Here is a 54,059-nt window from a genome sequence, read left to right as displayed (position 1 = left end):
CGAGACGGACCTCTCCGATCGGAGTTTCGGCGGCCAGCTCGACTACGCCGACTCGATAAACGCCGAGACGGTCGTCATCGTCGGCGAGCAGGACCTCGAAGACGACGCCGTGACGGTCAAGGACATGGCGTCGGGCGACCAGAAACAGGTTCCGGTGGCGGACTTCCCCGGCGACCACGACCGGCCGACCTTCGACGACTTCTGACTGTCGACGCTACCCGTCGAACAGGCCGTCGTCGGCGTCTTTTTCGGCCGATTCCCCGTCACTGTCCGTCGTGTTCCTGTCGGTGGTACCGTCGGGCGTGCCATCTGAACCGTCGACCGTTCGGTCGTCGGTGACGGCGCCGTCGAGCGAATCGTCGGTAGCGCTTTCGTCGGTGGCGTCGCCGGTCCCGGACGTGTCGCCGTCGTCGAAGACGCCGTCGAGGTCGAGCGACTCGTTCTCGCCGTCGAGGGCGTCACCGAGCGTGGAGTCGTTCCGGTCGAACGGCCAGTCCGTCCGGTTGGCCGGATCGACGGTGTCGTCCAGGTCGTCGAGCATCTTTCCGGCGTCGAGGCCGTTCTCCGCACCGATCTCGTCGGTGTCGTGGGGCGCCCCGAGGGCCCGGAGGTCGCTCCGGAGCGACGCGGCGACCGACCGGGAGTCGTTGGCCAGCGCGTTGAACCGGCTCGCCGAGAGCCCGTATTCGGCCGTGACGGCGGCGGGGAGGTCCGTCGTGGCTCGCTCGCCGCGGTCGGCCAGCCGCTCGGTCACGGTCGCCTCGACGGAGACGGTGGCGGCGAGGTGGGCGTACGCCCCGGGCGAGACCGAGCGGTTGTCGGCCGCCGCCCGAAGTCGTTCGCGGCGCTCCCGTAGCGAGGCCAGTCGGGCGTCGGTTCGCTCCTCCAGCACTGCGAGCACCGCGGCCCGCTCCTCGGGCGAGTCGGCGCGGCCGAGCCTGACGAGCAGCGTCCGGGTCTCGATCTCACCGGCCGCCTCGGACTGCTGGCTACCGATCGCACCCGCCAGTCGAGCACCGGCGGACGCCGTAGCGTTCGTGTCGCTCTCGTTACCGCCGGATTGTCCGGCCCGGATCGCGTCGGTACTGGCAGCGTTCGCGTCGGTCGCGGCCCCGTCACTGGCCGCCCGGTCGGCCGTCGGCGAGTCGGCCAACAGGCCGGCCGCCGGGATCGCGGCCCCGACGACGAGACAGACGACCAGCACCGCGGCCACGAGGGGGCGCAGTCGGTTCGTGATTCGTGATTGAGGTTCAGTCATGGGTTTCCTCCGGTAGTGAGATGACGTTCTCGCGACCGAGCCGGAACACCTCGATCTCGCCGTCGTCCCGGAGCCGGTTCACGACTCTGCTGGTCTTCGATTCGCCCCAGTCGCAGGCGTCGGCCAGTTCCTGCTGTTTCATCCGGCCGCCGTGATCGCGAATGGCCGACAGCGCGCGTTCGTCGTCGCTGAGCAGGTCCGACGGCGGGCCAGCCGCTGGTGCTGTATCGTCGTCGTCGGTCGCGGACGCCGGGCCGCCGGCCGTCGCTCCGGTCACGGCTCCGCCGTCGTCCCCGTCGCCCGACCGGGTCCGGACGTAGAACGCGCCGGCGGCCCCGAGCGCGGCGAGGATCAGGACGGCGACGCCGGCCGCGAGCAGCGGGAACCCGCCCGAACTCGCCGGTCCCGACTCGGTCGTCTCGGTGGCGACGATTCGGGGGGCCGTCGAGGAGAAGCCGAGTTCGCCCTGCCAGACGACCCGGTCGCTGCGGGTCTCGGCCGGATCGGGCGACACCCGGTCGAGGCGATAGGCCTCGGGCCAGGTGACGGTGAGTCGCGTGTCCGGGCCGAGGTAGAAGCCGCTGATGGCGTCGCCGATCGACAGGGTCGAGGCGTTGCCGCCGGCGAACCCGGACCAGCCGAACCGGTAGGTGACGATGCCGGTCGGCTGGGCGAGCCGCTGGCGGCGAACCGTCACGGTGGCGTTCGAGAGGGCCATCTCCCGGCCCGTGTCGTTCTCGGCCTGCCGGACCGTCGGGCGGATGTCGGCGGCGAACTCCTCGACGTACGTCGAGCGGTTCGCCTCGATGTCCTGACGGTAGGACTCGAACGCCTCTTTCTCGCCGGGATCGGTCAGGTAGAACTGGTACTGGATCTCCCAGGCAGCGGATCCGTCGGCCGCGGCGTCGATCCGGATGAGCGTACTGTCGGGCGACAACGAGGTGTTGTCCGCGCCGGCTGACTGGGCCGCGGCTGGCCCGGCGAAGAGCCAGCACGCGGCGAGGACGGTCGCACCGATCAGCAGCCACCGGGAAACTCGTTGCATTCCGTCTGTGAAGGGATAGGTCGAGTGATCGTAATCTATCTTCGGATCTGCCGAGACGGGACCCCGGGGCAGGAAACGTGTCAGCGGTAACGGAGCGAATCATGGGAATGGGGGTTCGTGTGGGTCCCGTGGAGTGGGAACGACGTTCGGAGGGGTGTGATCGGCGTTAGCCCTCGATCTCGGTCTGGATCTCACCGACGACCTCGCTCGAATCCTCGTTGGCGTCAGCGATCTCCTCGCTGGTCTCGTTGTCGACCTCGCCGAGCGCGTCGCTCGCGTCCTCGCGTGCGTCGTCGAGTTCGCCGCTCGCGTTCACGTTGGCATCGACTTCGGCGTCGACCGTCGCACTGGCTTCAGCGTTCGTCTCGGCGCTGGCCGTTGCGTCGGCGTCAGCGTCGGTCTCGGTATCGGCCTCACCGCTGGCCGCCGCGTTGGCTTCGGCCTCGCCGTTCGCGAACACGCTCAGGACGGTCGCGACGAACCCGTCGTCGTCACCGTCACTGTCGTTCGCGCTCGCGTTCGCGTCTGCCTCGGCGTTGGCCTCGGCCTCGCCGCCGGCGAACAGGCTCACGACGGACGCGACGACACCGTGGTCGCCGTCACCGTCGTTCGCACTCGCGTTCGCCTCACTGTCGGCGCTGGCTTCGGCCTCGCCCTGGAACGGCAGGTCGATCACGATCCCGAAGGGCAGCTCGACCTGACCCTCGGCACGGACGTCTGCGGAGCCGTTGGAGGCCGCCTCACCGCGGTCGGACTGGGCGTCACCGTCCGCGCTGGCCGACGCGCCGACGGCGATCCCCGCCGAGCCGTTGGCCTCGCCGGCCGTGTCGGCGCTACCCGAGGCCGTCACCGCGATCTCGGCACCGGCTTCGGCGTCACCGCTGGTCTCGTTCTCGACACTGTTCGCGTCCGTGTTCATGGCCGCCGCTGCGGGCACCGCCGCGGTGAGGACCACCGCGAGCGCCAGCAGCAGCGAACCGATTCGGATGTTCGAGCGCATTGCACTCCCAGCTTGTGCCGAGAGGTGCATATAAAGGGGTGGCCCTGGCGGTACATTCCGGCCGATTGACGCCGATTGCACTGACTTTTACACAGTTGCCATCCGGCGGTTTTGCGATAAACATCGATCGAGGGAATTTGAACTGTCGAAAGATTTTAGTAGAGTTTCGATTGGCGTCTCGCAAGGCTCATCGGAACGCCGGAACGAGTGCTGGTATGCGCGCGTACCGGGTCGCGTACGACGGCCGGGCGTTCCACGGCTTCCAGCGCCAGCCGAACGTGGCGACCGTCTCGGACACGCTGCTCGCGGCACTCGAGGATCTGGACGTACTGGCGGACAAGGCGGACGCGCCGCCGGGCTATGCGGCCGCGGGTCGGACCGACGCCGGGGTATCGGCGGTCGCACAGACCGTCGGCTTCGACGCCCCCGACTGGCTGACGCCCCGCGCGTTCGACAGCGAACTCCCCCCGGACGTCCGGGTGTGGGCCGTCGCCGACGCGCCCGCGGACTTCCACGCCACACACGACGCGACGAGCCGCGAGTACGTCTACCACCTCCACGCGCCGCCCGATGCCGTCGACGACGAGCGCGCGAGGGCCGCTCTCGACGGGCTCCGGGGCGAACACGACTTCCACAACCTGACCCCCGACGAGGACGGGACCGTACGGGACCTCGACGGGTCGATCCGGCGGGACGGCGACTATCTCGTGCTCCGGGTCCGTGCCGGCGGGTTCGCCCGCCAGCTCGTCCGCCGGCTGGTCGCTCTGATCGACGAGATCGGTCGGGGCGAGCGCGACCGCGACGCCGTGGATCGCGTGCTCGCCCCGGAATCGCTGCCCGGACCGGCGGGAGTGCCCGCCGCGCCTCCCGAACCGCTGGTGCTCGCCGACGTGACCTACCCAGACCTGGCCTTCGAGCGCGACCCCGAGGCCGCAGCGAGCGCACGCGAGGTGTTCCGCGAGCGTCGGGTCCGGCACGCGACCCGGGCGCGCGTGGCAGACGACCTGGTCGACGGCGTCGGCCGCGCGGAGGAGGACTGAGCGCTCGTCGTGTAAAGGCTTACCTCGCGCCCCTTCCTACGGGCGGCAATGAGTTCGGTTCCCGACCGCAGCGACATCGACGAGGAACACACGTGGGATCTGGAAGCGCTCTACGCCGACGACGAGGCGTGGGAAGACGCCTTCGAGGCCGTCCAGGAGCGGCTGTCCGATCTGGAGGCCTACGAGGGACAGGTGACCGAGGAGGCCGAGACGCTCCTGTCGGTGCTGGAACTCCGTGAGGAAATCATGCGCACAGTTTCAAACGTCACCTCCTACGCGCGTATGCGTCGCGACGAGGACACCACGGACAGCCACTATCAGGCCCTGCTCGCGCGGGCGCAATCACTGTCCTCGGACGCCCAGAGCGCCGCCTCCTTCATCGAACCCGAACTGCAGGACCTCGATCGGGAGGACATCGAGGCGATGATCGAGGACGAACCGGATCTCGAGGAGTACGACCACTACTTCGACGACGTGTTGCGGATGAAAGAGCACACCCGGTCGGCCGAGATCGAGAACCTGCTGGCCGAACTGGGCGAAGTGACGGGAGCGCCCGGTGAGGTGTACAACACGCTCGCCAACGCGGACATGACGTTCCCGACAGTCCAGACGCCCGACGGCGAGCAAAAGCGGATCACCCTCAACAACTTCACCACGCTCCAGAAGAACCCTGATCGGGAGTTCCGACAGGCGGTCTACGAGGAGTTCTACGACGAGTGGGAGACGGTGCGCAACGCGGTCGGGACCGCCTACAAGAACAGCGTCAAGACCGACAGCAAGCTGGCGACCGCGCGCAACTACGACACCGCCCGCGAGGCCGCACTCGACGGCCCGAACGTCCCCGTCGAGGTGTACGACAACCTCGTCGATACGGTGCGTGACAATCTGGACAAACTCCACCGCCACGCGGAGTTGAAGCGGGAGAGCATCGGGGCGGACGAACTCCGGATGTGGGACCTCTACGTCCCGATGGTCGAGGGCGAGAGCCCCGAGGTGACCTACGAGGAAGCCTGCGAGTACGTCACGGAGGCCGTCGCGCCGCTGGGTGATGAGTACCAGACCCGGCTTGCCGACGGCCTCGACTCGCGGTGGGTGGACGTGTACGAGACCGACGGGAAGCAGTCGGGGGCTTACAGCGGCGGGACCTACGACTCCCAGCCGTACATCCTGATGAACTACCAGGACGACGTGTCCTCGATGTACACGCTGGCTCACGAACTCGGGCACTCCCTCCATACGCAGCTCACCAGCGAGGAACAGCCCTACGTCTACTCGGGCTACGAGATCTTCGTGGCAGAGGTGGCTTCGACGGTCAACGAGACCCTGCTCACCCACCACCTGCTCGATACCGTCGAGGACGAACGCCTGCGCCGGCACGTCCTCAACGAGTATCTCGAACGGTTCCGGTCGACGCTCTACAGGCAAACGATGTTCGCGGAGTTCGAACACCGCGCCCACGAGCTCTCGGAGGCCGGGGAGGCACTGACGCCCGATCGGCTGGACGAACTCTACCACGAGTTGAAAAGCGACTACTACGAGCCCGCGGCGATCGACGACCGGATCGCCCGCGAGTGGATGCGCATCCCCCACTTCTACCGCGCGTTCTACGTCTACCAGTACGCGACGGGCATCTCGGCGGCCGTCGCGCTGGTCGACAACATCCTCGAGAACGGCGAGCCCGCGGCCGAGCAGTACGTCGACTTCCTCCGGAAGGGGTCCCGGGAGTACCCCCTCGAACTGCTCCGGGGTGCAGGCGTCGACATGGCCTCGCCCGAGCCGGTCGAGTCGGCCCTGTCGGTGTACGACGACTACCTCGACGAGTTCGCAGACCTGGCCTGAGAGGCGACAGCGGGGTCGATTCGGCCGGCCTGGGCCCGGCGGAGTAGGATGGCCGGGACCCAAAGGCCCTTTTACGAGCATCCGTTAGGGTCGACAGTCAGATGTCCCGGAGTCCGTCGCTCCCGGACCGGCCGCGCCTGGATCTCGACCCGGAGATGTCTCCGGAAGAGCGGCTGGATGCGTTGCGGGAGCACTTTATCAAGCTGGAACAGGTCAACGACGAACTATCGTCGCAACTGGACTCGGCCCAGGAACGACGCGACAACCTCAGCGGCGAGGTGGACCGGCTGGAACGCGAAAACGAGACGCTCAAGACGTCCTCGCTGTACATCGCCACGGCCGAGGAAGTCACCGACGAGGGTGTCATCGTCAAACAGCACGGCAACAACCAGGAAGTCCTCACGGAGGTGTCACCGAACCTCAAGGAAGAACTGGAGGCGGGCGACCGTGTCGCCATCAACGATTCGTTCTCCGTGCAGACGCTTCTGGACGCCGAGACCGACGCCCGCGCCCAGGCGATGCAGGTCGACCACAGCCCCGAGGTGACCTACGCCGACATCGGCGGACTGGACCAACAGATCCGCGAGGTTCGCGAGGCCGTCGAACAACCGCTGGTCGACGCCGACCAGTTCCGCGAGGTCGGCATCGAACCGCCGAGCGGCGTCCTGCTCCACGGCCCGCCCGGGACCGGGAAGACGATGCTCGCGAAGGCCGTCGCCAACGAGACCGACGCCACCTTCATCAAGATGGCCGGCTCCGAACTCGTCCGGAAGTTCATCGGCGAGGGCGCACGACTGGTCCGGGACCTGTTCGAGCTCGCCTCCGAGCGCGAACCGGCCATCATCTTCATCGACGAGATCGACGCCATCGCGGCCAAGCGCACCGAATCCAAGACCTCCGGGGACGCCGAGGTCCAGCGGACGATGATGCAACTCCTCTCGGAGATGGACGGCTTCGAGGATCGGGGTGAGATCCGCATCATCGCGGCCACCAACCGCTTCGACATGCTCGACCGGGCCATCCTCCGCCCCGGTCGGTTCGACCGCCTCATCGAGGTCCCCGAACCCGACGCCGAGGGCCGCGAGCGGATCCTGGAGATCCACACGAAGGACCTCAACCTGGCCGAGGAACTGGATCTCGCCGCCATCGCCGCGGAGACGGAGGGCTTCAGCGGTGCCGAACTCGCCAGCCTGACTACCGAAGCCGGCATGTTCTCCATCCGTGACGACCGGACGGAGGTCCGCATGGAGGACTTCGAGGACGCCCGCGAGAAGGTCACGGACGCGGAGGGTCAGGAGACGGGCCCCATCGCGTTCTACTGAATCCGCCTTCTTTCACGCTGTTTCGGCCGATATCCGCCAGTATCTTTTTCAACACCGAGACACGTCTTTAAGTGATGGAGTGGCCAGGTCCGGCCGAGGCGTTGCTCGACCACGCCCGGGACAAGATCGTCGTCCTCGACGAGGACGGGGTATTTCGGTACCTGAACCGGGCCACGGAGGAGGTGCTGGGGTACGAGCCCACGGAACTGCAGGGCGAGTACGCCTTCGAGTACATTCACCCCGACGACCGCGAGCGGATTCGCTCGCGGTTCGAGGCGGTCGTCGACAGCCGGGAGGAAACCGGCACCATCGAGTACCGCCACCGGACCGCCAATGGGACGTACGTGTGGCTGGAGAGTCGGATCGCGAAACTCGGCGGGACGGACACCGACGGATACATCGTCAGTTCCCGGGACATCAGCGAGCGGGTTGAAGCCCAGCGCCAGCGCGACGCGACCGCCGAGCGCCTCCAGGAACTCGCCGCCAAGACGACGGACGTACTGTGGATGTTCTCGGCAGACTGGGACGAGTTGCTCTTTATCAACGACGCGTACGAGCCAGTCTACGGCCAGCCCGCCGCCGTGATCGAGGACGACCCGTCGCGGTTGATCGACGTGATCCACCCCGAGGATCGGCCGGCGATCCGAGACGCCATGGATCGCCTCTCGAACGGCGAGTCGGTCGACTTCGAGTTCCGCGTCAATCCGCGACAGGATTACAACCGCTGGGCGTGGGTGCAGGCCGAACCGATCTTCGAGGGGAACGAGGTCGTCCGGATCGTCGGGTTCACCAGGGACGTGACCGACCGAAGACGCCGCGAGCGGCAGTTGCGCGTGATCGATACGATCCTCCGGCACAATCTCCGGAACGATCTCAACACCGTCCTCGGTCACGCCGAGTACATCGCCGAACACCCCGAAAACGACCCGCCGGCCCACGCCGAAGTGATCCGGCGAACCGCCCGGTCGCTGCTGGGCAAGGCCGAGAAACAGCGCCAGACCATCGAGTTGCTCACCGATCACGCCACACCGCGTCGCGTCGATCTGACCACCGCCGTGGAGGACGCCGTGGCGTCGATCGCCACCCGATATCCACAGGCGGAGATTACGACCGACCTCCCGCCGTCGCTCACGGCCCGTGCGCTCGACGATATCGAGGTGGCAGTCCGTGAACTGCTCGGCAACGCCGCGAAACACGCCGAGGAATCGGCCCCGCGGATCCGCGTCGACGCGTCCCGGGTCGACGACCTCGCGCTCCTGACGATCGAAGACACCTGCCCGCCGATCCCCGACTACGAGTACCGCATCCTGACCGGCGAACAGGAGATGGACGGCGTCACCCACACCAGCGGCCTCGGCCTCTGGCTGGTCTACTGGATCGTCGACCTCTCGGACGGCCACATCACCTTCGAGACGAACGAGACCGGCAACACCGTCACCGTCTCACTGCCGCTGGCCGAGGACGACTGACTGCCTACTCCTCCGCACAGATTTCGACGAAGTTCCGCAGAATCCGCAATCCGGTCTCACCCGATTTCTCCGAGTCCACCTTTTTCCGCTCGGGTCACTCGCTCGGCTCGTGACCGCTCGCGCAAAAACGTGGGCGAAAAAGCCGGCCGCTCACTTCGTTCGCGGCCGGTACGACACCGCCTACTCCTCCGCACAGATCTCGACGAAGTTCCGTAAAATCTGCAGTCCCGTCTCACCCGACTTCTCGGGGTGGAACTGCGTCCCGAAGACGTTCCCAGCCTCGTTCGCGATGATACTCGGGAAGTCGAGCCCGTAGTCGGTGGTCGTGACCACCGCGTCCTCGCTGTCGGGTTCGGCGTAGTAGGAGTGGACGAAGTAGGCGTGTTCCCCATCTACGCCCTCGACCAGCGGGTGGTCACGCTGTACGTCGAGTTCGTTCCAGCCCATGTGTGGGACCTTCTGCTCGCCGTGGAATCGCCGGTTCGTTCCGGGGATCAGGTCGAGTCCCTCGGCCTCGCCCTGTCCGGCGTGATCGGCCTCCTCGCTCGTCGTCAGCAGCATCTGCATCCCGAGACAGATACCGAACAGCGGCGTGCCCTCGTCGGCGGCGTCAGCCAGCGCTGCCCGGAAGGGACCGGCGTTCTCCATGCCCTCGCTGAACGCGCCGACCCCCGGGAGGACGATGCCGTCGGCCCGGTCCACGGCGGCCGGTTCGTCGATCAACTCGACCGACGCGCCCGCACGCTCCAGCCCGCGGGTCACGCTCCGGAGGTTCCCCAGCCCGTAGTCGACGACGACCACCTCGGCGGCCGTCTGGGTCGTACTCATGTGCAACGATTGGCGGGTCCCGGTCAAGTCAGTTCCGCTACGCTCAGAACGAGCCCAGCGTCGACTGCCCGCCTGCGCCGGTCAGGTCGGCCGCCCGCTGGATCGTCGACTCGAAGGTCTCCTCCTGGCTGCGGTCGTACAGCGTCGCGGCCGGGTGGACCGAGACCATGACGGTCCGGGTCTCGCCGGCGATCTCGGTGTCGAACGTGTCGCCGGCCTCGCCAGTGACGCCCACGTCCCGGTCCAGCAGGTGTTCACTCGGCACCTTCCCGAGCGTGACGATCACCGTCGGATCGATTTGGTCGATCTCCCGGTCGAGGTACTCCCGGCAGTTCTCCAGTTCCGCGGCACGGGGGTCGCGGTTCTCCGGCGGTCGACAGCGCACACAGTTGGTGATACGAACGTCGGCGCGCGCGAGTCCGGCCGCGCGGAGCGCGTCGTCCAGCACGGTGCCGCTCCGGCCGACGAACGGTTCGCCCTGTTCGTCCTCGTTCGCGCCCGGTCCCTCGCCGACGAACAACAGGTCAGCGTCCGCTGGACCGACGCCGTTGACGATCTGACTCCGACACTCCGCGAGGTCGGGACAGCGCGTGCACTCGGTCACCGCCAGATCCTCCATCTCGCCCATGGGGTCGCTCCGGCAGGCGGGACCAAAAGTGAGTCGCCTGCACCGCCAGTCAGTCCACGGAGCCGCGGCGGAACCCGTCGGCTCCACGGGCTGCAAGCCGCGCGACCCGGAGCGGTTCCGGTCGTCCGCCCTCGGGCGTGAAGCCGTCGACGACCCCCGCCGCTTCCCCGTCGTCGAGGCCGACGGCGCGGACGAAGAGGGGGTCCGCATCTACGTGGACACGCTGGCGGTCGGGCTGGTCGCGGTAGGTCGACAGCCGCTGCTCCAGGGCGTCACCGTCGAACTGCTCGCGCAGTGCCGGTTCGAGCCCCTCGCTCTCCTCGTAGGTCACGGAAAGAACGGGTCGGTCGGTGTGGTCGGCGATGCGGTGCAGGTCGAGGACGTTGAACCAGGCGGGGGCGATCCCGGAGACGAGCACGTAGCGGACGTCCTCGCGCCCGAGGTCGTCGAACAGCGTGCAGACGGTGTCCGTGGCGTCGGTCCCGCCGACGGTGCAGGTGGCGAAGGCGAAGCCGTCGACGACGCGGCTCGCGCGGGTCACGACACCGGCGAACGTGCTCCGGCCCTCACGGAACGACTCGGCGATTCCGAGGGCACGGACCCCGGATTTCACGTGTTCTCGTCTTCGTCCTCTTTGATGTGTTTGAGTTTGTCGAGTAGTTCGTCGTTCGACGCGCTGAACTCGTACTCGATGTCGCCGTCGTGGTTGTTCTCGGATGTCGATACGCCGTCATCGTCCTCAAAATCAGTGTCGTAGTCCTGATTTTCCTGTTCGGACTCGTCGTAGCTCCCGAACCCCATGTGTGTTCATTTGCGTTGCAGGGTGAAAAGTATCTCGCCGGTATCGGTCGCCCGGTACTCTGATACGGTTCCCGGCCTACGGCCGGACCATGGACGTGTACAACGTCACGGCCGATGCGGAGACGTTCACCTGCAACGCCTATCTGGCGCTGGGCGAGCGCGCAGTACTGGTCGACGCCGGCGCGATGGACGGCGTCGTCGACGTGATCCGCAACCACACCCCCAGTCTCGACGCCGTCGTCCTCACCCACCAGCACGGCGACCACGTCGGAGAGCTGGACGCCGTCCTCGACGAGTTCGACGCCGAACTGTACGCCTACGGCGACCACGACCGCCGCTCGGTCGAACTGGCCGACGGCGACCAGGTCATGATCGGCGACGAGGCCTTCGACGTGGTGTACACCCCCGGTCACGCCGACGACCACGTGTCGCTCGTCAGCGAGAACACACTCTTCAGCGGGGACGTCGTCGTCCACGACGACGGCGCGTTCGACTACGGTTCGTTCGGCCGGACCGACATGGCCGGCCAGTCCCGCGAACGCCTGATCGAGAGCATCGAGGACCTGCTCGACCGTATGCCCGACGGAGTCGCCCACATGTACGCCGGCCACGGGGATACCTTCGAAGGCGACGTGCGCGACGTCGTGGAGACGGCACTGGAACGCGCCGAGAAGCGCGAGCCGAAATATCCCGACGAGTAATATATACGGGTTCGCGTGCGAACCCGGCCCGTCAAAAGCGGATCCGTATCAGTTATTACGGACTGGAAACTCACCACGAGCAGATACAGTGGGACTGCGCGATTGGGTCTTCGGCGGCGACGAGACGGCTCTGGAGGCGGCTAACCGACTCCGTGGGACCGCGAAGGAATCGCCCGAGGAGGTCGACGTCGAGCAGTTGATCGAGCTGGCACTCGAACCCGACGAACACGCGGTATCGCGCGCGGCGGCCGACGGGATCACCGCGCTGGCCGAACGGCAGCCGGGCCTCCTGTTCGATCACGTCGCGGAGTTGATCGAGGCGACGACGGTGCTAGAGGGAGTCGGCTCGAAACAGCGCGGCGAGTTCGCGCGGGCGCTCGCACACGTCGCCCGGGAGGATCCCAGCGTCGTCGCACCGAGGGCCGACCAGTTGCTCGACTCGCTAGCGGCGGAACTGGACGCAGACAGAGCGTCGGGGAGCGACGTCTACCTCGATCCGGAGAAAGCAGTCGGGCTCAGCCACGCCGCGGCCGCGGCGGGCATCGAGGATGCGACGCCACTGCTGGATCGGTTACGACGCCACTCGGATCCGACGGCGAGCGACGCCGCCAGAGAGGCGCTACGAGAACTCTAGGCCGCGTTGCGTTCGCGGTTCTTCGGTCGGAGATTTCCGTAGCCACACTTCCGGCACCGGTCGGTTTCCGTCGGGTTGCGAGCGTTACACCGCATGCAGATCTGCTTGGAGAGGATGCGGTCCTCCGCTTTCTCGAACGTAGCCATGAGCGCGTGTTTCCCGTCGTCGCGGTTAAGTGTTCCGAGACCACCCGGCCGGGCTTTTTGTCCGCCCCCGCCCTATCCGGGGTATGCTCTTCGACCGGGTCGCCGACCTGCCGGTGGTCGTCGACGGCGTCGACCTCCTTCAGCAGGAGCGAGACACCACCAGCGGGTTCGCACGCGCGACCACGACCGTCGCCCTCTCGGGTGCGGGCGAGACCGGGAAGGGAGAGGACGTGACCTACGAGACCGAACTGCACCACGAACTCGCCGAGGCCGGCCTCCCCGACCTCACCGGCGAGTACACGTTCGCCGAGTTCTCCACACGCGTGGGCGAACTGGACCTGTTCCCATCGCCGCCCGAGCGCGAGGACTTCCGCCACTACCGCCGGTGGGGCGTCGAGAGCGCCGCGCTGGATCTGGCGCTCCGGCAGGCCGACACCGATCTGGCGTCGGCGCTCGACCGCACCTACGACCCCGTCGAGTTCGTCGTCAGCACGCGACTGGGCGAGCCACCGACCACGGATCGGCTGGAGGCGGTCCTCGACGTCCGTCCCGACACCGAGTTCAAACTCGATCCGACGACCGACTGGACCGCCGAGTTGGCCGAGTCGGTCGCCGACCTCGCACCCGTCCGCATCTGCGACCTGAAAGGCCAGTACTCGGGGACCGTCGTGGACGCGCCGCCGGATCCCGACCTCTACGAACTGGTCCTGAATGCGTACCCCGAGGCCGTCGTCGAAGATCCGAACCTCACCGACGAGACGCGGCCGCTGTTCGAGGGCCGGGAGGGTCGAGTCTCCTGGGACGCCCCCATAACGGGGGTCGCAAGCATCGAGGCCCTGCCCTTCGAACCCGACTGGTTGAACATCAAGCCCTCCCGCTTCGGCAGCGTCGAATCCCTGTTCGAAGCGGTCGAGTACTGCGAGGATCACGATATTCAGATGTACGGCGGCGGCCAGTTCGAACTCGGTGTCGGCCGCGGCCACATCCAGGCGCTGGCCGCGCTGTTCTACCCCGAGAGCCCCAACGACGTGGCCCCCGGCGGGTACAACGACCCCGACTTCGATGGGAACCTGTCGCCGAGTCCGCTGGAGCCGCCCGGCGAGCCCGCGGGCTTCAGGTGGCCCTGACGGCCGAGCACTTGGAAAATTGAAGTCGGCTCCGGAACTGGTCGGGGTATGGTCCTCGAGTTCTTCTGGTTCGTGGTCGGTTTCGTCCTCACCGTGAGCATCATCGCCATCGGCGCGTACATCGGCACCCTCCGCGCGCTCGATACGTTCTACGGCGACGGTACCAGCATCTTCCTCTCCGAGGAGTTTCACGGGCGACACGAACGCTGACGCTCCCGGTTACTCGCGGTCGAGATAGTCGTCCTGCACGTCCAGAATTTCCTCGGAATCGGTACATTCGGCGTAGCGACGCAGGGGTTCCTCGTTGAGTTCGAGGAAGGTGTGGCCCCAGGTGAACTTCGACAACAACTCTTCGGCGTGGTCGCGCTGGCCGAGGATACAGAGCGCGCCGGCGAACGCCTCGACGGTGTTCAACTCGAAGGGCGTCCCGTAGTTGACGGGGTTGGCCGCGACGAGGAAGGGCAGCGCCCGGTGGATCCCCTCAAGATCGAACGCCTCGCGTTGGGCGGTCTCCCAGGAGCAGTCGAGCGCGACGAGTCGGTCGTGGCGCGCGCCGGAGCCGACGCCGTCCTCGGGCGAGAGGACCCGGTCGGCGAAGGGGTTGAGGACGATCCCCGGCGGTGTCGACCGGGTCGCGCGGTGGAGGTCGGCGAGGTCGAACCGCGCGAGTTTCCGGGCGCTACACTTGTCGGGATCGTCGTCGCCCTCGTAGCGGACGTGGAGGCCGTATGCGCCCATCGAGTGGACAAACGCAGTCAGGCTTTAAGTCCCTTGCAATCGAGTTTCGGGTGTGCTATCGGAAGGGACGGTGGCCCCGACGTTCACGTTGCCGGGTGTGGTCGACGACGCACCCAGAGACGTCTCCCTCGAGGACTACGTCGGAGACGGCATCGTCGTGCTCGCGTTCTATCCGGCCGATTTCAATCCCGCCTGCGAGGACGACTCCTGTGACCTGACGGAACTCGATCTGTTCACCATGCAGCGTGACGTGGACATCTTCGCCGTCAGCACCGACAGCGTGTTCAGCCACCGCGCGTACGCCGAGGAGTACTCCCTGTCGATCCCCCTCCTGAGCGACACCCACGGCGAGGCCGTCGAGGCCTACGACGTGGCGCTGGACAGCGACCAGTTGCTCGCCCGGCGGGCGGTGTTCGTCATCGACCAGGAGGGCGTGATCCGGTACGCCTGGTCCACCGGCGATCTGGCGGAACGGCCCGACATCGACGCGATCCGGGAGGCCGTCTCCGAGATCGGCGGCGACTCGACCGCCGTCGGCCGCTACCGGGTCGGTCACGCCCACTACATCGAGGCCCGCCGCGCGTTCACCAGCGCGATGAACAGCTACGAGGAACGGGACTGGCTGATATCGCAAGGCGACTTCCAGCGCGCGATGGAGGAGTTCCAGGAGTCGGCCGACCAGTTCCAGAGCGCCGTCCGATTCGCCGAGTCAGAACCGCTCCAGCAGGGGTTCGAGCGCGCCCAGGAGAAGGCCACCGCGCTCTGGCAGGCCGCCGAGTGGCTGGCCGAGTCCGCCAGCGAGTACGCCAGCGGCAACGGCAAGGAGGCAGACGAACTCCGGCAAGACGCCGAAACCCCGCTCGAGTCCGCCCGCGACATCGGTGAACCGCCGGACCCCGACGACATCACGCTCGACGCCGACGGGACGGCCACTGAGCGATCCGATTCCCGAGCCGACGAGGGTCTCGACGCCCCGACGGATCCGGCCGACGACGAGGATACGTCCCAGCCCGGCGGCGACGCCGACGGCCACCCCGGCGAGCAGGACGACGTGGACGCCGCCGTCGAGGACGTTGCCGTCGAGGGCGGGTCCGACAGCGACGACGATGAGGGCCGCGCCGGCCACGGCGACCGGGACGCCGACGGCGTCTCCAGTGCCGTCGAGTTCGACGTGGACGACGGAGTCGGCCCCAACGGGACGGCTGATCGAGCGGCTGACACGACCGACGGGAGCGACACGGCAGAGGGACCCGACGAGACGCCGGTCGAGCCGAACGGGACCGACGCCAGCGACGGGGAGGACGGCGACGACGAGGACGACGACATCGAACTCGACCTGAAAGACCCCAACGAGTGAGACCGACGCGGACTCGACGTTCGGTCCCACACTTTCTCGGTCCCCGGCCGCCAAGTCCGGGCATGGACCGCGAAGCGGCCGCCCGCGAGTACTACCGGGCGCTCGACGACCACGACTACGAGGCGCTCGCCGACCTGCTGGCCCCCGAGTTCGTCCAGCACCGTCCCGACCGGACCATCGAGGGCCGGGACCGGTTCGTGACCTTCATGCGCGAGGAACGGCCGATGACCTCGACGAGCCACCCGCTAGATGCCGTCTACGAGACCAGTGGGTCCGGGGAGGTCGCAGTCCGCGGCCGCTTGCTCGACGCCGACGGCGACCGCATCACCGCCTTCGTGGACGTATTTACCTTCGAGGGCGAAAATGTAGCGACGATCGACACTTACACGCAGTAGCCAAAGCGGAAACGAACGGAGCCTGTCCGGTCACTCCGCCGACCGGTCGCCAGACTCGTTCGCATCGTCCACGGCCTCGTCGTCCACAGCCTCCTCGACCACGTCCCTGTCGACGTCCATGGTCCCCGGTTCGGTGGGGTGTTCGTCTGCGTCTTCCACCTCGTCGACGGCCGTCTCGGCGTCCTCGATCGGTTCGTCGGTTACCGATTCGTCGTCTCCCGATTCGTCGTCTCCCGGTTCGTCGTCTATCCGTGTGTTACCTGTCGGTTCGGACTCCTCGACAGTATCGTCCGTTTGGCCTCCCGACCCCGAACCCTCGACGGAGCCGCTGTCGCCGTCGGACGCGCTACTCGGGACGCCGACGCCACCGGAAGCTGGCTGCCCGCGATCCGTCGTCCCGTCGGGACCCGCCCCGCTGGGGTCCACGGCCGCCGCGACGCGGGTCCGGATCCGTTCTCCCGACCGCGCCTCACTGCGGGAGCGTCTGATCGCGAGGTACGCGAGACCGCCGATCGCGACCACCATCACGATCTTCCGGAGTCCGCCGGAGACGTTCGACCCGCTGTCGCTCGCGGTCGGCTGGTCGGTAGACTTGGCCTCCGATTCGAAGAGAGTCACAGTACCGGTACCACGTCCGCGAGGAAAGTGGTTCGGACCTCCCCGATCCGGGGAAAATTCAGTCCGTCGGATCAGTCCTTCTCGCCCGCGCCCAGGGCACTCTCACCGACGGGTTCGTGGCCCTCGATGACCTCCTGCCCGCCCATGTATTCCCGGAGCGGTTCCGGGATCGTGACGGTGCCGTCCTCGTTCTGGTAGTACTCCATGATGGCGACCATCACCCGCGGGACGGCCAGCCCGGAGCCGTTCAGGGTGTGCAGGTATTCGGCAGATTCGTGGCGCTCGGGCCGATAGCGGATGCCCGCCCGCCGGGCCTGGAAGTCCTCGAAGTTCGAGACCGAGGAGACCTCCAGCCAGCGGCCGCCCTCCTCGGGGCCATCGTCCATGTCGTCGCCGGGAGCCCACACCTCGATATCGTACTTCTTGGCCTGGGTGAAGCCCATGTCGCCGGTACACATCTCCAGCACGCGGTAGGGCAGCCCCAGTTCCTCCAGTACCGCCTCGGCCTCCCCGCGGAGGTCTTCGAGGCGGTCGTAGCTGTTCTCCGGGCGGACGAAGTTGACGAGTTCGACCTTGTTGAACTGGTGAACGCGGACGATGCCACGGGTTTCGGTCCCGTGTTCGCCGGCCTCCCGCCGGAAGTTGGGGCTGTAGGCCTGGTGTTTGAGCGGGAGGTCGTCGTCCAGCAGGATCTCGTCGCGGTACATGTTGGTGACCGGCACCTCCGCCGTCGGGAGCAGCCAGAGGTCCTCGTCGTCGTAGGGCTCGTCGTTGTCGCCACCGACGCGGTAGGCGTCCTCGACGAACTTGGGGAACTGCCCGGTCCCCTCCATCGAGGCGCTGTTGACCGGGATCGGCGGGAACACGTCGGTGTACCCCTGCTCGCGGTGCAGGTCGAGCATGAACTGGATCAGCGCGTGTTCCAGCCGCGCGCCCTCCCCCTGCAGGAAGTAGAAGCCGCCGCCGGAGACCTTCGCGCCGCGCTCGAAGTTCAGGATGTCCAGTTCCTCACCGAGGTCGTAGTGGGGCGTCACCTCCTCGGGAAGGTCGCGCAGGTCGTCGAACCCTTCGCGGGCGACCTCGACGTTGTCGCTCTCGTCGTCCCCGACGGGGGCGTCCTCGTGGGGGATCTGCGGGAGTTCGAGCAGGGCCTCCTCCAGTTCGGCCTCCAGGTCGTCCGCGCGGGACTCGACGTCCTCCAGTTCCTCCTTCAGTTCGCTGGAGCGTTCGATTGCCTCCTGGGCTTCTTCCTCCTCGCCCTCCTGTTTGAGCTGGCCGATCTTCGAGGAGACCTCGTTGCGCTCGTGGCGGAGGTCGTCGCCGCGTGCCTTGAGGTCGCGCCACTCCTCGTCGATCTCCAGTATCCGGTCGAGATCCACGTCGTCGACGCCCTTGGCTTCGAGGGCCTCCCGGACCGTCTCGGGGTTCTCCCGGAGGAACTGCCTGCTGATCATTTGCACTGGAGTTTTCCGTGCCGTGGCAAAACCGTGTCGCTCTCCGCGAACGCCGGGGACCCCCGGACCCGACGCGATTCAGCGAACGAAACCGACCGCGTGTTTATGCGTGTGTTCGTCCTGTGCATTTGACAGACAGCGGTCGGCGCGGGAGGACGGACGGATCACGCCCGGAGCCGACCGTCGAGAGACCGAACGATGCTATTCGAAGAACGGACCCTCTACGCGGCGGTGGCTATCGTGGGAGGACTACTGACGGCCGTGTTCGTCGCCTGGGCCCGGCGGTTCGACGGGGCGACGCGGCGGCACGCGATGCTCGCACCGGCGATAACCGCGTCGCTCACGGTGAGTTACGTCGGGATGGCGACCGGGGTCCTGCTGTTGCGGGGCCCCCACGGTGCACCGGTGTATCTCACCCGGTTTCTGGACTACGGGGTCGTCTACGCCGTGATGATCGCCTACACGGGGCAACTCGCCGACGCCGACCGGCGGTCGGTCCTCTCGGGGATCCTCGGGCTGTGGGCGTTTTCCTTCGGGGCAATGGCCCGCCACCTCGCGTCGCCGCCGCTGGACAGCCTCGCGAGCCTGCTGGTGCTGGGTGGGTTCGTCTACTCGCTGTGGCTGTTGCTCCGCACGTACACGCGGGCGGCGGCGTCCGTGGCCGGTGACCGCCGTCTCCTCTTCGGCAAACTCCGGAACGTGCAGGTGATCATGCTCCTGACGTACCTGCTGGTCGCGCTGACGACGCGACAGGCGCTTGGCCTGCTCGGTGCGTTCACCGGCATCTACGTCTCGGCCTACCTCGACCTGTTCAGCCACGTCGCCCTCGCCGGACTGCTCTTGCGCTCCGAACCGGCGATCAGGTCGACGGTCGAGACCCACCCCTCGCCGCTGTCCTTCCTGACGCGCTCGAACACCGACCACCCCACCGCCGAGACACCGGCCGACGACTGACGATGAACACGGAACGACTCGTCCCAGACCGGATCAGATCGCGCTACAGCCTGAAGATCGCGGCGACGCTCGCGCTGGTGTTCGCCGTCACGCTCGTCTCGGCCGCCTTCTTCTACGGCAACGTCGCGGGCGAACTCGGTTCCTCGGCCGACGCCGCGCTCGCCGCCGACGCGAACGAGAGCGCCGACACCGCGGCGCTGTGGGTCGAGGCCAACGCCGATCTCGCGACCAGTGTGGCGGCCACGGAGACCGTCGAGAGCGGCGACGCGGACCGCATCGGGGAGTACCTCGCCGGAGCCGCCGCCGGGTCCGACCGGGTGGGGGCGATCCACTACGTCGAGGACGGCCGGATCGCGGCGAGTTCGGCGTCGAGCGCCGTCGGCCAGTCGCTCTCCGTCGCGACGTCCGAGGGGACCGAGTCGGTCGCGGTCGACGAACCCCGGGACGCCGTCGTCGGGAACGGCTCCGTGATCCCGGTCGTGGCTCCGGCCGGCGAGAACGGATACGTCGTCGTGGCGGGCGCGGCCGAAACGCTCCGGAATCGGCTCGCGGACGAGAAGTACGACACCGCGCTCGCGGCGGGCGACGAGGTCGTGCTCGCGGCCGGCGACCAGGAGCGCGCCGCGGGGGCCACGGAACTGACGGCGAACGGCACCGCGACCGGCACCGTCGGCGAGACCGACCTGGTCGCCGCGACCGCGACCGTTTCCGGGACGGGGTGGCACGTCGTGAGCCACGCGCCGACCGGGACGGTCTACGGTGACCGCAACGTCGCGACCGCGGCAATCGTCGCGCTCATATACATCGTCGCGTTGAACCTCGGTATCTTCGGTGTCACCGTCGGCGGCAACCTCGCGCTGGCGCTGCAGCGACTGGCCGACCGGGCCGAGGAGATCGGACGCGGGAACCTCGACGTGGAACTGTCGACCGACCGGGCCGACGAGGTGGGCGTGCTGTACGACGAGTTCGACTCGATGCGGAGATCGCTGGAGGAGTCACTCGACGAGGCCGAAGAGGCCCGCACCGAGGCCGAACGCGCCCGCGAAGAGGCCGAACAGTCCGAGTTGCGGACCCAGCGACTCAACGAGGCACTCGAAGCCGAGGCCGAGCGGTACAGCGAGGTCATGGCCGCCTGCGCCGAGGGCGATCTCACCGAGCGGCTGGATCCCGAGGCCGACAGCGAGGCGATGCAGGCGATCGCCACGTCGTTCAACGACATGATCGCGTCGCTGGAGGCGACCGTCGCGGACGTCGAGGAGTTCGCCGACGACGTGGCCGAATCCAGCACCGGCGTCGAGGAAAGCGCCGCCGAAGTCAGGGAGGCCAGCGCGGCGGTCGACGAGTCGGTCGCGCAGATCTCGGCCGGCGCGCACGAACAGACCGAGGACCTCCAGGCGACGGCCGACGAGGTCAACGACCTGTCGGCGGCGATCCAGGAGGTCGCGGCCACGACCGACGAGATCGCGTCCGAGTCGGATCGGGTCGCCCGACTCGGGTCCGACGGTCGCGAGCAGGCCGAGGCGACCATCGCCGAGATGCGCGAGGTCGAGGGGCAGATCGCCGACGCCGTGACCGCAATCGAGGATCTGGCCGCCGAGATCGAGCAGGTCAGCGAGGCGACCGAGTTGATCGACGACATCGCCGAGCAGACCTCGATCCTCGCGCTGAACGCGAACATCGAGGCGGCCCGTGCCGGGGACGGCGGGGACGCCGGCGAGGGATTCGCCGTCGTCGCCGACGAGGTCAAAGAGCTCGCGGAGGAGACCAAGGCGGTCGTCACGGAGATCCAGTCACAGGTCGAGGCGGTCCAGGAACGGGCTCACGAGAGCGCCGACGACATCCGCGCCACCGAGTCACGGATCACGGACGGCGTCGCGTCGGTCGAAGAACTGACCGACGCCCTGGAGGCGATCGTCGACGGCGTCGACGAGGTCGACACCGGCCTCAAGAGCATCGCCCGGACGACCGACGACCAGGCCGACTCCGCCGAGGGGATCGTCGCGATGGTCGACGAGGTCGCGAGCGTCTCCGAACAGACGACCCAGCAGGCCGACACCGTCTCCGAGGCCGCCGGGGAAGCCACCGAGTCCATCGACGAGGTCTCCGACGCCGCGGGGCGACTCGCCGAACGGACCCGGGAACTCCGGCGGATGCTCTCGACGTTCGAGGTCGACGCCGACGAGCGACCGGTGGACTCCACGGTCGCCGACGGCGGACGGGAGCGGTGAGTCTCGTCGAAGAGTCGAAATCGGAACGGTGCCGTCGCTCACCGGGAAGCGTCTCGGAAAATTCGCGGTCGGAATCCGTTCAGTTACGAACGAGGTTCGTCGCGCGGGGGCCCTTGTCGGCCTGTTCGATGTCGAATTCGACTTCCTGTCCTTCTTCGAGATCCGGGCCGCCGACGTCTTCCATGTGGAAGAACACGTCCTCGTCCGCGTCGTCAGTCTCGATGAAACCGTAGCCGCCTGTGTCGTTGAAGAAATCGACCGTACCGTTTGCCATTGCCTCTGTATACAACCGCGGGGGAGGGATAAGGGTGGCGAGGGTCGAGTTACCACGGACCGCCCGCGACTGGTGTGGGCAGTGGTCCCGCCGGAACGGATTTCTTCCGGGGACTACAGAGTAGCCGTATGGCAATCGGCGACCACCTGACCGTCGACGGCGTCGACGGCGTCACCTACGTCGATACGGGTATGTACGACACCGCCGAGTACGGCGCGGTGTACATCGTCGACGCCGACGAGCCAGCCATCGTCGACTCGGGCATCGGCACCAACTACGAGGCGATCCTCGACGGCCTCAGGGCGGCGGGGATCGCACCCGAGGACCTGGCGACCATCGCGCTGACCCACGTCCACCTCGATCACGCCGGCGGCGCGGGCTATCTCGCCGAGGCGTGCCCGAACGCCGACGTGGTGATCCACGAGTCGGGGGCGCGCCACCTCGTCGAGCCCTCGGGGCTGATCGCGGGCACGAAACGGGCCGTCGGCGATCAGTGGGAGTTCTACGCGGACCCGAAACCCATCCCCGAGGACCGCATCCGCGAGATCACCGGCGGTGACGTGCTCGACCTCGGCGACCGCGAGCTACGAGCCCACCACACGCCCGGGCACGCACCCCACCAGGTCGTCTTCGAGTTACCCGACGAGTCCGTCGTGTTCACCGGCGACGCGGCGGGGATCTACGTCCCCGAACTCGATAGCATCCACCAGACGTCGCCGCCGTCGGACTTCGATCTCGAAGGGTGTCTCGGGGACCTCCACACGATCCGTGACTGTGATCCCGACGTGCTCTGTTACGGTCACTTCGGGCCGGCGGCGGCCGACGACCGACTCCGGGAGTACGCCGACGTGTTGACCGAGTGGGTCGCGGCGGTCGAACGGAAACGTGACGAACTCAGTGACGACGACGCCGTGATCGAGTACTTCGGCGACACCACGTCGATGACCGGGGTCTGGGGCGAGCGAAAAGCCAGTGCGGAAGCACGGATGAACACGCGCGGCGTCTTGGCGTATCTCGACACCCGATCGGAGTAGCGTCTGGCGGAACCGACCGCAGGCGTGGCGGCGGCGAGTGAATGCGTTTATGCCCCGGGCGTTCGTCGCTGCCGGTGTATGGAGGATTAGACGTGGCCACAGGTGAGATCATCCCGCTGGTGGCTGCCATCATCGGACTCGGCGTGGGGGCACAGTTGCTGGCCGCCCGATTCCAGGTTCCGAGTATCATCTTTCTCGTCTCCGCGGGGCTGATACTGGGGCCGCTCTCCGAGCTCATCTTCGGCACCCGAATCCTCTCGGCAGCGACCTTCGGCGGCGCGCTCCCGGCCATCGTCGGGCTCTCGGTCGCCATCATCGTCTTCGAGGGTGCGTTCCACCTCCGACTGGACCGCATCAGGGAAGCCCCGGCGGCCGCCCTGCGGCTGGTGACCGTCGGTGCCGCCATCGCGCTGGTCGGGACGGCCGTGACGGTCCGGTTCGCGCTCGGCCAGCCCTGGGATCTGTCCGTCTTGATCGGGGCCTTGCTCGTCGCGACCGGCCCGACCGTCGTCACGCCGATCCTCGACGTGGTCCCGGTCCGGGAGCGGGTGGCGGCCGCCCTCGAAACCGAGGGGATCGTCAACGACGTGACGGCCGCCATCGTCGCCGTCGTCGTCTTCAAGGTGATCATCGTCCGCGAAGCCGCCGGTGGAGCGTTCGTCAGGGAGTTTTTCGCCCGGCTCGGGATCGGCCTGCTCATCGGCGTCATCGTCGCCGCCGTGATCTACGCCCTGCTCAAATACGCCGACCTCTCGGCGGGGAACGCACCGCGTAACGCCCGCCTGCTCACCTTCGCGGGCGCGTTGATCGCGTACGGGGCCGCCGATTCCCTCGCCAGCGAGGCCGGCGTCGCCGCCGTCGCGACCGCCGGCCTCCTGCTGGGGAACGCGGACATCCCCTACGAGGACGATATCGAGTCGTTCAAAGGCGACGTGACGCTGATCGTCCTATCTTTCGTGTTCATCGCGCTGGCCGCGTTGCTGGACGTGGGCGACCTGCTCCGGCTCGGGCTGCCCGGACTCGCGGTCGTCGCCGCAGTCATGCTGGTGATCCGCCCGCTGCTCGTCTTCGTCTCGACCCGCGGTGACCGGTTCACCCGACCGGAGAAACTGTTCATCAGCTTCGTGGGCCCGCGGGGTATCATCCCCGCCTCGGTCGCGACGCTGTTCGCCGTCCAGATGCAGGCTCAGGGGCTGGACCAGCAGGCCCAGACCCTCGTCGGGACGGTGTTTCTGGTTATCTTCGTGACAGTCGCCATCCAGGGCGGCTTCGCGCGCTACATCGCGGAACAACTGAACGTGATACCAATGCGAGTCATCATCGTCGGCGGCGGTCAGGTCGGCCGTGCGCTGGCCGAACGGCTCGAGGATCGCGGCGAGAACGTCGTGATCGTCGAGGAGGACGAACAGGTAGTCGAACGAACCCGCAACGAGGGCTACTCCGTAGTCTGGGGTGACGGTACCGACACCGACGTGCTCCGGGAAGCGGGCGGTGCCAACGCCAAGACCGTCGTCGCCGCGACCGGGGACGACGACGCGAACCTGCTGATCGCCCAGCTGTCGAGCTCGAAGTTCGACACCGACCGGGTGATCGCACGCGCGAACAACCCCGACAACGTCGAGGCCTTCGAGGAACTCGGCGTCCGGACCATCTCCTCGGCGATGGCGACCGCGTGGGCGATGGACAACCAGATCGAACGCCCCGCGCTGGCCCACTGGATGACCGACGTGGGCCGCGAGGGCGACGTACAGGAAGTCGAGGTCACGTCGGAGGAACTGATCGGCCGATCGATCCAGGAGATCGGCCCGGAACTGCCCGAGACCTGCCTCGTCGCCCTGGTCGATCGCGACGGCGAGGTCGAGGTCCCCGGCCCGGACTACGTCATCGAGGCGGGCGACCGGGTGACGCTGCTGGGCAAACGCGACGCCGTCCGGAGCGCCATGAAGATGGTCGACCCCGACTGATCGTCGGCGAGCCGTCTCTCGTTTTGCACCTTTCACGTCGTTTTACGACGTTTCGATCCGTTCGGCCGACACTTCTGCGTCGAACACACGTTAAATGGCCTGTAACGAACGATACGGTCTCGGATTTATATGGTGATCGCCTCACAAGCAGGAACCGACGATGACCCACTCCGAAACGGACCCCGCAGACGAGGGCGACGATCCCCAGAGCAGGTACAGACAGTTCACGGCGGGCGACGCCCTCGTCGTCTACGACCGCGAGGACACCGCCCGGTGGCTCCAGTCCGACCTCGTCGTCTCGCTGGCCGACGTGCGATGAGCGGCCCGAACATCACCCATCCACCCCTCCAACGCTTAAGCCGGTTCCCTGTTTTTGTCGGCGCATGACGGCCCCGACCTGCGACCTCGTGTTGATGAGCCGCGACCACGACAGCGTCGACTCGCTGGCCGACCAGGCCCAGCGCGCCGAGGCGTACGGCTTCAGCCACGTCACGATGGGCGAGACGACCGGCTACAACATCGTCCCCGTGCTCACCGTCCTCGCCGAGCGGACCGACGACATCGGCATCACCGACGACGTGATATCGCCGTACTCCCGGGCCCCGACCGTGCTGGGTCAGACCGCACTCACCATGCACGACGTGAGCGACGGCCGGTTCCGCATGAGTTTAGGAACGAGTTCGCCCGCCATCGCCGAGCGCTGGCACGGGCAGGAGTTCGACCGCCCGCTGCGCCGCCTCCGGGAGACCATCGACGTCGTCCGGCAGGTCTGTGCCGGCGGCGACGTGGACTACGACGGCGAGTTCTACGACCTCGGCGGGATGAGCTACGAGGGCGAAGTGCCGGCGGACCCCCCGGCCATCGACGTGGCCGCGCTCGGGCCCAAAGCCGTCGAACTCGCCGGCCGGTTCGCCGACGGCTGGATCCCCCAGCTGTTCACCCTCGACGGTCTCGACGAGCGCATGGACGACCTCCGGCGCGGGGCCGACCTCGGTGATCGGAATGCCGACGACCTCCGGGTCAGCCCCATCGTTCGCTGCTGTGCGACCGAGGACGGCGAGACCGCACGCACGATGGCCCGCCAGATGATCGCCTTCCTGATCGGCGCGTACGGCCCCTTCTACGGGGATTCGATCGCCGAACAGGGGTACGAAGAAGCGGTCGAGGAGATCCGCGCGGCGTGGGAGGATCGGGACACGGCGGCGATGGCGGCGGCGCTCCCGGACGAGTTGCTCGACGCCGTGGCCGCGACCGGCACACCCGAGGACGTCCGCGCGAAGGTCGAAGATTTCGCCGCTGTCGACGGCGTCGACGCCGTCCGGGTCGGCTTCGTCTCCGGTATGAGCCAGGAGCACAAGGAGACGACGATGGAAGCGGTGACGGGCGACCGATAGCTCGTTCGACCACTGTTAGATCGGATCGGGACAGAGCCTTCCATCCGGAAGGGCGGTTAAAAACGTCCGTGTCCAGTGGCTATTGATTTATTAGGCTCCCAGTCGTTGCCACGTTCAATGATACACGGGCAGGGTCCACTGCTGTCGGTGGACGTGGGCGAACAGGAGACGGAGACGGAGAACATCGACGACGTACTGGAGTCGTTCGTCGGCGGCCGGGGTGTGGGCACGAAACTCGCTCACGAGCGGATCCCCTTCGACGCGGACCCGCTCGGGCCGGAGAACAGCCTCTTTTTCGCGACGGGGCCGCTCCAGACCTCGACGATGAGCTTCACGGGCCGGATGAACTGCACGGGACTGTCGCCGCTGACCGACGGTCTGCTGTCCTCGAACGCGGGCGGGTTCATGTCTCGGCCGTTCGCGGATACGGGCTACGGCGCGGTGGAGATCACCGGCGCGAGCGACGAACTGGTCGGCGTCCACGTGACCGACGAGGGCGTCACCTTCGAGCAAGTCGACCACCTCGAAGAAGCGACCATCCCCGAGACCATCGAGTATCTGGACGAGGAACACGATCTGGGTAACGAACACGCGGCCATCGCGGGTCCGGCCGGCGAGAACCTGGTCCGCTTCGCCGCGATCATCACCTCCGAGTCACGGGCGTTCGGCCGCGGCGGCCTCGGCGCGGTGCTGGGCTCGAAGAACGTGAAGTTCCTCACCTTCGACGGCGACTCCCGACCGGAGATCGAACTCGACGACGAGGTGACACAGGCGATCCACCAGGAGGCCGCGACCTCCGACAGCCCGATGAAGGATGCCGGGACCACCTCGGTCTCGTCGTTCGCCAACGCGGTCGAGGCGGTCCCGACGAAGTACTTCGAGGAGCTGTCCTACGACAAACTCGAAAATATCGGCTCGTCGGCGGTCATCGACCACAAGTACAAGAAGGGGACCTGTTCGTCGTGTGCGTTCGCGTGCAAACTCCCCACGAAGGACGAATCGGACGGGTTCACGACCGAAGGCCCGGAGTGGGAGACGGTGATGGCCTTCGGGTCGAACGCGCTGGTCGACAACTTCCGGACGATCATGGAGGCAAACGAGCTGTGTGACCGGCTCGGGCTGGACACCATCTCCTGTGGCGACACGGTCTCGGCCTATCTCGCCGCCAACGACGAGTTCGGCAACGAGGACCTCTTGCTCGACCTCGTCGAGAAGATCGCCTACCGCGAGGGCGAGGGCGATATGCTCGCGGAGGGGATCGACCGCATCCACGACGACCTCGGCGTCGAGAACTGGACGATGAAGGGCATGGAGTTCGCCGCCCACGACGGCCGCACGCTCAACGGCCAGGGCCTCTCCTACGCCACCTCGAACCGCGGGGCCGACCACATGTACTCGGTCGCCTACGACTACGAGTACCCGCTGGTCTCGCCCAACGAGGCCATGGACAAGGAAGGCGTCGAGGGGAAATCGGGGAAGATCATCGAACTGGAGAACCTCAAGGCGGTCAGGGACAGCGGCGTCCTCTGTCAGTTCTCCTCATCCTACACCGAAGAGGAACGCTACGAGAAGGTGTTCCAGACGGACTACGAGCAGCTGATGGACGTGGGCAGCCGAATCGTCGAGATGGAGCGACACTTCCACAACGAACGCGGGAAGGACCGTAGCGACGACGAGGCGCTCCCCTACGAACTGGACGGGCTCTCGGAAGAGCTGTCGAGTTACTACGAGCAGCGCGGCTGGAACGACGACGGGACCGTGCCCGAGGAGAACGTCGAGGGCGCGGCAGCCACCGGCGACTGATCGGTTCGGTCGGGGAAATCGCCGTCGCCCAGCGTTCTCAGGTCAGGAGGCTTATACCGGGTGTCGGCGTAGCGCCGACGACATGACCGACGATCCCGTTTCTCGACGCGCGCTCCTTCGAACCGGCGTGGTCGCAGGCAGTCTCGCACTCGCCGGCTGTTCCGGCGACGGCTCGACGACGCCCACGGGCCAGCCGGGACTCTCCGGCGGGACCGTCGGTTCGGGTGAGACCACAGGCGACGGCGCCCCGACCGACGACGCGGCCGACCTGGACAGCGAGCGCCCGTCGACCGTCGTCGGGCAGCGGATCCTCGACGAGTCAGTCGGCTTCCTCGTGGAGGGCGTCGACCGCCGGGCACGACTCGGTGGCGAGGGCGAGGCCCCCAGCGGGAAGGAGTACCTCGTCGTCGTGCTGTCGGTCAAGAACCGGGGTGACGAGGCCCTCGAGATGAGTGACCTGACCGACTTCCGGCTGACCGACGGCGACGGCACGACGCGTGAACGGCTCAGGCTCGTCTCACAGACGGGGAGCCAGTTCACCGAGGGACTGCTCGTGCCTGGCGAGACTATCCGCGGGTTCGTCGCGTTCGAGGTGGCGGCCGACAGCCAGGGCTGGTCGTTCGTCTTCGACGTGAACGCCGTCGAAACGGACTTCGAGCGGGTGACCGTCGATCTGGACGCGGAACCCCAGCGGCAGGAGTCACGATTCCGCCAGTCGCTTCGCGTTCCCGTCGAGGAGGTCGGTGCGGAGGCCGCCGCGGCGGACCTCACTGTGACGGTGTCGGAGGTGCGAACCGCCGACAGCGTCGGTGGGGCGACAGCGGGCGAGGGCCGGGAGTACCTCTTTCCGACGGTCCGTATCGACAACGCGAAAGACCGGACTGCGTATCTCGGCCTCGTTGGACAGACGTTGTTGACAGGCGCGCGAGGGACGCCGCAGGCGCTCGATCTGGGCGTCCAGCAACAACTCGACGCCGCGTTGCCGCTGAGTCCGAACGTCCCGTCCGGCGAGCACGTCGAGGGGGAGATCCCGTACGTCGTCGACGCCGGGGCCAGCCCGCTGTATTTCTCCTTCGACTTCACCTCGAACGGGGCCGACGAGAAAGCGATCTGGCAGCTTCGGTGACTATTCGTCGCCCGGGGTTCCTTCCTGCTCGTCGTCGCCGCTGCGGACCCAGGGCGTGCCTTCGCTGTCGCCGCCGGTCTTGTAGATGCCTCGGGCCGAGGCGACGTGGTGTTCCTCGGCGTCCCAGACGTCGATGTCGGTGACGGCGACGCTGCCACCCATTCGCAGGACCTCCGCTTCGGCGTAGAGGTCGTCCGTCGCCGGTGCGAGGTAGTCCATGCGCATGTCGATCGTCGGGGCCACGTCCTGGGCCAGCGAGATGACGGCCGCGCCGCCAACGGTGTCGGCCAGCGAGTAGGTGACGCCGCCGTGGGCCACGTCGCCGCCGGGGACGGAGGCCAGTTCCTCGCGCATCTCGACGCGTCCTTCGGCGTAGCCGTCCTCGGCCTCGGTCAACTCGATGCCGACCAGGTTCGTAAACGGCATGTACGAGAAGATTTCTGTTACGTCCATACGCCTCCATACGACCACCGCAAAATAAGGGTTCAGAAGATAAACGACGGGAGTACACACGCGGTCGGATCCACGTAGCCGCGTCCCGTAACGGGGGGCAGTGCCGAGAGATGATCACGCAACACCCGACACACGACGTTCGATCGCTCGCCGACCAGCCCGGCCACACGGGAATCGCCCACACACTGCCGGACGGACGAGAGGTCCCCGACTCATGATGCGGTACTTCACGTTCACGTTCGTCCCGCTCGAAGAGCGATACTTCCACCCGGCGCTGGCCGAGGCCCGGGACCACCCGGACATCACCCTCGAACAGATGAAGTACATCAACCTGTTCGAGGACGAGACCGGCGTCGTCCTGCTCGGGGGACGCGGCGACGAGACCGCGGCCGAGGCGCTGTTGGCCGACAACGACGACGTCATCGACTGGGAACTGATCCCCAGCAACGACGAGAACGGCTACTACGCCTACATCCACTTCACCGGCCGCGAACCGGCGGTCGGGCTGTTGAAACTGCTCGACGAGTACCGCCTCGTCCTCGAACTCCCCCTCCGGTTCACCAGCGAGGGCTATCTCCGCGTGACGGTGATCGGCACCGACGACAACATCCAGCAGGCGCTCCGGAACGTCCCCGACACGATCGACGCCCAGGCGACCCAGATGGGCGAGTACAATCCCGACGACGAGCGTGCCATCGCCGGCCTCACCGAGCGCCAGCGCGAAGTGCTGGAGGCGGCCGTCGAGATGGGATACTACGAGGTCCCGCGGCAGGCCACATACGAGGAGATCGCCGACGTCTGTGACTGCACCGTCGGCACTGTCGGCGAACACCTCAACCGCATCGAGTCACAGATCATCCACTCCGCGATGGATTGAGCCGGTGTCCGTCGGCCGACGGCCGGATCAGCCGACGATACCGGCCCAGTCACAGTCGGTACAGGCGAGCACGCCCTGCCCGTCGACGACGGTCGATTCGCAGGTCGGACAGGACGAGACGTGTGTCGCTACCCTGTCGTGGTCGCTCCCCAGTCGCTCCGTCTCCGGTGTCGATTTGTGCTGTAGCATGGTTCACTCCGGTCAGCAGTCGCGCTCGCGGCCGGCTCCCCGCCCGGCCGCGCTCCCCGTGCGCGAACCGCTGTCCCGTACCCGTACGTACGATCACGTCCTATATAGGGATAGCCCCTTTTACGTGTGAAACCGCCGGACGTGAGAGGGGCGGGCGTATCACCTTAATCGCATACCAATGCCAGCGCGACACATGGTCGTCGCTGGGCGAGTCGGAACGGGCGGCTCGGAGAAAATCTCTCGTCACACGGGGCTCGGAGGGGGTAACCCTTCGTCACTGCCGCCCGGGTGAGCGTATCCGACCGCGCGGCTAAGCCTTTGCGTTCCAGTCGGCCAGCTCGCGGTGGTCGTCGGCGACCGACCCGATCTCGGCAGGGTCGAGTGGGCCGTCCTCGGTGAGGAGGCCGGTTACCAGCTCCGGCGGCGTCACGTCGAACAGCGGGGCCGCGACAGACAGGTCGGCGTCGCCGTCGTAGACCGTCGCCGGATCGGCCGGTTCGAGGTGGAGGTCGGTTCCCGGACTGATCTTGTCCCGAGCCGCGACGACGTACAGGGGTACGTGTTCGCGTTCGGCGGCGAGCGCGAGCGCGCGCGTTCCGACTTTGTTGACCACGCGCCCGTCCGCGAGGACTGTGTCGGCACCGACCAGCGCGGCGTCGTAATCCCCCTCGGCCAGGAGCCAGGGGAGCGCCGCGTCCGGGGCAAGTGTCACGTCGTCGCCGGCCTCGGCCCGGCGCTCTGCGACGCCGACGCCCTCCCCACCGGGCCGGGATTCGGCGACCAGCAGGCGCTCGGGATCGGCCGAGGACAGCGTGCCCTCGACGGTCCCCGACCGCGAGAGCGTGACGAGGGCCTCGCCCGCCACCCGCTCGGCGGCGCGGTCGGCAGCGGTGTCGTCGGCGGCGAGCGCCGCTTCGATTCCCTCGTGGGCAGATCCTTCGACTGCGGACGGCGTTCGCTCGTCGGCGTCGTGCAGCACCCGGTTGACGCGGTTGCGAACGACGGTCATCGAGGGCCGGGCGGCCAGCAGGTCGCGGGCGCGATCCGCGAGGGAGCCCCAGTCGCCGGCGTCGCGCTCTGTGGCGAGGGCGGCGTCGTCGCGGAGGACTTCCAGCGCGCGCACGGAGAGGTACGCCGATCCGTGGTCGCGGTCGTCTGCGACGGTGTCGACGGTCGGGCGCACCCGGTCGTAGGAAGTCCAGAGTTGCGGCACCGTCCGGCGGCGCAAGATCTCGGTCGGCGGGACCCACTCACAGTCGGTCGTCTCGTCGTCGAGGGTCACGTCACGCGACGTGCAGTCGAAGAGGTACGGGTGAACCAGCCAGCGCCGATCGAGATCCGCGTCCTCGACGGGGAACGGGTCGCCGCGGCGGACGAGCGTGACGGCGTCGGCGAGGCCGGTCTCCTCGTCGATCTCGCGGCGGGCGGCCGCGTCTGGCGTGGAGTCGGGATCGGTCGCGGGTTCGTCCTCGCGGGCGACGTGTCCGGCGACGCCGCCCCACCGGCCGGTGTAGGAGCCGACGGCCTCGCTCCGGCTGAGGAGGAGCACGTCCCCCCGGTTGCGCAGGAAGCAGGTGACGACCGGCGTCTCGTCCATGGTGGCAGTGGCGTCTGAACGAGCAAAAGCCTGCGCCCGACGGGACGGTTTTTGTCGATCCCGGTTCGAGTCGACGGTATGGAGGTCGCCATCGTCAGCGACACGCACGTCCCCTCCCGGATCGCTCGGATCCCCGACTGGGTCCGCGACGAACTGCGCGCGGCGGATCACGTCGTCCACGCCGGTGACTTCGACTCCGCGGACGCGCTCGCGACCGTCGAGGACCTCGCGAGCGACCTGACGGCTGTCTCGGGGAACACAGACGTGAATCTCGGCTTACCCACCGTCGAGACCGTGACGCTGGAGGGCGTCGAGTTCGTCGTCACCCACGGCACCGGGAGTCCGGTCGGATACGAGGACCGCGTCGCCGAGACCGTCCGCGAACACGCCGGTTCCGGGCCGACCGTCGGTGTCGCCGGCCACACCCACAGAGTACTGGACACGACTGTCGACGGCCTCAGGCTGCTCAATCCCGGGAGCGCGACCGGCGCACCGCCTGCGACGACGGTCACGATGCTGACTGTCACTGTCGAGGACGGCGACCTCACCGTTTCGGTTCACGAACGCGACCGGTGACGTTTTCTCCGTCGTGGGAAACAAACCCCGCAAACCGCGTGTGTTGGTCCCTGACAGGGTATTTAATGGAGCCCACATTTATGGCACCAACTAAATATGGAAAAGAAACCAACCTGAACGTGTACAGGGAATGTTGGACGGGGTTAGTAGAATCGAGTGGAGTCCGTCTCGCCCGGGACGACCGTCAGTCGTGACGGGGACGTGGAGCGACCGACGTCAGGATCACTGGCGGCCGGTCGGTATTCCGGGCTCCCGTGGGGGGAGAGACGGTGGACGTCCCCAGCGACGAAACTGTCGGCGACGCCGGTCCGGCATTCCGGTAGCAACCAGCGACAGATTGGAGGTAACACAATGAGCGACGACAACTCACCGATCAGCACGGTCTTCGAGGTGCAGCGTCGGACGATCGAAACGGGACAGGACGTCATCGAGCAGACGCTCAAGGTCCCGAAGGCGGCCAACGAGTCCCTGCACGGGACCATCGGCGACCAGAAGAAGGCCCAGCAGGACACCGTCAAGTTCGTCCAGGACACCATCGACCAGTTGCTCGACACGGTCGAGAACGCCACGCCCGAGCAGGGCGAGGATACCGTTCAGGACATCCGCGATGCCGTCGACGAGGGCTTCGAGGAACTGCTGGACCAGCACGAGCAGGCACTCGACAACATCGACGAGAACTACGAGCAGACGCTGGACCTCTACGAGGAACAGCTCGACCAGACTCTCGAGATTATCGACAAGCAGTTCGAGGTCCTGATCGAGGCCAACGAGACGGCCGAACAGCAGACCATTGACGCCCTCGACGAGCTCGTCGACCAGTTCGAGGAACTCCAGGACGAGGTCAGCGAGCAGGCCGAGGACCTCGGCGGCCGCTTCGAGGAGCAGGCCGAGGAGTTCGAGGAAGCCTTGGGCGACCAGATCGACCGCTACCGTGAGCAGGTCGACGACCTCCAGGAGCAGTTCGAGGAACTGCCCGACGAGGTCGGTGCCGACAGCGACGACGATACCGCCGAGGCGTAACCGGCGAGTCGGCGGCATCGCGCCGCATCGTTTCCGAACGAAGGGGGAGCGCGGATGCACGGGTTTCACGTACGTCCAGAGAGATGATGCCGGCACGAGACGGATGTGGGGGAGTACCAGGGGGACCGGGAGTCGGTGGTGTATCGGACGGCACAGCCAGTATCGGAGTCGCTCGATCCGGCCCGAGAGCCGCGGGTGACACAGTATGATCCCCGCGCTCGACTCCGTGCTGGCGTCGCTCCCACCGCTCCAGTGGAATCTGATACTGATCCCACCGATCACCGGCATCATCGGCTACATCACCAACTGGGTCGGGATCCGACTGCTCTTCTACCCACTGGAGTTCCGCGGGGTCAGAGTCCCCGGGCTGAAGCAACTGGCCCCGATGCTCCCGATGAAGATCCAGCAGATCCCGGGTATCCTGGAGGGGAAGGTCGGCTGGCAGGGGATCATCCCATCGCGGTCGGCGAAGATGGGCAGCGTCGCGTACGACTCCTCCATCGCGAAGATCGCCAACCAGAAGGAGTTTTACGAACGGCTCGATCCCGACCGGATCGCCCAGCACATGGTCGCCCAGTCGCGTGAGAACGTGCACACGTACATCGACGACCTGCTCTCGAAGAAGGAGCCGGTCATGTGGAACAGCATCCCCGACGGGGTTCAGCAGTTCATTCACACCCAGGTCGAACAGGAACTGCCGGCGGTGACCGAGCGGATCATGCAGACCACCGCCGAGCACATCGACGAGGTGTTGAGCCTCAAGCTGATGGTCATCGACTACCTCGACAACCATCCCGAACTCCTCAACCGGATGTTTCTGGAGGTCGGCGAAGAGGAGCTATCTTTCCTCGTCAACTCCGGGTTTTACTTCGGAACCCTGCTTGGCGTGTTTTCGATCCCGCTGTACCTGTTTTTCGACGGGGCCTGGTGGGTGCTCCCGATGTCGGGCGTGTTCGTGGGGTATTTCACCAACTACATCGCGATCAAGGCGATCTTCAACCCCCAGGAGCCGATCGAGATCGGCCCGTTCACTCTCCAGGGACTCTTTATCCAGCGTCAGGAGGAGGTCGCCGAACGGTACGGTCAGATCGTCGCCGAAGAGATCATCACCGTCGAGAACGTCGCGCAGAACCTGCTGTACGGGAAGCGATCCGACCGGACGCGGCGGCTGATCGAGGAGGCGATTCGCCCCACGCTGGACGAGGCGCTGGGGATGGCCGCACCGGTCGTCCGCGTCGCGACCGGTGACAGGCGCTACGAGGAGATCCGCGACGCGCTGGCGACGGAGGGGGTCGAGTACACCCTCGAACCGCTCAAAGACGAGGAGTTCAACCGCGAGCGGGCGGTGCCGGTCAAGGAACTGATCGCGAGCCGAATGCAGGAGTTACCCCCACAAGACTTTACCATGACGCTGCGTTCTGCTTTCAAGGAAGACGAGTGGCTGCTCATCGGTATCGGGGCGGCCCTCGGGTTCGTCGCAGGGTGGGTTCAGCTGCTGGTGGTGACCACAGTATGAGCGAATTCGACGACGGCGAACGGAAACCGGGCGACACCGAACCGGACGGTGGGGACAGCGCCGACTGGGTATCAGAGATCGCACGCGAAACCGAGGGGACCGCCGACGCCGACACCGGCGACGCGCTCGATCCGTCCTCGGTCGTGCGCCTGTTCGACATCCTCGGGGTGGCCACCGACGAGCGCGACCTCGGACGGGAGCAGGTCGACCAGTTGCTCGACGTGCTGGAAGCGTCCATCGTCACGCCGACGCCGCTCGATCCGGGCGAGACCGAGCGCCTCCTCTCGGTGCTCGAGTCGGCGGTCGTCGATCCGGCCGACCCCGACGCCACCGAGGAGGCCCTGTCGGTGCTGAACACGGCCATCGTCGACCCGGCGGGCGCGTCGGCGACCGAGACCGACGGCGTCCTCTCGGTACTGGAATCGGCGATGACGGATCCGACCGTCGCCCAGGAGGGAGTCGAGGAGGCGTTCACGATGTTCGACGCCGCGCTCGCGACGCTGACCGACCCGTCGGACGACTCCGAGGAGGTGCTCTCGACGCTGGACTCGACGGTCACGAGCCTGCTGGACCCGTCGGTCGACACCGACGAACTGGTGACCTCGCTCGACGACGCCGTCGCCGACATGGCGGACCCGGCGACCGACTCGGGGGACGCGCTCGCGTCGGTCGATTCGGTCATGTCTCACCTGCTCGCCCCGGACGGGGCGGACGAGGACAAGTTCTCGCCGCCGGACCTCGACGGGGACGACCACCCGGCGCTCTCGACGGCCGGCGACCTCGACGACTCGTTCCGGGTCGCCCGGATCGGGGCGGCCGCGCTCCAGCGATCGTCGGGCTACTCCGTCCGGTCGGGCGTGCGGACCGGCCCGCGGCTGGTTCGGGCCGCGGCCACCTCGGAGTCGATGGTCGACATGGTCGAGGAAGTGCGGTCGATCACGCTCGACGAACTGGATCGCCTCGGCGTCGACACGCCCGTCGAGAACGACGAGACGGACGTGGAGCGGACGACCACGTCGCTCCCGGCCGACAAAGACCGACTCCAGCGCCGCGGGGCGCGCCTGATGGAGGCTTCGGCCGACGTGGACTACGTCGAGGAAGTCCACCCGGCCTACGCGTCGATCCTCGACCAGATCGCGCCGGACGAGGTGCGCATCCTCCGACTCCTCGCTACCGAAGGTCGCCAGCCCTCGATGGACGTGCGGGACGTGGGGTGGGTGCCGATCAGTTCGGAACTCGTGGCGGCCGGGATGACGATGATCGGCAACGAGGCGGGCTGTCAGCACCTCGACCGGGTCCACGCCTACCTGAACAACCTCAAGCGACTGGGCCTGATCTGGTTCTCGGACGAACCGGTCGAGGACCTCAACGAGTACCAGATACTGCAGGCCCAGCCCGACGTCCAGGAGGCCATCGAGGAGGCCAAACGCGCCAAACTGATCCGGCGGAGCATCCACCTGACACCGTTCGGCGTCGACTTCTGTCGGGAAGTGCTCCCCATCGAGGTCGTCGTCGAAACGGCCGCCGGCGTCTACGAGACGCCCGAAGCGCCCGCGTCACGCGAGGTGCCCGACCGGCCGGCGATGCCCGAGGACGCGACACGCGAGACACTCGACGCTGGCGACCCCTCCGACCGGGAGTGAGCGGCGGTCGGGACACCGACGACTGATTCTGTGACTCGTGGGAGCACGCCGAGAGTGAGAAAGGGGGAACGCGTGTGGGGGAGCGTCCCGTGGTGTTGGGAATGGGTAGGGGAGTTCGAGGGGTGGTGGGGGAGCGTTCGACGGAAGTTCGGGGGTGTTGGGAGACGTCTATGGGAGTCGAGGGGAGGGGAGCGGGCAGGTGGCCGAAGGCGACCCGTTTCCCGGCGGCGTCGATCGGTGCCGTCCACACGAGCGCCCGCGTCGGCACGCACACCGATGGATCCACCCCGACAGCGATCGCCGGTCCGGGGTCGTCGCCACATCGGTCACCGCACTCGGAGTGACGATACGTCGCCACTTCAACTATTCGCCTTTACCTGATATATACCCCTGCGTCGATAGCCGGTAGTTTAAATATAGTATATAAAAATAGCCGAATATTCGGTCGTGAAAGGAAACCGTCACGTATTCCGGAAACCTCCGGCAGTTTAAGTAGGGACCGGCGTGGGCGCGTCGGCGATGGTGGCCGACCTTGCCAGTGGCGCGTCCCTTTTTGTCGGCCACCCCACAGTGGGGGTATGGAGGTGTTCGCGGTCCCGGGATTGCCGGAGATCCGGCCGGGCGACGATCTGGCCGGACTGATCGAGCGGCAGGTCCGGCTCCGGCCCGACGACGTGGTGGTCGTAGCCAGCACGGTCGTCTCGAAGGCAGAGGGGCGGACGGCCGATCTCTCGGATTTCGAACCGGGCGCACGCGCCCGCGAGATCGCCGAGCGCCTGACGGACCTGACCGGCGAGGAGAAAGACCCCCGGTTCGCACAGGCAGTGCTGGAGGAGAGCGAGTCGCTGTTGCTGTCGGCTCCGTTCTTGCTCACCAAGACGCAGTTCGGCCACGTGACTGTCAACGCGGGCATCGACCGGTCGAACGTGCCCGACGCCGACCTCCTCTTGCTGCCCGAAGACCCCGGCGCGAGCGCGCAGGCCCTGTCCGAGGCGCTGGATCGGCCGGTGATCGTCTCGGACACGTCGGGTCGACCGTTCCGGCACGGCCAGCGGGGCGTCGCGGTCGGCTGGGCCGGGTTGCCCGCCAGCCGCGACTGGCGGGGCGAGGCGGACCGCGACGGCCGGGAACTCGGCGTCACGGTCCAGTCGGTCGTCGACGAACTCGCGGCAGCGAGCAACCTCGTGGCCGGCGAGGGCGGCGGCGGCACGCCGGCGACCGTCGTCCGCGACTGGCAGTTCGGCGAGCACGCCGGCAGCGACGACCTGTTCCGGGACCGGGCGGACGACCTGGTCCGGCAGGCACTGGAAGCGTGGGAATACCCATGAAGGCAATCGAACTCACCCCCGAGCATCCGATCGAAGAGGTTACCGAACTCGCAGTCACCGCCGAACGGGTCGGCTTCGACACCGTGCTGGCGTCCTGTCACTACTTCAACCGCGATCCCTACGTCGCGCTGGACCGGATCGCGGCGGCCACCGACGAGGTGGCGCTGGGCCCGGCGGCGGCCAACCCCTACGACACACACCCCGTGGCACTCGCCTCCCGGGTCGCGACGATCCAGGAGGTCAGCGACGGCCGCGCCGTCTTCGGCGTCGGGCCCGGCGACCGGTCTACCCTGTCGGCGCTGGGCGTCGACCGCGAGAAACCACTCCGTAGAGTGCTGGAGACGTTCAAAGTCGCACAGGACCTGTGGGCCGGCGAGTCGGTCGACATCGACGGCACCTTCCGGGCGGCCGACGCCGACCTCGAATACGAAGTCGCGGGCGAGATTCCGGTCTACGTCGGCGCGCAGGGGCCACACATGATCCGGATGGCCGCGAAACACGCCGACGGCGTCCTCTACAACGGCTCACACCCTCGCGATATGGCCTGGGCGGCCGAACAGGTCGAGGAGGGACTGGACGAGCGGCCCGACGAACGGGGCGAGTTCGACTTCGCGGCCTACGCGAGCGTCAGCGTCGCCGACGAGGAAGCGGCCGCCCGGGAGGCCGCCCGGCCACCGGTCGCGTTCATCGCCGGCGGCGCGGCCCCGCCCGTACTGGACCGTCACGATCTGGATCGGGAGCGGGCGGAGGAGATCGGCGGGGCCATCGAGGCCGGCGAGTTCACGGAGGCGTTCGGGCTGGTGAGCGAGGCGATGATCGACGCGTTCTGTATCGCGGGCACGCCCGAGCAGGTCGAGAACGAGGTCGAGGCCGTCATGGAGTACGCGGACAGTTTCGTCGTCGGCGCACCCCTCGGCCCGGATCTGGAGCGGGCGGTCGAACTCGCGGGCCGGGTCCTCAACTGAGGTCCGGGATCACGGCGGAGACGACCGCCCCGAGGGCGAGATAGCCCGTGAAGGCGACCGTGCCGGCGATCAGGAGGCCGCCCACGGTCACCAGCACGGCGCTGAGTGGGTCCGCGGTGGCGACTTCGGTGATGCTCTGTGCGAGTTCCGGAATACTGGTCACGATGTCGACGAGGCCTGCCATACCCGAGGGTTGGAGGGCTGGTACTTGTTTCTCGCGGTTCGCCGAAGTTCTAAGGCGGCCGGGCACGCAGGGCCGGTATGGACGACGCCTCGCTGGAGGAGTTCGTGGACGCGAGCGGCGATAGCGAGGACGACCGCAGTGAGTCCTCGGAATCCGCGAGCGGGGAAGGACGACCCGCGAGGGGCGAGGACGAACGCAGTGAGTCCTCGGAATCCGCGAGCGGTACGGGGAGCGATGGGAACGAGGGTGACGCGGGTGACGAACCCGACGGCGTCACGCCGGCCGCGTCGACGTACGCCTGGAGCGGAGACGGCGCCGAGTGTGTGTCCTGTGGCGAGTCCACCGACCGCCGCTGGCGGGACGGCGACGACCTGGTCTGTGCCGACTGCAAGGAGTGGTGATGGTCAGCCGACTGATACAGCAATATTACGTGGGACCGGCCCGAACGGCGCATGTGAACGGCACCGACGGTCGCTGGCTCGCCGGACGCTACCTCCGAGCCAGCGGTTCGTTCGGCCGGTTCGACGAGACAGGTTACGGTCCGCCGTGGACCCGTGACTCGCCCCCAATCCCCGCTATCCATGACTGACGCAGACACATCGACGGTAGGACAGGAGGCAGACGAGGGCGTCGAGGCAGCCGGCGCGCTCGCCCGCCGAGTCGCCGAGAACGTCGGCGAGGTGATCGTCGGCCACGACGCGGAGATCGAACACATCCTCACCGCGGTGCTGGGCCGCGGGCACGTCCTGCTGGAGGACGTCCCCGGCGTCGGCAAGACGATGCTCGCCCGCTCCATCGCCGCCTCCTTCGACGGCTCGTTCAAACGCGTGCAGTTCACGCCGGACCTGTTGCCCTCCGACATCACCGGCGTCAACGTCTACAACCAGAAGACCGGCGAGTTCGACTTCCGGCCCGGCCCGGTGTTCGCCAACGTCGTGCTGGGCGACGAAATAAATCGCGCACCACCCAAGACCCAGAGCGCCCTGCTGGAGGCCATGGAGGAACAGCAGGTCACCGTCGACGGCGAGACCCACGAGATGCCCGATCCCTTCACCGTGATCGCGACCCAGAACACGGTCGAGCGCGACCGGACCTACGAGCTCCCGATGGCCGAACTCGACCGGTTCATGAAGAAACTCCACCTCGGCTACCCCGACACCGACGAGGAGGCCGAGATGCTCGGCCGCGTGGTGGGGGACCACCCCATCGAGGACCTCTCGCCGGTGGCCACGCTCGGGGACCTCCAGGCCGCCCGGACGGCGGTCAGCAGAGTCACCGTCGAGGAGCCGGTCCGGGGCTACGTCACTCGGCTCGCCGAGTACACCCGTGAACAGGCCCAGCTGGGCGTGAGTCCACGGGGATCCATCGCGCTCCTGCGGGCGGCTCAGGCGCGGGCGGCGCTCGCGGGCCGGAGCTACGTGATTCCCGACGACGTGCAGACGGAAGCGCGGGCGATCATGCCCCACCGGGTCCAGACGGCGACGGGCGAGCGGACCGGCGAGGAAGTCGTCGCCGAGACGCTTTCGACCGTTCCGGTAGAATGAGACCGACCTGGCGCACCGTCGGCGTGGTCGGCGTGGCCGTCGGGTCGATCCTGATGGCGTCCGCCTCGGGTGCCCGGGCGCTGAACGCGCTGGCCGCGCCCGCGCTGATCGCACTGCTCGTGAGCGTCCTCCAGGTGTACCGCGCCGGCCGGCCGGAGATCGACCGCGAGGACCCCGCCCCCGGCCATCCCGGCGAGTCACGTACCGTCGCGTTGACCGTCGACGGTGGGGCGCTCGCGCGGGTGACCGACGCCGTACCGCCGGGCGTAGCGGCCGAGGGGAACGACCGCCGGGTGACGCTCCCGGCCACCGTCGAGTACGAGATCGAACTCGGGGCGCGGGGCGCGTGGGACCTCGGACCGCCACGCGTCGTCGTGACCGACGTGCTCGGCCTGTTCGTGCGCTCCTTCGAACCCGAGGGGAGCGCGACGGCGCTGGTCTACCCGCCGCTCGTGGACCTGCGCGAGGACGACGCCGTCGCGCGCCTGCTCGGTCAGGAGACGGCGACCGACCGGCAGGCCTTCGACACGATCCGGGAGTACGCGCCGGGCGACCCGCTCCGGGACGTCCACTGGAAATCCAGCGCCAAGCACAGCGGGGACGACCTCGTCGTCAAGCAGTTCGTCAGCGAGCAACGCGAGTCGACGCTCTCGATCGCGGCGGGGGCCACGACGGGCCACGACGACGCGATGGCGTCGGCCGCGGCCAGTCTCGCGGTGCTGGCGCTCGATCGGGGCCTGTCGGTCGGAGTAGCCTGTCCAGCCGGCGAGGTGTCGCCCGGTCGGGGGCGCGCCCAGCGGCGACGCGTCCTCGAACTGCTCGCGCGCACGGGTTCGGGACAGCCGGCCCGACCGGCCCGGGAGGGGGCGGACGTGGTCCTCACCGCCGACGACGAGGGCGTGACCGCGACCATCGACGGACAGGATCACCGGCTCTCTATCGGCTCCACACCGCCGGAATCACCCGCTGACGACGGCGAGCGGGCGCAGGCGACGGCGGACAGGGATAAAAGTGACAGCGACGGTATCGGCGACGCCGCAGTCGGAACCCCAACGGCCGAACGGGAGGTGTCGCGATGAGTACCGACACCGGAGGGGCGACCGCGGAGGGAGCGCTCGACGCGGCGCGGCGGCCCTGGACCGCGGTCTTCGAACCGCGCGGGCTGGCCCTGCTGTCGGCGGGCGTCCTGCTGTTTTCCTTCACCTTCCCGCTGTACGGGATCATCGACGTGGTCGGCGATCCCAATACATTCTTGCTGGTCGTGGCGACGACACTGGTGGTGGCGACGGGGCTGTCGCGGGTCGTCGGGGCGTGGACGGCCCTGCCCGTCGGGCTGGCGCTACTGGTGGTCGGCCTGGGGACGTACGCGGCGGCACTGCCGGCGGACGTGCTCGCCCAGCAGGACCGCATCGTCGGCGACGTGGTGTCGCTGTTTCTGGGACTGTCGGTGTTGCGCCTCCAGATGATCGAGCTTTTCGCGCTGGCGTACACGCCGGCGCCCGTCTTCCTGACGTGGTACCTGGCGCTCCGGCGGCGGTACGTCGGGACGGCGCTGGTCGGTGGGGCCGCGCTGACCTTCTTCGTCCTCACGGGCGACGTGGAGACGCTGGTCGCGTTGCTGGGTGCGCTGGGTGCGGTCGGGACCGTCGGGTTCGGTCGGCTCGAACGGTTCGGCGGGACCGATCGGGCCGTCGAGACGATGGCGGTCGTGCTCGCGGCGATGGTGGTCGTGACGATGACCGTCAGCGTCGTCCCCGGCGGGGCGGGGACGCCGTTCGGGCTGTTCGGGGACGGCGGCACCGACACCATCGAGGGGAGTCTGATCGACTCCGACAAGCGCGTCTCGATCCAGGGGTCGATCAGCCTCTCGGAGGAGGTCCGGTTCACCGTCGAGAGCGAGCGGCCGACCTACTGGCGGACCGGCGCGTACGACCGCTACACCGGCGACGGCTGGGTCCGGACCGGATCGACCGTGAGCTATCGTGGCGAGATGCGCGGCCCCCCGGGGGAGAGCCAGGCCGTCGAACAGGCGGTTACGATCGAGTCCAACCTGAACGCCATGCCGGCGGCCTGGAAGCCGGTCAGCGTCGGTGACGACGTGGCAGAGGACACGTCGGTCACCTCGCTGGGCGGCCTCCAGCCGACGGGGTCGTTCTCGCCCGGGGACACCTACACGGTCGTCAGCCGCCAGCCGGTGACGTCCCCGGCCCGACTCCAGCGGGCGGGCGAGGACTACCCCGAGCGGATCGAGTCCCAGTACACGAACCTCCCTGCGAGTACGCCCGACCGGGTCGCGACACAGACCCGGGATATTCAGGACGCGGCCGACGCCGACACGCCCTACGAGACGGCCAGAGCGGTCGAGTCCTACCTCGAACGGGAGAAGGGCTACTCGCTGGACGTGGAGCGGCCCGACGGCGAGATCGCCGATGGCTTCCTGTTCGAGATGAACGAGGGGTACTGCACCTACTTCGCGACGACGATGGTGACGATGCTCCGGACCCAGGACATCCCGGCGCGGTTCGTCACCGGGTACACCACGGGCGAACGGGTCGGCGACGACGAGTACCAGGTCCGGGGGCTGGACTCCCACGCCTGGGTCGAGGTCTACTTCCCCGACGTCGGCTGGGTGCGGTTCGATCCGACACCGGCCGACCCGCGACAGGCCGCGGAGCAGGAGCAAATCGACGACGGCGGCGGGGACGACCTCGGGGAGGTGGACGACGACCCCGAGCCGACGACCGAACCGCCGTCGACCCCGGCCCAGACGGTGGGCGAGTCGACTCCGGACACACCCGTCCCGACGCCGGAGCCGATCCGGACGCAGACCGCCGACGGGACTCCGGACCGGACGACGAGCGACGATGGCGGCGGCCTCCCGCTACCGGAACCGCCGTCTCGGGAGGAGGCTGCGCTCACGCTCGTGGTACTCGGCGGCGTCGTCGCGGGCGCACGCCGGGTGGGCCTGGGCGAGCGCGCCTACCGGGCCGTGTGGCTCCGCTGGCAGCCACGGACCGACCCGAGGAGTGACGTGCAGCGGGCCTTCGAGCGCGCCGAGTACGTCCTCGCCCGTGAGGAGCGACCGCGCCGGGACGGGGAGACCCCGCGGCAGTACCTGTCGGCCATCGACGCCGACGAGCCCGTCGAACGGGTGTATCGACTCCACGAACGGGCGCGGTACGCGGGGGAGGTGACGGGATCGGTCGCCGACGACGCGGTGGCGGCGGCGAACGAGATCGTCGGCGAGCGGACGGGGCCCTTCGGGTGACCGCGGAAACCGGCTCGCGGGGCTTGCTTCCGCCGGTCCCGAAGGTGTTTAATACGTCGGTTTCGTAGGACAGAGTTGTAATGTCGGAAGTCTGCTCGACGTGCGGGCTGCCCGAGGAGCTCTGCGTCTGTGAGGACGTCGCCAAAGAGTCCCAGGAGATCAGCATCCGCATCGACGAGCGCCGATACGGTAAAGAGGTAACGGTCATCGAAGGGTTCGATCCCAACGACGTGGACATGGACAGCCTGTCTTCGGACCTGAAATCGAAGTTCGCCTGCGGGGGCACGGTCGAAGACGGCTCCATCGAGCTCCAGGGCAACCACACCGGACGCGTCGAGGATTTCCTCCGCGACAAGGGCTTCAACGTGGCCTGATCGCTCTCCTCGCCGGCGGTTCGCCGGCCCCAGTACACCCTCGTTCGCTCAGAACGGAGCAGCAGGACCCTCGTCGTCCGCCCGCCCGTCGGCGCCCGCTTCTACCTCGCCGTCCCACGCTTCCAGCCCACCGGCCAGGCTCTGGACCGTTGCGTCGTCGACGGCCTCGGAAGACACGATCAACCGACCGGCCCGGAGGCTGTCGTGGCCGTGGGGACAGACCGTCACGATGCGGTCCGCACCGGCGAACTCGTCGACCCGGGTCGGCAACTGGGGGAACGGGACGTTCTCGCTGCCGGGAACGTGCCCGCGACGGAACGCGGCCGGCGATCGGATGTCGACGATCCGCACGGGTTCGTCGGCGTCGAGCAGCGCCGCGAGTTCCTCGGGCGTGATCTCGTCGATCACAGCAGGTCCTCCGCCTGTGCCAGCAGGATCCCCTCGATCGTGGCGTCGTTGGACGGTTCCTCCCGGGCCACGTCCAGCGCCTCGTCGACGGGGACGGTCGTCACGCTGAGGAACTCGTTGTCGTCGAGGTCCGTCTCGGTCGGTTCCAGTCCCTCGGCGAAGACGATGCCCCGGCGGTGCCGGAGGACGCCGGTCGAACACCAGAACTCCTCGATCAGGGAGACGCCGGCGGCCTCGAAGCCGGTCTCCTCGCGGAGTTCCCGCCGGCCGGCGTCGGTGTAGCTCTCGCCGTCCTCGACGATGCCCGCGGGGAGTTCGAGACACTGCTCGCGGATGGTGGGCCGGTACTGGTCGACCACGACGAGGTGGTCGCGGTCGTCGTCAGCGGTCGTGGATTCAGCCGTGGCCACGCTCGGGACGGCCCCGCCGTCGACGACCGCCACGATCACGACGGCGGCGGGCAGATCCGCCCAGTAGTAGCGTTTCTCGGAGCCGTCGGGCTGGCCGACGCGGTCGTAGCCGCCGGTGTACCAGCCGGTCTCGTACTCGGCGGCCGACTCCAGCACGGGCCAGTCGAAGTCCGCGGGTTCGCGAGCGGGGTGATCCTCGGACTCGAACCGTCGGTGCGTCGGATCGTCGGTCATGGGGTCTGTGTCACCTCCAGTCGGTAAACGGTGCCGTTCGCGCGGACGAACACGGCCGAGTCGGTTGCCGCGGACGCGTTGCGCCCCCGTATCGCGTCGATCTCGTCGAACGGCGAGTGCGTGAACGCGCCCTTGAACCCCACTGGTCCCTTCCAGTACGGCCCCGAGCGGCCCGTGGCGTTCTCGGTCCCGTTGCCGGTCGCGTTCGCCAGCGCGGCCGTCGTGTAGGGATAGCGATTCGGTGCGAGCGCGTCCGCCGGGACGGCCGTCCGGTCGTCCGTGGCCGTCGCCGTCACGTAGTATGGATCGCCGGATTTGAGATACCCGGGGAGAGCACCGAGCGCGAGCAACAGGACGATCGCGACGAGGATCGCAAGCGTCACCCGGCGCGTGATCTGTCGCATACCCGTCCCTCGGTGCGCCGGCCGAAAAACGATAGCGGAACCGGCCGCCCTACTCGCCAGTCACGACCTCGCGATAGACGCTGCCGAACGCCTGCCGGCGGAGCGTCCCGACGGCCGCCCCCTCCCGCTCCTGGAAGGTGGCCGCGACGACCGTCTCGGCGAAGGGAGTCGCGTGCCAGACGACGCGGTCGACGTTCTCGTTGCCGATCACTTCCCGCTCGTAGTCGGGGTGGTCCTCACACCACACCTCGAACTCCGCGGCGGTGCCGACGGTCACTTCGAGCAGGGAGGCGAAGATGGCCTCGTGGGCGGTCGCGACGACCGATCCCGTGACGCGGTCCTCGTACTCCTCGCTGTCGAAATCCATCGCCTTGGCGACCTCCCGGACGCTGGTCTGGGCGGCCGGGCCGACGGCCGCGTACCGCTCCCGGGCCTCGGCCGCCGTCTCCGGCGCGAACACTCCCTCGGTGTGCATACCCGGACCTGTGACTCGCTCCCGTTACTCGGTTTCGGAGTCGGCCGACTCGTCGCCGTCGGCGGCGTTCCGCTCGTCCTCCCCGCTCGCCGTGTCCGAGGACTCGCTTCGCTCGTCCTCGCTATCCCGCATCTGCCGAGTCATCTCTCGGGCTTCCTCCAGAATCTCCTCGTCCGCGCCGTCGAGGCCGCTCAGGTCCTGCGCGCGCTCGCGTCCGCGTTCGACGGCCGGGGTCTCGTCGTCGAACAGCGCGCCGGAGCGCTCGTGGTCGTGATCGTGATCGTGATCCGTTGTGTCTTCGAAGACCTGCGGGTAGTCGGTCTCCTCGGCGAGTTCGGTGACGGTCGCGGCCAGGGCGTCGGCGTCGGCCTCGTCCCAGTCGGGCGCGTGTTCTTCGAGCCAGGCCTCGTGGTCGTCGTCGCCGAGCATGGCGGTGAAGGCGAGGTGGTTCGCCAGATGTTCGGCGTCGGCCTGTGGGTCCGCACACACCGGACAGGTGTATCCCATACCCGAGCGTACGCCCGCGGACGGATAGACCTTACAGGTCGGCGACCAGCACGAGCGCGTTCTCGCCGTCGTCGTAGTAGCGGGGGACGGTCCGCCGGTGTTCGAACCCGAACGACTCGTAGAGGTCCCGCGCCGCGTCGTTTCCCTCCCGGACTTCGAGTTTGACTTCGGCGACGCCCTCGGCGCGCATGACGCCCATCGCCCGCCGGAGCAGCGTGGAGCCGACGCCCTGGCCCCGCTGGTCGGGGTGGACGGCGAGGTCCTTGACGTGGCCCAGCGGCCGCCCGTGGTTGGGGATCGAGTCGGCGACGATATAACCCGCGACCCCGGCCCCGACCTCCGCGATCAGAAAGCCCGGTTCCCCGATAAACCGCTGGAAGGCGGCGAAGGGCCACGGCTGGGGGAACGAGGCCTTCTCGATCCGGTACACCGCGAGCAGATCCGCCTGGACCGCCTCACGAACGGTCGGCGCGGGCGTCTCGGTCTCGGATGCGGGCGTTGTCACGCCTCCCCATTGGCGGCCGGCCCACTAAGCCCTTTCACCACCCCGATCCGAGCGGCGGTCGCCTCGCCACCGACTACGCGATCGACCGTCCGAGAATGTTCGACACTTGTCACGAGGGTCGTCAGCCGGAAGGTTCATTATTATCAGGCTCTAAACTTCGAGCGCACCCAATTTTCGGGTGCCACCCCCCAACATCCCCCTCTACCCCCCGTTTTCTACGCTCCCACCGAGTAACGACGATCTCCATCGCCGGATAGATCCGCGACTCGATCATCCCCCGTATTTTTCACGCGATATAATACGGCGGAATTAACCCTGTCAGAAAAAGGTAAAGAGATCGTCGCGTTGCTGTTCGTGGAGGTGGTTGCGGACGGCCTCGGTCATGGGTTCGATGGAGCCGCGCTTGGCGGTGATCGGGGCGATCGTCTCCTGCCACTGTTGCCACGGCGGGAGCAGTCCGAGTCGGTCACAGAGGGCGTCCAGTCGCTCGTCGCGGTCGTCGACCTTGTCCATCTTGTTGACCGCGACGACGACGGGAATGCCCATCTCGCGCAGGAAGTGGAACATCTCCACGTCGTGTGGGATCTCGTCGGGACCGGAGTGGCGGTCGATGATGTCGATGACGGCTTTGCCGTCGACCACGAGGACGGCGACGAGTATCTGCTCGGCGTGGCGTTCGAGGTAGGCGACGATGTCGTCTTTGATCTCCTCGCGGACCTCGTCGGGGACGCCTTTCATGAACCCGAAGCCGGGGAGGTCGGTGATGACGAAGTCCTCTGCGTTCCAGTCGTAGTGGTTGGGCTGGCGGGTGACACCCGGCCGCTGGCCCGTGTCGAAGGTGTGCCCGGTCAGTTCGCGCATCAACGTGGACTTCCCGACGTTCGAGCGTCCCACGAGGACGACCTCCGCGCTGCGATCCGGCCGCGAATCGAACATGGACGAGCGTAGACGGCTCACGCGGATAAGGGCCGCTGTTTCCGACGGACGGGGTCGAGACGGTCACCACGGCCCACCACGTATTTCCCCTCCCCGTTCGAGGAGCGAGTGTGCGACTCCTCCAGGTGACAATCCCGACGGGGAAACGCGAGACGGTCCTCGGGGCGCTCGACGACGAGGGCGTCGACTACGTCGTCACCGACGAGACCAGCGGCCGGGAGTTCACGGCCATCGTCCACGTGCCGCTGCCCAACCCCGCGGTCGAACCCGTACTCGAACGGCTCCGGGAGGCGGGCATCGACGACGAAGCCTACACCGTCGTCGTCGAGGCCAGCACCGTCGTTTCCCGCCGGTTCGAGGAACTGGAGGACCGGTACGCCGAAGAGGAAGAAGTCGACGAGGGACGGATCGCCCGTGAGGAGTTACAGACTCGGGCGGAGGAACTCGCGCCGGCGCTCCGAATCTACGCGACGATGACGGTCATCAGCGCCATCATCGCCACCGCCGGCCTGTTGCTCGACTCCCCGGCCGTCGTCGTCGGCTCGATGGTCATCGCCCCACTGATCGGCCCGGCGATGGCCGCGAGCGTCGGCACGGTGCTCGACGAGCAGGAACTGTTCAACCGCGGCGTCAAGCTCCAGGTGCTCGGCATGTCGCTGGCGGTCGTCAGCGCCGCCGCCTTCGCCGTCTTCGTCCGGTACGCTCACCTCATACCGCCCGGTATCGAGATCACCGAAGTCCCCGAGATCCGCGAGCGACTGGCACCCGACTTCCTCTCGCTCGCCGTCGCGCTCGGTGCCGGCGTCGCGGGCGCGCTCTCTTTGTCCTCGGGCGTCTCGGCGGCCATCGTCGGCGTCATGATCGCCGTGGCACTGATCCCGCCGGCCGCCACCGTCGGGATCGGCATCGCGTGGGGCCTCCCGATGGTCAGCATCGGCTCCGGCGTCCTCGCCCTGGTCAACGGGCTCTCGATCAACGTCGCCGCCATCGCCGTCCTCTGGTACAACGGCTACCGACCCCGCCACTGGTTCCGACTCGACGAGGCTCGAAGCGCCGTGCTGAAACGCGTCGCCATCCTCGCGGTCGCCATCGCCGTCCTCTCGGTCTTCCTCGGCGGTGTCACCTACAACTCCTTCCAGAACGCCGAGACCGAGGCGGACATTCGCGACGGCGTCGAGGGCGTCGTCGCCGAGAACGAGCGGGCGACACACCTGGACACGCAAGTCGAGTTCACCGACGGGATCCTGTTGAGCCGGCCCGATCGGGTCGTCGTGACCGTCGGCGTGCCACCCGAGAACGGGGAAGCGGTCGGCGGACTCGCCGAGCGAATCGACACTGCAGTCGACGACGGGGCCGGCCACGACGTACGGACGCAGGTCCGCTACGTCACCATCGAGCAAGCCGACTGACTACCGGTCGTCGTAGGGCAGTTCCGGTTCGTACCCGACCGCCTCGACCGCTGCATCGAGCGTCCCCTGAATGTTCTCACCCTCGGTGACGCTCATGTAGTGGTCGGCCTCCACGTCGGTCGAGCGGTCGCTCTTGTTACAGACCGTCAGCACCGGCACGTCCGCGAAGCGCGCTTCCAGCGCGTCCCGGAGTTCCAGTTGCACGTCGAGGGGGTACCCACACTCGCCGCTCGCGTCGACCATCACGAGCATGGCGTCGGCGAGGTGTTCCAGCGCACTCACGGCCTGGGATTCGATCTCGTTGCGGTCCTCCGGCGGGCGGTCCAGCAGCCCCGGGGTATCCACCAGTTGATACCGGATGTGATCGCGCTCGATGTGGCCCACGCGGATCTCGGTCGTCGTGAACGGGTAGGAGGCCGTCTCGTTGCGGGCGTTGGTCACCCGGTTGACGAAGGACGATTTGCCGACGTTGGGGTACCCCGCGACGACGATGGTCGGCTCGTCGGGCCGGATATCCGGCAGCTCACGCAGCGTGTTGCGGGCCTCGTTGACCGCGAGCAGGTCGTCCTCGACCTCCTCGACCACGTCGGCCATGCGGGCGAAGGCCTGCTTGCGGAGTTTCTTGGCCCCGTCGGCGTCGACCTCGCGGAAGCGGCTCTGGTACTCGTCGCGGATGTCGCCTGCCTTCCGGCTGGCCCAGCTGATCTCCGAGAGATGCTGGCGCAGGTCGTCGATACCCACGAGGGCATCGATCAGTTCGCGGTAGAACGGATCGAGTTCGTCGATGTCGGGCCACGCGGTGACGACGTTCTCGAGGTTGTCCGAGACGACGTTCGCTGCGGTCTGGAGCATCGACTGCTGGGCATCGTAGCCGGATTTGGCCCGGCCTGCGCGAGCTGCCCGGGAGAACGCCTGGTCGATCAGCTCCTCCGACGTGGGCGTCGTCGGGAGGTCCTCGAGAATCATGTTGGCGTTCGTAGACGGTTCGGGCATAAAAGCGCGTCCCTTGGCCCCCACTCGCGCCGCCGTGGCCTCCAGCCCGCAACGAACGAGCGACCACCCGACGGCGACCTCGACGGTTTCGTTTTCCACGCGGCGGCCGACAGTGGGGCCATGACAGACTGGCGCGCCGTCGGTATCGGCTTCCTCGTGAGTATCGTCGCCGGGATCTTCGCCTTCGCCATCCCCGTGATCGGCCACATCGGCGCGGGTCTGCTCGGCGGGTTCGCCGCGGGCTACGTCGCCGGCGGTGGGATCGGGAGCGGCCTCTGGCACGGCCTGCTCGCGGGCGCGATCGGTGGGATCGTGCTGGCCGTCCTGTTCGGCCTCGGCGCTGGGCTGGTGGGCGGTGTCGTCGTCGGCCCGGCCGCCGGCCTGCTGGGCGCCGGCGTGTTCGTCTTCGGGGCCGTCGTCGCGCTGGTTCTGGCAATCGACAGCGCCATCGGGGGTGCGGTCGGCGGGCTGGTGGGGAGATAACGCTACCGCCGCTCCCGCAACTCCGCCCGCAGGTCCGACACGTCCATCCCTTTCATCGAGAGCAAGACGAGCATGTGGTAGACGATGTCGGCGGCCTCGTGGGCGATCTCCTCGTGGTCGTCGTCTTTGGCCGCCAGCAGGAGTTCGGTCGACTCCTCGCCGAGTTTCTCCAGCACCGCGTTCTCGCCTTTCTCGTGGGTGAACAGCGAGGCGGTGTAGGAGTCCTCGGGCAGGGTCTCCTTGCGGTCCTCGATCACCGCGAACAGCTCGTCGAGCACGGCGTCGGTGTCGTCCATGCCCGACCTTCGGACGCGGCGACTAAACTTCCATCACTTCGCGGATGTCGTCCATCTCTTCGAACTCCCCGGGGTCGCGTCGGCCCTCCTCGAAGACCGATTCGTCGACCGCCACCGGCGCGTTCGTCCGGGCGGCCAGCGCCAGCGAGTCGCTCGGCCGTGCGTCGATTACGACCGATTCCCGAGGTGTCGCGACGTGGAGGTCCGCGATGTAGGTCCCCTCGTCCACGTCGCTGACGACCACGCGCTCGATCCGGCCACCGAGTTCCTCGACGAGATCCAGCGCGAGGTCGTGGGTCAGCGGCCGACCCACGTCCTCGGCATCGAGCCCGCGGGCGATGCTCGCGGCCTCGTCGAAGCCGACGAAGATCGGCAACTGGTCCGACTCGCCCTCGACCGCGAGCAGGACGACCGGCACCGGCCCCGTAGGCGTGCCGGCGACCCGTACGCCTTCGATTGTCGCGTCCATACCCGATCGGAGGGCGTGCGTGGGCAAAAACCCCGGCTCCCGGCCCGCCGGTCAGTTCTCCGCGAAGAAGGCCAGATCGTGGATCCGCGCGTCGTCGGTCAGTTCCGGGTGGAAGGAGGTCCCGACGACCGGGCCGTCCCGTATCGCGACCGGTCGGCCGTCCCACTCGGCCAGTACCTCGGCCTCACCGACCGACTCGATCAGCGGCGCGCGGATGAACACGGCGTGGAAGGGATCGTCGAGTCCCACCACGTCCAGTGGTGCCTCGAAGCTGTCCTTCTGCCGGCCGAAGGCGTTGCGCTCGACGGTCGCGTCAACCAGATCCAGCGTCTCGACGCGGTCGTCGTTGGCATCCGTCGACAGGACGATCAACCCCGCACACGTCGCCAGGACCGGCTTGTCCGCCGCGACGTGGTCGACGATTTCCGGCGCGATCCCCTCGCTGTGGAGGAGTCGGGAGATGGTCGTCGACTCGCCGCCGGGCAACAGCAAGAGGTCACACTCCGGGACGATGCCCGACTCGCGGATCTCCCGCACCTCGGCGTCCTCGCCGTGAGCGGCGGCTGCCCGCTCGATAGCCCCGGCGTGTTCGCTCACGTCGCCCTGCACGGCGACGACGCCTGCAGTCACAGTCATTACTCCCCGTTAGCGCCTGCGCGAAAAAACGTCTCCGTTCGGAGTCGCGCGTATCGCTCGCTCCGCCCGAGTTCTCTAATCGTCCGCGGCCGCCGGGTCTCCGCTTTCGGCCGCCGTCGCCGCCTCGACCGCCTCCTCGTCCTCGTCGTTCGCCGGCGGGGCCGAGTACATGATCCCCCGACTGGCGCTGTAGCGTGTCATTACCAGCCAGTCTCCGATTCGCACGTAAAACGCTGCCCCTTAAACGGAATTATACTGTTTAATCATACGGCTGGTGAGAGAATTACCCGCACACATCGACGCGGTCCGACACGCACAACTGACGGGGCGGGAATCTGTCGGGCATGGGACTGGTCGCCGAATTCGAGATTGCCTGTGAGGCGCTCCCGCTCGTGTCGGTTGCGAAGGCCGTTCCCGAGACGCAACTGGATCTGAAGATCCAGTACAATCACGGGAACTGGCCGCTGTTCGTCGCGTACGTGTCCGGCGGGGAGATCGAGGAGATCGAACGGGCCTTCGAGTCCGCAGCGTTCGTCGCCGATTACACGCTCGTCGGGCAGGCGGGCGAGACACGGCAGTACCAGACCGTCCCCGCCACGAGTCTGGAGGGGACGCTCGGCGACGCCATCGAAGACCTGGACGGACTGCGCGAGCTAGCGACCACTGACGCACTGATCGAGCGCATCGAGGCCACGCCGACCGGGTGGATCCAGGCCGGCTGGTTCGCCGACCGCGACGCATTCGATCAGTTCCGCGAGTTCTGGCAGGTGAACGCGGGCTTTCGGCTCCGGCGGCTCACCCGCGACGGCGAACCCGAGGCCCCGGGCGAGGGCCTGACCGACCGCCAGCAGGAAGCGCTCCGGACCGCCTACGAGATGGGCTACTTCGAGATCCCACGGATGGCCTCGCTGGACGACGTAGCCGCGGAGCTGGGGATCACTGCCTCCGCGCTATCCGAACGCCTCCGGCGCGCCCAGGCCCACGTCATCGAGACGACTGTCGCCTCGACCTGGCCGCCACTCCCCGACTGATACTTAAACGGCCGGACGGCTGAGAGTCAGGGTTAGCCCGGTCGGTGGGATACCACTGCGTCCAGCGATGCAATCGACACGCCCAGCGACCGAGACGGACAGGGCCGACCCGCCGACAGGTGACCTCGCCATCGAAGCAGAGAACGTCCACG

63 protein-coding genes (2 of these 63 cut by a window edge) are annotated in these 54,059 nt (G+C 67.7%); 35 read left to right on the top strand and 28 right to left on the bottom strand.

The window, feature by feature from the left end; translation table 11 throughout:
• Positions 1 to 205 carry the 3' portion of a histidine--tRNA ligase gene (gene hisS, locus BV210_RS10970; protein WP_077206709.1) on the top strand. It extends 1,097 nt beyond the left edge of the window, so 205 of the gene's 1,302 nt are visible here — the last part of the coding sequence; the start codon falls outside the window, past its left edge; its stop codon occupies positions 203 to 205.
• Positions 206 to 214: 9 nt separating this feature from the next.
• On the opposite strand, the gene BV210_RS10965 is transcribed toward hisS, so the two are convergent.
• The 3 genes from BV210_RS10965 to BV210_RS10955 form a co-directional block, all read right to left on the bottom strand.
• Complete coding sequence (locus BV210_RS10965) at positions 215 to 1,258, bottom strand: hypothetical protein (protein WP_157525971.1); 1,044 nt, start codon at positions 1,256 to 1,258, stop codon at positions 215 to 217.
• Complete coding sequence (locus BV210_RS10960) at positions 1,251 to 2,303, bottom strand: hypothetical protein (RefSeq protein ID WP_077206707.1); 1,053 nt, start codon at positions 2,301 to 2,303, stop codon at positions 1,251 to 1,253. The genes BV210_RS10965 and BV210_RS10960 overlap by 8 nt, the downstream gene beginning before the upstream one ends.
• Before the next feature lie 166 nt (positions 2,304 to 2,469).
• Positions 2,470 to 3,303 (bottom strand): hypothetical protein, encoded by an 834-nt coding sequence (locus BV210_RS10955; RefSeq protein ID WP_077206706.1) that lies wholly within the window; start codon positions 3,301 to 3,303, stop codon positions 2,470 to 2,472.
• 215 nt (positions 3,304 to 3,518) lie between these two features.
• Between BV210_RS10955 and truA the strand changes: the two genes are divergently transcribed.
• The 4 genes from truA (at position 3,519) to BV210_RS10935 (ending at position 8,973) form a co-directional block, all read left to right on the top strand.
• A complete protein-coding gene (truA, locus tag BV210_RS10950) occupies positions 3,519 to 4,343 on the top strand; it encodes a tRNA pseudouridine(38-40) synthase TruA (protein ID WP_077206705.1) in 825 nt (274 codons plus the stop codon).
• 48 nt (positions 4,344 to 4,391) lie between these two features.
• On the top strand, positions 4,392 to 6,182 hold the full coding sequence (pepF, locus tag BV210_RS10945) for an oligoendopeptidase F (protein WP_077206704.1): 1,791 nt from the start codon (positions 4,392 to 4,394) through the stop codon (positions 6,180 to 6,182).
• Between the two features lie 101 nt (positions 6,183 to 6,283).
• A complete protein-coding gene (locus BV210_RS10940; RefSeq protein WP_077206703.1) occupies positions 6,284 to 7,504 on the top strand; it encodes a proteasome-activating nucleotidase in 1,221 nt (406 codons plus the stop codon).
• 74 nt (positions 7,505 to 7,578) lie between these two features.
• Positions 7,579 to 8,973: a PAS domain-containing sensor histidine kinase gene (locus BV210_RS10935; protein ID WP_077206702.1), complete on the top strand. Its 1,395-nt coding sequence runs from the start codon at positions 7,579 to 7,581 to the stop codon at positions 8,971 to 8,973.
• A 180-nt stretch (positions 8,974 to 9,153) separates the two neighbouring features.
• Here BV210_RS10935 and hisH read toward each other — a convergent pair whose 3' ends face one another.
• The 4 genes from hisH to BV210_RS10915 are packed head-to-tail and all read right to left on the bottom strand — an operon-like array spanning position 9,154 to position 11,230.
• Complete coding sequence (gene hisH, locus BV210_RS10930; protein WP_077206701.1) at positions 9,154 to 9,801, bottom strand: imidazole glycerol phosphate synthase subunit HisH; 648 nt, start codon at positions 9,799 to 9,801, stop codon at positions 9,154 to 9,156.
• A 43-nt stretch (positions 9,802 to 9,844) separates the two neighbouring features.
• Entirely contained in the window at positions 9,845 to 10,429 is a 585-nt protein-coding gene (locus BV210_RS10925) for a uracil-DNA glycosylase family protein (protein WP_077206700.1), read from the bottom strand.
• A gap of 49 nt (positions 10,430 to 10,478) precedes the next feature.
• Positions 10,479 to 11,042 (bottom strand): DUF99 family protein, encoded by a 564-nt coding sequence (locus tag BV210_RS10920; protein WP_077206699.1) that lies wholly within the window; start codon positions 11,040 to 11,042, stop codon positions 10,479 to 10,481.
• Complete coding sequence (locus BV210_RS10915; protein ID WP_077206698.1) at positions 11,039 to 11,230, bottom strand: DUF5786 family protein; 192 nt, start codon at positions 11,228 to 11,230, stop codon at positions 11,039 to 11,041. Before BV210_RS10915 ends, BV210_RS10920 begins: the two co-directional genes overlap by 4 nt.
• Before the next feature lie 89 nt (positions 11,231 to 11,319).
• Between BV210_RS10915 and BV210_RS10910 the strand changes: the two genes are divergently transcribed.
• Together BV210_RS10910 and BV210_RS10905 are read left to right on the top strand one after the other, a co-directional pair.
• The gene (locus BV210_RS10910) at positions 11,320 to 11,931 is read left to right on the top strand and encodes an MBL fold metallo-hydrolase (RefSeq protein ID WP_077206697.1); all 612 of its coding nucleotides are present in this window, start codon (positions 11,320 to 11,322) and stop codon (positions 11,929 to 11,931) included.
• An 88-nt stretch (positions 11,932 to 12,019) separates the two neighbouring features.
• On the top strand, positions 12,020 to 12,565 hold the full coding sequence (locus BV210_RS10905) for a hypothetical protein (protein WP_077206696.1): 546 nt from the start codon (positions 12,020 to 12,022) through the stop codon (positions 12,563 to 12,565).
• On the opposite strand, the gene BV210_RS10900 is transcribed toward BV210_RS10905, so the two are convergent.
• Positions 12,562 to 12,711 (bottom strand): 50S ribosomal protein L40e, encoded by a 150-nt coding sequence (locus BV210_RS10900; protein ID WP_077206695.1) that lies wholly within the window; start codon positions 12,709 to 12,711, stop codon positions 12,562 to 12,564. The genes BV210_RS10905 and BV210_RS10900 overlap by 4 nt on opposite strands.
• An 83-nt stretch (positions 12,712 to 12,794) precedes the next feature.
• Between BV210_RS10900 and BV210_RS10895 the strand changes: the two genes are divergently transcribed.
• A complete protein-coding gene (locus BV210_RS10895) occupies positions 12,795 to 13,838 on the top strand; it encodes an enolase (protein WP_077206694.1) in 1,044 nt (347 codons plus the stop codon).
• A 48-nt stretch (positions 13,839 to 13,886) separates the two neighbouring features.
• Positions 13,887 to 14,048 (top strand): hypothetical protein, encoded by a 162-nt coding sequence (locus BV210_RS20285; protein ID WP_172824892.1) that lies wholly within the window; start codon positions 13,887 to 13,889, stop codon positions 14,046 to 14,048.
• Positions 14,049 to 14,057: 9 nt separating this feature from the next.
• Here the strand turns inward: BV210_RS20285 and BV210_RS10890 are convergent, their stop codons facing one another.
• Positions 14,058 to 14,576 carry a DUF367 family protein gene (locus BV210_RS10890; RefSeq protein ID WP_077206693.1) on the bottom strand — a complete coding sequence of 173 codons (519 nt, stop codon included), beginning with the start codon at positions 14,574 to 14,576 and terminating at the stop codon, positions 14,058 to 14,060.
• Between the two features lie 52 nt (positions 14,577 to 14,628).
• Here BV210_RS10890 and BV210_RS10885 point away from each other — a divergent pair, with 52 nt between their 5' ends.
• Complete coding sequence (locus BV210_RS10885) at positions 14,629 to 15,933, top strand: redoxin domain-containing protein (protein WP_077206692.1); 1,305 nt, start codon at positions 14,629 to 14,631, stop codon at positions 15,931 to 15,933.
• A 62-nt stretch (positions 15,934 to 15,995) separates the two neighbouring features.
• The gene (locus tag BV210_RS10880) at positions 15,996 to 16,328 is read left to right on the top strand and encodes a nuclear transport factor 2 family protein (RefSeq protein WP_077206691.1); all 333 of its coding nucleotides are present in this window, start codon (positions 15,996 to 15,998) and stop codon (positions 16,326 to 16,328) included.
• A gap of 30 nt (positions 16,329 to 16,358) precedes the next feature.
• On the opposite strand, the gene BV210_RS10875 is transcribed toward BV210_RS10880, so the two are convergent.
• Positions 16,359 to 16,946: a hypothetical protein gene (locus tag BV210_RS10875; RefSeq protein ID WP_077206690.1), complete on the bottom strand. Its 588-nt coding sequence runs from the start codon at positions 16,944 to 16,946 to the stop codon at positions 16,359 to 16,361.
• 71 nt (positions 16,947 to 17,017) lie between these two features.
• A complete protein-coding gene (serS, locus tag BV210_RS10870; protein WP_077206689.1) occupies positions 17,018 to 18,400 on the bottom strand; it encodes a serine--tRNA ligase in 1,383 nt (460 codons plus the stop codon).
• A 198-nt stretch (positions 18,401 to 18,598) separates the two neighbouring features.
• Between serS and BV210_RS10865 the strand changes: the two genes are divergently transcribed.
• The gene (locus tag BV210_RS10865; protein ID WP_077206688.1) at positions 18,599 to 19,354 is read left to right on the top strand and encodes a bacteriorhodopsin; all 756 of its coding nucleotides are present in this window, start codon (positions 18,599 to 18,601) and stop codon (positions 19,352 to 19,354) included.
• A gap of 2 nt (positions 19,355 to 19,356) precedes the next feature.
• Positions 19,357 to 21,582: a methyl-accepting chemotaxis protein gene (locus BV210_RS10860; RefSeq protein ID WP_077206687.1), complete on the top strand. Its 2,226-nt coding sequence runs from the start codon at positions 19,357 to 19,359 to the stop codon at positions 21,580 to 21,582.
• 79 nt (positions 21,583 to 21,661) lie between these two features.
• Here BV210_RS10860 and BV210_RS10855 read toward each other — a convergent pair whose 3' ends face one another.
• A complete protein-coding gene (locus BV210_RS10855; RefSeq protein ID WP_077206686.1) occupies positions 21,662 to 21,856 on the bottom strand; it encodes a cold-shock protein in 195 nt (64 codons plus the stop codon).
• A 128-nt stretch (positions 21,857 to 21,984) separates the two neighbouring features.
• On the opposite strand from BV210_RS10855, the gene BV210_RS10850 reads away from it, so the two are divergent.
• From BV210_RS10850 to BV210_RS10830, 6 genes are all read left to right on the top strand, one after another.
• A complete protein-coding gene (locus BV210_RS10850) occupies positions 21,985 to 22,890 on the top strand; it encodes an MBL fold metallo-hydrolase (RefSeq protein ID WP_077206685.1) in 906 nt (301 codons plus the stop codon).
• A 41-nt stretch (positions 22,891 to 22,931) separates the two neighbouring features.
• On the top strand, positions 22,932 to 24,854 hold the full coding sequence (locus BV210_RS10845; RefSeq protein WP_077206684.1) for a cation:proton antiporter: 1,923 nt from the start codon (positions 22,932 to 22,934) through the stop codon (positions 24,852 to 24,854).
• A 160-nt stretch (positions 24,855 to 25,014) separates the two neighbouring features.
• The gene (locus BV210_RS19865) at positions 25,015 to 25,173 is read left to right on the top strand and encodes a hypothetical protein (protein ID WP_157525969.1); all 159 of its coding nucleotides are present in this window, start codon (positions 25,015 to 25,017) and stop codon (positions 25,171 to 25,173) included.
• A gap of 64 nt (positions 25,174 to 25,237) precedes the next feature.
• Positions 25,238 to 26,248, top strand: coding sequence for a TIGR04024 family LLM class F420-dependent oxidoreductase (locus tag BV210_RS10840; RefSeq protein ID WP_077206683.1), 1,011 nt, complete (start codon positions 25,238 to 25,240; stop codon positions 26,246 to 26,248).
• 117 nt (positions 26,249 to 26,365) lie between these two features.
• Positions 26,366 to 28,051 carry an aldehyde ferredoxin oxidoreductase C-terminal domain-containing protein gene (locus BV210_RS10835; RefSeq protein WP_077206682.1) on the top strand — a complete coding sequence of 562 codons (1,686 nt, stop codon included), beginning with the start codon at positions 26,366 to 26,368 and terminating at the stop codon, positions 28,049 to 28,051.
• Between the two features lie 82 nt (positions 28,052 to 28,133).
• Positions 28,134 to 29,177: a DUF4352 domain-containing protein gene (locus tag BV210_RS10830; RefSeq protein ID WP_077206681.1), complete on the top strand. Its 1,044-nt coding sequence runs from the start codon at positions 28,134 to 28,136 to the stop codon at positions 29,175 to 29,177.
• Here the strand turns inward: BV210_RS10830 and BV210_RS10825 are convergent, their stop codons facing one another.
• Positions 29,178 to 29,630: a PaaI family thioesterase gene (locus BV210_RS10825; protein WP_077206680.1), complete on the bottom strand. Its 453-nt coding sequence runs from the start codon at positions 29,628 to 29,630 to the stop codon at positions 29,178 to 29,180.
• Between the two features lie 214 nt (positions 29,631 to 29,844).
• Here BV210_RS10825 and BV210_RS10820 point away from each other — a divergent pair, with 214 nt between their 5' ends.
• Entirely contained in the window at positions 29,845 to 30,507 is a 663-nt protein-coding gene (locus BV210_RS10820; protein ID WP_084802616.1) for a helix-turn-helix domain-containing protein, read from the top strand.
• A gap of 27 nt (positions 30,508 to 30,534) precedes the next feature.
• Here BV210_RS10820 and BV210_RS19860 read toward each other — a convergent pair whose 3' ends face one another.
• Positions 30,535 to 30,696 (bottom strand): hypothetical protein, encoded by a 162-nt coding sequence (locus tag BV210_RS19860; protein ID WP_157525967.1) that lies wholly within the window; start codon positions 30,694 to 30,696, stop codon positions 30,535 to 30,537.
• Between the two features lie 310 nt (positions 30,697 to 31,006).
• Complete coding sequence (locus BV210_RS10815; RefSeq protein WP_077206679.1) at positions 31,007 to 32,293, bottom strand: NUDIX domain-containing protein; 1,287 nt, start codon at positions 32,291 to 32,293, stop codon at positions 31,007 to 31,009.
• A 78-nt stretch (positions 32,294 to 32,371) separates the two neighbouring features.
• On the opposite strand from BV210_RS10815, the gene BV210_RS10810 reads away from it, so the two are divergent.
• From BV210_RS10810 to BV210_RS10785, 6 genes are all read left to right on the top strand, one after another.
• Complete coding sequence (locus BV210_RS10810; RefSeq protein WP_077206678.1) at positions 32,372 to 32,869, top strand: metallophosphoesterase family protein; 498 nt, start codon at positions 32,372 to 32,374, stop codon at positions 32,867 to 32,869.
• Positions 32,870 to 33,220: 351 nt separating this feature from the next.
• On the top strand, positions 33,221 to 33,889 hold the full coding sequence (locus BV210_RS10805; RefSeq protein ID WP_077206677.1) for a hypothetical protein: 669 nt from the start codon (positions 33,221 to 33,223) through the stop codon (positions 33,887 to 33,889).
• 205 nt (positions 33,890 to 34,094) lie between these two features.
• The gene (locus BV210_RS10800; protein WP_077206676.1) at positions 34,095 to 35,405 is read left to right on the top strand and encodes a DUF445 domain-containing protein; all 1,311 of its coding nucleotides are present in this window, start codon (positions 34,095 to 34,097) and stop codon (positions 35,403 to 35,405) included.
• A complete protein-coding gene (locus BV210_RS20465; protein WP_077206675.1) occupies positions 35,402 to 37,048 on the top strand; it encodes a DUF4393 domain-containing protein in 1,647 nt (548 codons plus the stop codon). The genes BV210_RS10800 and BV210_RS20465 overlap by 4 nt, the downstream gene beginning before the upstream one ends.
• Before the next feature lie 578 nt (positions 37,049 to 37,626).
• Entirely contained in the window at positions 37,627 to 38,376 is a 750-nt protein-coding gene (locus tag BV210_RS10790) for a coenzyme F420-0:L-glutamate ligase (RefSeq protein ID WP_077206674.1), read from the top strand.
• Positions 38,373 to 39,341 carry a 5,10-methylenetetrahydromethanopterin reductase gene (locus tag BV210_RS10785; RefSeq protein WP_077206673.1) on the top strand — a complete coding sequence of 323 codons (969 nt, stop codon included), beginning with the start codon at positions 38,373 to 38,375 and terminating at the stop codon, positions 39,339 to 39,341. Before BV210_RS10790 ends, BV210_RS10785 begins: the two co-directional genes overlap by 4 nt.
• Here BV210_RS10785 and BV210_RS10780 read toward each other — a convergent pair.
• A complete protein-coding gene (locus BV210_RS10780; protein ID WP_077206672.1) occupies positions 39,334 to 39,525 on the bottom strand; it encodes a hypothetical protein in 192 nt (63 codons plus the stop codon). The two genes, BV210_RS10785 and BV210_RS10780, sit on opposite strands and share 8 nt — an antisense overlap.
• Before the next feature lie 77 nt (positions 39,526 to 39,602).
• On the opposite strand from BV210_RS10780, the gene BV210_RS10775 reads away from it, so the two are divergent.
• From BV210_RS10775 to yciH, 5 genes are all read left to right on the top strand, one after another.
• The gene (locus BV210_RS10775; RefSeq protein WP_077206671.1) at positions 39,603 to 39,926 is read left to right on the top strand and encodes a hypothetical protein; all 324 of its coding nucleotides are present in this window, start codon (positions 39,603 to 39,605) and stop codon (positions 39,924 to 39,926) included.
• Between the two features lie 180 nt (positions 39,927 to 40,106).
• Positions 40,107 to 41,069, top strand: a complete 963-nt coding sequence (locus tag BV210_RS10770; protein ID WP_077206670.1) for a MoxR family ATPase — start codon at positions 40,107 to 40,109, stop codon at positions 41,067 to 41,069.
• The gene (locus BV210_RS10765; protein WP_077206669.1) at positions 41,066 to 42,148 is read left to right on the top strand and encodes a DUF58 domain-containing protein; all 1,083 of its coding nucleotides are present in this window, start codon (positions 41,066 to 41,068) and stop codon (positions 42,146 to 42,148) included. Before BV210_RS10770 ends, BV210_RS10765 begins: the two co-directional genes overlap by 4 nt.
• Complete coding sequence (locus tag BV210_RS10760; RefSeq protein WP_077206668.1) at positions 42,145 to 44,337, top strand: DUF3488 and DUF4129 domain-containing transglutaminase family protein; 2,193 nt, start codon at positions 42,145 to 42,147, stop codon at positions 44,335 to 44,337. The genes BV210_RS10765 and BV210_RS10760 overlap by 4 nt, the downstream gene beginning before the upstream one ends.
• An 80-nt stretch (positions 44,338 to 44,417) precedes the next feature.
• A complete protein-coding gene (yciH, locus tag BV210_RS10755; RefSeq protein WP_077206667.1) occupies positions 44,418 to 44,711 on the top strand; it encodes a stress response translation initiation inhibitor YciH in 294 nt (97 codons plus the stop codon).
• 48 nt (positions 44,712 to 44,759) lie between these two features.
• On the opposite strand, the gene BV210_RS10750 is transcribed toward yciH, so the two are convergent.
• From BV210_RS10750 to engB, 7 genes are all read right to left on the bottom strand, one after another.
• On the bottom strand, positions 44,760 to 45,119 hold the full coding sequence (locus tag BV210_RS10750) for a rhodanese-like domain-containing protein (RefSeq protein ID WP_077206666.1): 360 nt from the start codon (positions 45,117 to 45,119) through the stop codon (positions 44,760 to 44,762).
• A complete protein-coding gene (locus BV210_RS10745) occupies positions 45,116 to 45,763 on the bottom strand; it encodes an NUDIX hydrolase (protein ID WP_084802615.1) in 648 nt (215 codons plus the stop codon). Before BV210_RS10745 ends, BV210_RS10750 begins: the two co-directional genes overlap by 4 nt.
• Positions 45,760 to 46,167 (bottom strand): hypothetical protein, encoded by a 408-nt coding sequence (locus BV210_RS10740; RefSeq protein WP_077206665.1) that lies wholly within the window; start codon positions 46,165 to 46,167, stop codon positions 45,760 to 45,762. The genes BV210_RS10745 and BV210_RS10740 overlap by 4 nt, the downstream gene beginning before the upstream one ends.
• Positions 46,168 to 46,216: 49 nt before the next feature.
• Positions 46,217 to 46,642 carry a DUF5809 family protein gene (locus tag BV210_RS10735; protein WP_077206664.1) on the bottom strand — a complete coding sequence of 142 codons (426 nt, stop codon included), beginning with the start codon at positions 46,640 to 46,642 and terminating at the stop codon, positions 46,217 to 46,219.
• Between the two features lie 24 nt (positions 46,643 to 46,666).
• Positions 46,667 to 47,149, bottom strand: coding sequence for a DUF5810 domain-containing protein (locus BV210_RS10730; protein ID WP_077206663.1), 483 nt, complete (start codon positions 47,147 to 47,149; stop codon positions 46,667 to 46,669).
• A gap of 31 nt (positions 47,150 to 47,180) precedes the next feature.
• Positions 47,181 to 47,654 (bottom strand): ribosomal protein S18-alanine N-acetyltransferase, encoded by a 474-nt coding sequence (gene rimI / locus BV210_RS10725; RefSeq protein WP_077206662.1) that lies wholly within the window; start codon positions 47,652 to 47,654, stop codon positions 47,181 to 47,183.
• Positions 47,655 to 47,972: 318 nt separating this feature from the next.
• On the bottom strand, positions 47,973 to 48,590 hold the full coding sequence (gene engB / locus BV210_RS10720; protein ID WP_077206661.1) for a GTP-binding protein EngB: 618 nt from the start codon (positions 48,588 to 48,590) through the stop codon (positions 47,973 to 47,975).
• Between the two features lie 110 nt (positions 48,591 to 48,700).
• On the opposite strand from engB, the gene BV210_RS10715 reads away from it, so the two are divergent.
• Positions 48,701 to 49,999, top strand: coding sequence for a TIGR00341 family protein (locus BV210_RS10715; protein ID WP_077206660.1), 1,299 nt, complete (start codon positions 48,701 to 48,703; stop codon positions 49,997 to 49,999).
• Here the strand turns inward: BV210_RS10715 and BV210_RS10710 are convergent, their stop codons facing one another.
• Positions 50,000 to 50,965, bottom strand: coding sequence for a GTPase (locus BV210_RS10710; RefSeq protein ID WP_077206659.1), 966 nt, complete (start codon positions 50,963 to 50,965; stop codon positions 50,000 to 50,002). It abuts the gene before it with no gap.
• Between the two features lie 147 nt (positions 50,966 to 51,112).
• Between BV210_RS10710 and BV210_RS10705 the strand changes: the two genes are divergently transcribed.
• Complete coding sequence (locus tag BV210_RS10705; protein WP_077206658.1) at positions 51,113 to 51,475, top strand: DUF5518 domain-containing protein; 363 nt, start codon at positions 51,113 to 51,115, stop codon at positions 51,473 to 51,475.
• Positions 51,476 to 51,477: 2 nt separating this feature from the next.
• On the opposite strand, the gene hisE is transcribed toward BV210_RS10705, so the two are convergent.
• The 4 genes from hisE to BV210_RS20770 form a co-directional block, all read right to left on the bottom strand.
• A complete protein-coding gene (gene hisE / locus BV210_RS10700; protein WP_077206657.1) occupies positions 51,478 to 51,771 on the bottom strand; it encodes a phosphoribosyl-ATP diphosphatase in 294 nt (97 codons plus the stop codon).
• Positions 51,772 to 51,793: 22 nt separating this feature from the next.
• Entirely contained in the window at positions 51,794 to 52,240 is a 447-nt protein-coding gene (locus BV210_RS10695) for a bifunctional nuclease family protein (RefSeq protein ID WP_077206656.1), read from the bottom strand.
• A 51-nt stretch (positions 52,241 to 52,291) separates the two neighbouring features.
• Positions 52,292 to 52,876: a pyridoxal 5'-phosphate synthase glutaminase subunit PdxT gene (gene pdxT / locus BV210_RS10690; protein ID WP_077206655.1), complete on the bottom strand. Its 585-nt coding sequence runs from the start codon at positions 52,874 to 52,876 to the stop codon at positions 52,292 to 52,294.
• Positions 52,877 to 52,951: 75 nt separating this feature from the next.
• Entirely contained in the window at positions 52,952 to 53,077 is a 126-nt protein-coding gene (locus BV210_RS20770) for a hypothetical protein (protein ID WP_256385536.1), read from the bottom strand.
• A 143-nt stretch (positions 53,078 to 53,220) separates the two neighbouring features.
• Here BV210_RS20770 and BV210_RS10685 point away from each other — a divergent pair, with 143 nt between their 5' ends.
• Both BV210_RS10685 and BV210_RS10680 read left to right on the top strand, forming a co-directional pair.
• A complete protein-coding gene (locus BV210_RS10685) occupies positions 53,221 to 53,907 on the top strand; it encodes a helix-turn-helix domain-containing protein (RefSeq protein WP_077206654.1) in 687 nt (228 codons plus the stop codon).
• A gap of 67 nt (positions 53,908 to 53,974) precedes the next feature.
• On the top strand, positions 53,975 to 54,059 hold the 5' end (the start) of the coding sequence (locus BV210_RS10680; RefSeq protein WP_077206653.1) for an ABC transporter ATP-binding protein. The gene runs 956 nt beyond the window's last position; the window shows 85 of its 1,041 coding nt (coding positions 1–85); it begins with the start codon at positions 53,975 to 53,977; the stop codon falls past the right edge of the window.

Source organism: Halorientalis sp. IM1011 (genome assembly GCF_001989615.1).
In the GTDB taxonomy this organism is placed as follows: domain Archaea; phylum Halobacteriota; class Halobacteria; order Halobacteriales; family Haloarculaceae; genus Halorientalis.
Note: the sequence above shows the minus strand (reverse complement) of the source record. Positions and strands in the feature narration are given on the sequence as shown.

Coding starts and splice junctions, on each gene's coding strand:
- BV210_RS10965 (WP_157525971.1), bottom strand. CDS start 1,258: ATGACTGAACCTCAATCACGAATCACGAACCGACTGCGCCCCCTCGTG.
- BV210_RS10960 (WP_077206707.1), bottom strand. CDS start 2,303: ATGCAACGAGTTTCCCGGTGGCTGCTGATCGGTGCGACCGTCCTCGCC.
- BV210_RS10955 (WP_077206706.1), bottom strand. CDS start 3,303: ATGCGCTCGAACATCCGAATCGGTTCGCTGCTGCTGGCGCTCGCGGTG.
- truA (WP_077206705.1), top strand. CDS start 3,519: ATGCGCGCGTACCGGGTCGCGTACGACGGCCGGGCGTTCCACGGCTTC.
- pepF (WP_077206704.1), top strand. CDS start 4,392: ATGAGTTCGGTTCCCGACCGCAGCGACATCGACGAGGAACACACGTGG.
- BV210_RS10940 (WP_077206703.1), top strand. CDS start 6,284: ATGTCCCGGAGTCCGTCGCTCCCGGACCGGCCGCGCCTGGATCTCGAC.
- BV210_RS10935 (WP_077206702.1), top strand. CDS start 7,579: ATGGAGTGGCCAGGTCCGGCCGAGGCGTTGCTCGACCACGCCCGGGAC.
- hisH (WP_077206701.1), bottom strand. CDS start 9,801: ATGAGTACGACCCAGACGGCCGCCGAGGTGGTCGTCGTCGACTACGGG.
- BV210_RS10925 (WP_077206700.1), bottom strand. CDS start 10,429: ATGGGCGAGATGGAGGATCTGGCGGTGACCGAGTGCACGCGCTGTCCC.
- BV210_RS10915 (WP_077206698.1), bottom strand. CDS start 11,230: ATGGGGTTCGGGAGCTACGACGAGTCCGAACAGGAAAATCAGGACTAC.
- BV210_RS10910 (WP_077206697.1), top strand. CDS start 11,320: ATGGACGTGTACAACGTCACGGCCGATGCGGAGACGTTCACCTGCAAC.
- BV210_RS10900 (WP_077206695.1), bottom strand. CDS start 12,711: ATGGCTACGTTCGAGAAAGCGGAGGACCGCATCCTCTCCAAGCAGATC.
- BV210_RS10895 (WP_077206694.1), top strand. CDS start 12,795: ATGCTCTTCGACCGGGTCGCCGACCTGCCGGTGGTCGTCGACGGCGTC.
- BV210_RS20285 (WP_172824892.1), top strand. CDS start 13,887: ATGGTCCTCGAGTTCTTCTGGTTCGTGGTCGGTTTCGTCCTCACCGTG.
- BV210_RS10890 (WP_077206693.1), bottom strand. CDS start 14,576: ATGGGCGCATACGGCCTCCACGTCCGCTACGAGGGCGACGACGATCCC.
- BV210_RS10880 (WP_077206691.1), top strand. CDS start 15,996: ATGGACCGCGAAGCGGCCGCCCGCGAGTACTACCGGGCGCTCGACGAC.
- serS (WP_077206689.1), bottom strand. CDS start 18,400: ATGATCAGCAGGCAGTTCCTCCGGGAGAACCCCGAGACGGTCCGGGAG.
- BV210_RS10865 (WP_077206688.1), top strand. CDS start 18,599: ATGCTATTCGAAGAACGGACCCTCTACGCGGCGGTGGCTATCGTGGGA.
- BV210_RS10860 (WP_077206687.1), top strand. CDS start 19,357: ATGAACACGGAACGACTCGTCCCAGACCGGATCAGATCGCGCTACAGC.
- BV210_RS10855 (WP_077206686.1), bottom strand. CDS start 21,856: ATGGCAAACGGTACGGTCGATTTCTTCAACGACACAGGCGGCTACGGT.
- BV210_RS10850 (WP_077206685.1), top strand. CDS start 21,985: ATGGCAATCGGCGACCACCTGACCGTCGACGGCGTCGACGGCGTCACC.
- BV210_RS10845 (WP_077206684.1), top strand. CDS start 22,932: ATGCGTTTATGCCCCGGGCGTTCGTCGCTGCCGGTGTATGGAGGATTA.
- BV210_RS19865 (WP_157525969.1), top strand. CDS start 25,015: ATGACCCACTCCGAAACGGACCCCGCAGACGAGGGCGACGATCCCCAG.
- BV210_RS10840 (WP_077206683.1), top strand. CDS start 25,238: ATGACGGCCCCGACCTGCGACCTCGTGTTGATGAGCCGCGACCACGAC.
- BV210_RS10835 (WP_077206682.1), top strand. CDS start 26,366: ATGATACACGGGCAGGGTCCACTGCTGTCGGTGGACGTGGGCGAACAG.
- BV210_RS10830 (WP_077206681.1), top strand. CDS start 28,134: ATGACCGACGATCCCGTTTCTCGACGCGCGCTCCTTCGAACCGGCGTG.
- BV210_RS10825 (WP_077206680.1), bottom strand. CDS start 29,630: ATGGACGTAACAGAAATCTTCTCGTACATGCCGTTTACGAACCTGGTC.
- BV210_RS10820 (WP_084802616.1), top strand. CDS start 29,845: ATGATGCGGTACTTCACGTTCACGTTCGTCCCGCTCGAAGAGCGATAC.
- BV210_RS19860 (WP_157525967.1), bottom strand. CDS start 30,696: ATGCTACAGCACAAATCGACACCGGAGACGGAGCGACTGGGGAGCGAC.
- BV210_RS10815 (WP_077206679.1), bottom strand. CDS start 32,293: ATGGACGAGACGCCGGTCGTCACCTGCTTCCTGCGCAACCGGGGGGAC.
- BV210_RS10810 (WP_077206678.1), top strand. CDS start 32,372: ATGGAGGTCGCCATCGTCAGCGACACGCACGTCCCCTCCCGGATCGCT.
- BV210_RS10805 (WP_077206677.1), top strand. CDS start 33,221: ATGAGCGACGACAACTCACCGATCAGCACGGTCTTCGAGGTGCAGCGT.
- BV210_RS10800 (WP_077206676.1), top strand. CDS start 34,095: ATGATCCCCGCGCTCGACTCCGTGCTGGCGTCGCTCCCACCGCTCCAG.
- BV210_RS20465 (WP_077206675.1), top strand. CDS start 35,402: ATGAGCGAATTCGACGACGGCGAACGGAAACCGGGCGACACCGAACCG.
- BV210_RS10790 (WP_077206674.1), top strand. CDS start 37,627: ATGGAGGTGTTCGCGGTCCCGGGATTGCCGGAGATCCGGCCGGGCGAC.
- BV210_RS10785 (WP_077206673.1), top strand. CDS start 38,373: ATGAAGGCAATCGAACTCACCCCCGAGCATCCGATCGAAGAGGTTACC.
- BV210_RS10780 (WP_077206672.1), bottom strand. CDS start 39,525: ATGGCAGGCCTCGTCGACATCGTGACCAGTATTCCGGAACTCGCACAG.
- BV210_RS10775 (WP_077206671.1), top strand. CDS start 39,603: ATGGACGACGCCTCGCTGGAGGAGTTCGTGGACGCGAGCGGCGATAGC.
- BV210_RS10770 (WP_077206670.1), top strand. CDS start 40,107: ATGACTGACGCAGACACATCGACGGTAGGACAGGAGGCAGACGAGGGC.
- BV210_RS10765 (WP_077206669.1), top strand. CDS start 41,066: ATGAGACCGACCTGGCGCACCGTCGGCGTGGTCGGCGTGGCCGTCGGG.
- BV210_RS10760 (WP_077206668.1), top strand. CDS start 42,145: ATGAGTACCGACACCGGAGGGGCGACCGCGGAGGGAGCGCTCGACGCG.
- yciH (WP_077206667.1), top strand. CDS start 44,418: ATGTCGGAAGTCTGCTCGACGTGCGGGCTGCCCGAGGAGCTCTGCGTC.
- BV210_RS10745 (WP_084802615.1), bottom strand. CDS start 45,763: ATGACCGACGATCCGACGCACCGACGGTTCGAGTCCGAGGATCACCCC.
- BV210_RS10740 (WP_077206665.1), bottom strand. CDS start 46,167: ATGCGACAGATCACGCGCCGGGTGACGCTTGCGATCCTCGTCGCGATC.
- BV210_RS10735 (WP_077206664.1), bottom strand. CDS start 46,642: ATGCACACCGAGGGAGTGTTCGCGCCGGAGACGGCGGCCGAGGCCCGG.
- BV210_RS10730 (WP_077206663.1), bottom strand. CDS start 47,149: ATGGGATACACCTGTCCGGTGTGTGCGGACCCACAGGCCGACGCCGAA.
- engB (WP_077206661.1), bottom strand. CDS start 48,590: ATGTTCGATTCGCGGCCGGATCGCAGCGCGGAGGTCGTCCTCGTGGGA.
- BV210_RS10710 (WP_077206659.1), bottom strand. CDS start 50,965: ATGATTCTCGAGGACCTCCCGACGACGCCCACGTCGGAGGAGCTGATC.
- BV210_RS10705 (WP_077206658.1), top strand. CDS start 51,113: ATGACAGACTGGCGCGCCGTCGGTATCGGCTTCCTCGTGAGTATCGTC.
- hisE (WP_077206657.1), bottom strand. CDS start 51,771: ATGGACGACACCGACGCCGTGCTCGACGAGCTGTTCGCGGTGATCGAG.
- BV210_RS10695 (WP_077206656.1), bottom strand. CDS start 52,240: ATGGACGCGACAATCGAAGGCGTACGGGTCGCCGGCACGCCTACGGGG.
- pdxT (WP_077206655.1), bottom strand. CDS start 52,876: ATGACTGTGACTGCAGGCGTCGTCGCCGTGCAGGGCGACGTGAGCGAA.
- BV210_RS20770 (WP_256385536.1), bottom strand. CDS start 53,077: ATGACACGCTACAGCGCCAGTCGGGGGATCATGTACTCGGCCCCGCCG.
- BV210_RS10685 (WP_077206654.1), top strand. CDS start 53,221: ATGGGACTGGTCGCCGAATTCGAGATTGCCTGTGAGGCGCTCCCGCTC.